The following is a 55,007-nucleotide window of genomic DNA, read 5'->3' as shown; positions in this document are numbered from 1 at the left end:
GATGGTCGGTGGTGGCCCCGCCGCCGCGGCGGCGGCGGTCTATGCCGCACGCAAGGGCATTCGCACCGGTGTCGCCGCCGAGCGCTTCGGCGGCCAGGTGCTCGACACCATGTCCATCGAGAACCTTATCTCCGTTCCCCATACCGACGGGCCCAAGCTGGCCGCGGCACTGGAGGAGCATGTCAGGGAGTATGAGGTCGACATCATGAACCTCCAGCGTGCCGTCAAGCTGCTGCCGGGTCAGCCGGGCGAAGTGCACGAGGTGCAGTTCGAATCCGGCGCCAGCCTCAAGAGCAGGACCCTGGTGCTGGCCACCGGTGCCCGCTGGCGCGAGATGGGCGTGCCCGGCGAGGCCGAGTATCGCAACAAGGGGGTGGCCTACTGCCCCCACTGTGATGGCCCGCTGTTCAAGGGCAAGCGGGTGGCGGTCATCGGCGGGGGCAACTCCGGCGTCGAGGCGGCCATCGACCTGGCCGGCATCGTCGGCCATGTGACGCTGTTAGAGTTCATGGACGAGATGCGCGCCGATGAGGTGCTGCAGAAGAAGCTGCGCAGCCTGCCCAATGTGGAGATCATCCTGGGGGCCCGCACCACCGAGGTGAACGGCGATGGCCAGCGCGTCAACGGCCTCACCTACGAGGAGCGCGCCAGCGGCGAGATCCGTCGGGTCGAGCTGGAGGGCGTGTTCGTGCAGATCGGCCTGGTGCCCAATACCGAGTGGCTCAAGGATTCACCCATCGAGCTCTCCGAGCGTGGCGAGATCGTCGTCGACGAGCGCGGCATGACCTCTGTGCCCGGGATCTTCGCCGCCGGCGACGTGACCACCGTGCCCTACAAGCAGATCGTCATCGCCATGGGCGAGGGCTCCAAGGCCGCGCTGAGCGCCTTCGATCACCTGATCCGCAGCTGATCCAGGAAGTCCTCGGCTTCCACACCATGCAACGCCCCCGTCGGTTCAACCGGCGGGGGCGTTGGCGTATCCAGGCATCAGCCGATCAGGCCCAGGAAGGGCAGCAGAGTAAGGGTCAACACCCCGGCCAGTGCCAGCACAACCAGCAGCATGCGCACGGGGTGTTGGCGCAGGCGGCGCCACAGGGTGGGGGCTTCACCGCGCTCGGCCAGCGCATCGCGCTCCTCGCGAACCCGTGCGGCGAGCCCCTGCTGATAGCTATCCAGCGCCTCTCTGGCGGCCTCGTAATCGCCCTTGTCGCGCAGCCAGATGGCCGCCACGCCAAGCCCCCAGAAGCCGGCGCGGCTCTCGAAGGTGTCGAAGCCGTGCTGTTCGAGGAGGCGGCGTACCTCGTCGGCCTCCTCCTCGGGCACGTTGTCGAGCCGAAACAGCAGTGTCGCCACTCTGGTTACTCTCCTCTATCGATCAATCGCCGAGTACCTCGGCGCGTTCGATGATCACCGGCGTTTTCGGCACGTTCTGAAGGCGGCCGCGATTGCCGGTGGGCACGCGCTTGATGGTGTCCACCACCTCCATGCCGTCGACGACCCGACCGAACACCGCATAGCCCCAGGTCTGGCCCGACTGGGTGCTGACATGGTCGAGGAAGCCGTTGTCGGCGACGTTGATAAAGAACTGGGCGGTGGCCGAGTGGGGCGCCCCGGTGCGCGCCATGGCCAGGGTGCCGCGGCGGTTCTTGAGGCCGTTGTCGGCCTCGTTCTCGATCGGCTCGCGGGTCGCCTTCTGGGTGAAGTCGGTGTCGAAGCCGCCGCCCTGGATCATGAAGTCGTCGATCACCCGGTGGAAGAGGGTGCCGTCGTAGTGGCCCGACTCGGCGTAGGCGAGGAAGTTCTCGACGCTCTGCGGGGCCTGCTCCTCGTAAAGCTCGATGCCGATGGCACCCTCGCTGGTATGCAGCACCACGTCGGGGGCGGCGTCGGTCTGGGCAAGCGCCAGGGCAGGCAGGGTCGCCGTCAGTAGGGCGAGGGCTAGGCGTCGCATGGGGCACTCCTTGGGGGGTGTCGGTTGATATCGGTACCCAGCATACGGCGCCGGGGCACCGCTGTCAGCGGGGCTCACTCATTGCCTGAGCTCAGGGGCGACAGGCCTGCGCCATGCGGTCCATTGCCTCGCCGGCACCATCGAGGGCGAAGACCATGAACCAGGGGTCGTCGGGGCCGCGCATCATTCGCAGGCGCAGGATCTCGCCCCGGCGCATCTCATCGAACAGCAGTGGCTGCGCGGGAAGATCGAACCGTACATAGAAGCCGCTGTCGCCGCGCTCGGTGCGAAACTCGGCCTGTCCCGAGTGGATGGTCTGCTCATCGACCCTGAGGTCGGCGGGTACCAGGTTGACCACCTGGCTTTCAGGCTGGTGCTCGCCGAGGTCCACGCGCAGCTCCAGCCAGGGTGCCTCGCAGGCGCCGGGGCTGACATTGACGCTGAAGTGGGCGTCGGCGTAGTTATCACCCTCCAGGGCGCGGTAGAGACGCTCCTCGCCGAGGCTAAGAGTCATCGATTGCCAGGCGCCATGGCGCTCGACCTCGGCGACGTTGAACTGCACGGCGTGTACGGTCGTGATCAGAGAGATCAGGCCGGTCAGTGTGGCAATAATACGAAAGATAGGCGTGAAAATAAGGGGCATCCTGGCCTCTTCGCGTGTCGATACGGCGCCTTTGTGGGCAAGAGGCTTCATATCATGCCTGGTAACGGGCCAAGCGCAATGCCGTTATTGCGAGGAGTACGCTTGACGGTCATCGACAGGCCGCATCGGCCAGGAGGGAAACGACACGTAAAATGTGATCAGGATGCGTGGGAAGGGCCGGTATGGTGACCGACCCTCGGCAGAACTTGAGGCTGGCGATCACTCCAGACTGGAGTAATAGGCGGCGATATCGGCGATGTCTTCATCGGAGAGACTCTGGGCCATCGGGGTCATCATGGCGGACATGCCGCCGCCACGCTCGCCGGCACGGTAGGCCTTGAGGCTGCTTTCGAGGTAAGTGGCAGACTGGCCGGCGAGGTTAGGGTAGATGGGGGCGACGGCCATGCCATCGGCACCATGGCAGGCAACGCAGGTGCCGATCTTGCCTTCGCCGGCGGCAGCGTCACCCGCGGCCTGGGTGTTCATGGCCAGGAGGGCACTACCCAGCAGGGTAGCGGCGAGAACCAGTTTCATAGGACATCTCCGGAATGCAACTTCATGCCTGAAAAAGCCCGGTTGTATCGATCAGCCCACCGGGCAGCTGCTGACATCATGCCAGTCGGCATGATGTCAGCGCTTGACGTGCGTCATACTCAGGCTAGACCCCCGAGGAGAAAAAGAAAAATCTAATGGATGTGAGGCTAAAAACGATACTGAGAGCCAAGGGCCGTTCGCCGCGAGATAGGGGCTCACGGGGACGGCGGTTCGTCCAGCTGCAGCAGCTGGATCAGCGGCTGGCGGCGAGGACCCAGCAGGTCCTCCAGGGTGTAGCCATCGAGCACCGCCATGAAGGCGTCCAGGGCCTCGGCAAGGATCTGCTTGAGTCGGCAGGCGGGGGTGATCAGGCACTCGTTGTCGTCGCCGAAACACTCCACCAGGGTCAGGTCGCGCTCGGTGCGACGTATCAGCTCGCCGAGCACGATGCTGTCCGGCTCGCGTCTGAGCAGCAGGCCGCCATGCTTGCCACGAATCGAAGTGATATAGCCGTGGTGGCTGAGGTCCTGGACCACCTTCATCAGGTGGTTGCGTGAAATCTCGAAGCGCTCGGCGATCTCGGTGATGGTGGAGCGCTCTTCACCCTTGACCGCCAGATAGAGCAGCACGCGCAGGGAGTAGTCGGTGAAGCGGGTCAGGTGCATGGCAGAAAGCGTCGCCTCGTATCATGTTCGAATCAGCGTTGGGCCCGGAGGTGGGGCTCGGCGGACGGCGGCGCCGCGTCAGCGGGTCGGCTCAGCACGAAGCCGGCGACCGTAACAAACAGCAACCCCGATGCCACCAGTCCCGGGAGCGGCGCGCCGCCGGCCCACAGCATCGTCCAGCTGACGGTCAGCAGCAGCACCGCTAGAGCCTTGGCGCGTCGTGGTATGGCGCGCCGCTCGCGCCAGGCCAGCAGGGTAGGGCCAAACCGCGGGTGAGAATGCAGCCAGCGCGCCAGGCGCGGCGATCCCTTGGGCGCCGACCAGGCGGCCAGCAGCAGGAAGGGGGTGGTCGGCAGCAGCGGCAGTACCATCCCGGCGGTACCCAGACCGATGCAGCCGTAGGTAAGGCCGCACCAGGCAAGACGCGAAGCGGATCCCGACATGTCATGACCCTCCCTCAACAAAGGAAGCAAGCAGTTAAGCGATAATTCACATGCATTTTAACATCAAAGGCAATGCGAGGGCTGTGCCATGTCAGTGAAAGCTCGCTTCGCGTAGTTAAAATGCCCCATCTGGCGATTGTTCGTTAACGTGCGACGTATTTCAGCTCGCCAAAGAAATTGATCAGGGTCAACTGGCCCTGCATGGGATCCAACGTTTCATCCTCATGCTGGCATACTGCGCACCATCGGGCATTGCCGCGGCGGTGCCAAGGCATTCAACGAGGCCGTTTGACCATGCAAGACCATCAGCTCTTCAATCGTCCCCTGGTCGAGAAATACGATCGTCCCGGCCCGCGCTATACCTCCTATCCCACGGCGCCGCAGTTTCACGCGGCCTTCGCCGAGGATGACTATCGTGCCGCCGCCGAGCGCAGCAATGGTGCCACCGTGCCCAAGCCGCTGTCGGTCTATGTGCATATTCCGTTCTGCAAGAGCCTCTGCTACTACTGCGCCTGCAACAAGATCATCACCCATAACACCGAGCGTGCGGCGGAATATCTGGCCTGGCTGCAGCAGGAGATCCGGGTGCAGGGGGCGCTGTTCGACGAGACCCGACGCATGACCCAGCTGCATCTGGGGGGCGGTACGCCGACCTACCTGAGCAATGACCAGCTCGGCGAGCTGATGGCGAGCCTGGATGCCGCCTTCCACTTCGCGCCGCCCGAGGAGCGCGAGTTCTCGCTGGAGGTGGATCCACGCACGGTGACCCCCGAGCAGATTCACGAGCTCCATGCGCTGGGTTTCAATCGCCTGAGCTTCGGGGTACAGGACTTCGATCCCGACGTGCAGAAGGCGGTCAATCGGGTGCAGAGCGAGGAGGATGTCGTCTCCCTGGTGCATGCCGCTCGCCAGGCAGGCTTCCAGTCGATCAGCGTTGATCTGATCTATGGCCTGCCGCTGCAGACGGTAGCCAGTTTCGATACCACCCTGGACAAGATCATCGCGCTGCGCCCGGACCGGATCGCCACCTACAGCTACGCGCATCTGCCGGAGCTGTTCAAGGCGCAGCGGCTGATACGCCCCGAGGACATGCCGCCTCCGGAGCGCAAGCTGGAACTGCTGGAGCTGACCATTCGACGGCTTACCGAGGCCGGCTACGTCTATATCGGCATGGATCACTTCGCCCTGCCCGATGACGAGCTGACCCTGGCCCGGGAGAACGGCACCCTGCAGCGCAACTTCCAGGGCTACTCCACCCATGCCGACTGCGACATGATCGGCCTGGGCATCACCTCCATCGGCAAGGTAGGCGATACCTACAGCCAGAACGTCAAGGAGACCGCCCAGTATCAGCACCGCCTGCAGGAGGGGCGTCTCGCGGTGTTCCGGGGCTATCGGCTCAGCGACGATGATCGCCTGCGTCGCGACGTGATCAATGCCCTGATGTGCCATAACCGCATCGACTTCGCCGCCATCGAGGCCAAGCACGGCATCGTCTTCCGTGACTATTTCGCCGACGCCCTGGAGGAGCTTCGGGAGATGGCCGATGATGGTCTGCTGGCGATCCGCGATAACGAGATCGAGCTGCTCCCTGCCGGGCGGCTGATGATGCGCAATGCCGCCATGGCCTTCGATGCCTACCTGGCTCATAGCACGGGACGCTACTCGCGCACGGTGTGAACAAAAAAAACCACCCTCGAGGAGGGTGGCGCAAGACCGTGTCTAGCAATGAGAGGGAGAAACCAGGCCAGGAGACTGGCGGGCCCTGCCTGGTGGCGACGCCTCATCAACGCCGCCAATCAAAGAGTAATCGTTCGCGTTTGTGTCGTCAACACAAATGCGAACGCTTTTTATTAATGGCTCATTTCAGGTTCCCGCCATACGCAGCCACAGTGGCAGGGTCGCCATGGCCAGCAGCGTCTGGCCGGTGATCACGGCGGCCATCATCTCGGCATCCCCGCCCAGCTGGCGGGCCAGGATATAGGCCGAGGTGGCGGTGGGTAGCGCGGCGAACAGCAGCACCACATCGCGACTCACCGGGTCGAGCCCCAGCAGCAGTGCCAGTGCCAGTGCCAGTGCCGGCATCAGCGCCAGCTTCACCAGGTGACTTGCCCAGATTCCACGATCGAGGCGTACCAGGGCGGCGGGACGCAGGGCCACGCCCACCGCCACCAGTCCCAAAGGCAGGGCGGCACGCCCCAGCAGTTCCACCGTGGCTTCGCTCCACCCCGGCAGGCCGATGCCGCCGATATTGAGCCCGATGCCGACCAGGCAGGCCAGGATAAGAGGGTTGCGGCCCAGGGCCGCCAGGCTCTTGGCGAGGCTGCCGCGCCCCAGGGTACCGGCGGCGATAAAGCTGGAGACACAGAGGACATTGACCACCGGGACCATCAGCGCCACGGCCACCGCGGCTACCGTGGCTCCCGGGAGACCGTGCAGTGCCGCGGCGCCGGCCACCCCTACATAGGTGTTGAAGCGCAGCGCCCCCTGGAAGGCCGAGGTGAAGGCCGCGGCCTGCATGCCCAGCCAGCCACGCAGCCGCCATAGCACGATGGCGAAGGCGCCCATGGGGCCCAGCAGGGCGATCGCCACACGGGTCACCGGCACCTGGCTGACATCCGCGGTGGCCAGGGTCGCCACCAGCATGGCGGGGAACAGCAGGAAGTAGATCAGTCGCTCCAGCTGTGGCCAGAAGTCGGCACCCGGCTGGCGCAGCCAGCCCAGCACGCTGCCCAGCAGGATTAGCAGGAACAGGGGCCCCAGGGCACCCGCTATGTCCGCCATGTCGGTCTCCTTGGTCTCGTTACCTGCGACATCGTTCCGCAGTCTGCCACAAACGAATGCTGATAAGCTTGCCACTACCGGTTCTCTGTGCGATGACCCCGACCCCTATGCCTGACTCTCCCACGACTGCTTCACGCCCGCCGCTGCTGCGCCTGCTGGTGCTGTTGACCCTGGGCACGGTGGCCATCGCCCTGTGGTTCCTGGTCAGCCACCTGCTGCGTGACATCGGACAGGTGCGCTGGTATCCCGAGTCGCCGGAATGTCAGCTGAGTAGCGGGCCCTGTCTGGCCAGGTTGGGCGAAGAGCGCCAGCTGACACTCGACCTCGGCGTGCGTGGCGAGATACGCGCGCTGCAGCGCTTGCCGCTGGAGGTGTCCCTGCAGGGGGTGAAGGCCGAGCGCGTGATGGTGGACTTCGTCGGACGCGACATGGACATGGGACTGCACCGCTACCCCCTGAGCCTCGGGGCGGATGGCCACTATCGGGGCGAGGGACAGATACCCATCTGTACCGAGGCGGTGATGCCCTGGCGGGCACGGGTGGTTATCGAGACGGCCGATGGTAAGCTCGGGAGCGGGTTTGATTTCGAGGTCAGGGGAGACGCACCATGAAACGCAAGGGAGTCTGGGCCGGGGTGGCATTGATCGTGCTGATGGCGGTGGGCGGTGTCGGCTGGTATCAGCAGCAGCTGACGGCGGGAGTCGACGGCGGCCCCGTCGGCGGGCCGGTAGAGCTGCCCTCGACCCGGGGGGAGTTCAGCCTCGAACACCTGGGCGATGACCAGCTGGCGGTCCTGTTCTTCGGCTATACCCACTGCCCCGATGTCTGCCCCATGAGCCTGGCGGTGGTGCGTCAGGCGCTGGCCGAGCTCGAACCCGCCCAGCGTGAGCGGCTCGTGCCGTTGATGGTCTCGCTGGATCCCGAGCGCGACAGCCTCGCGCGGCTGGAGGAGTATCTGGCGTTCTTCGGCGAGCGCTTTATCGGTGCCACCGGCCGCACGGCCCAGCTCGAGGAGCTGGCCGGGCGCTACGGGGTGGTATGGCGCAAGGTCGATGCGCCGGACTCCGCCATGAATTACACCATCGACCACAGTTCGTCGCTCTATCTGGTCGACCGTGAGGGGGAGATCCAGCGCCGGGTGCTCTATTCCCCCTCCCATCGCGGGCTGCTCGCCGCGCTGCACGACACTCTCTAGTCCTGACCCGTTAGTCCAGCTCTGCTGGCCCGGTTCCGCTAGTCCAGCTCCTCTACCCGGCCTGACCCAGCCTGTGCACCCGCCACCAAGCCTAGCGCGACGGCAGCGCTTCCTGAAGCCGCTCCAGCATGGCCATCAGCGCGCGGGTCTGGGTGCCCTGGCGGCTGTCATGCATGGGGTCGAGCTGCCAGGTGCTCTCCGCATAGCCCCACCAGTCCCAGCATGCCTGCGGGTTGCCCAGGCGCGTCTCGGTCTGTGGGTAGATCACGATACGCCGGTTCTCGGCCGCCCAGGCGTTGAGCCCGGTATGGCTAACGAAGGTGTCGCCGATCTGTTCGGCGGCCATGCCGCAGCCGTGCAGGGCCATGCTGACCTCACAGCCCCCCTCCTCGCAGCCTTCCGGCACGAACAGGTAGCCGGTATCGGCCAGCCCCCTGGCGTCGTAGTCGCCCTGGTCGAAGCGCCGCAGCTCGCCGGCGGCCTCGCCATCGGCGGGCGGCGTCAGGTCACCGTGCAGCCAGTTCAGGGCGTCGCCGGCGATATCGCTGTCACAGGCCAGCAGGTGGGGAGGGCCCGCGTCACGACAGTCGGCCAGCGCGCCGTCATCGGCCTGGCCGAGCGTGGCGTCGACGGGCCAGCCGTGGCCCACATCGGCGTCCTGGCGCCACTGCAGCTGCGAGGGATCGCTTAGCCAGCCCCGAAACTGCTCGACCAGCGCCCCTCCCAGCCGTGGCTCGACCACCTCGTCGGCGCCGCCGTGCCAGACATAGACCCTGAGTGACTCAAGCGCCTCGGCCTCACCGACCAGGTCGCGTTCACGGTAGCCGACAAGGCGTTGCTCCAGGGCCTGCATATCGGGCATGCCGCGTCGGGTGGTCATGCACTGACCCAAGGCCAGACCCAGCGAGCCCTGGGCGCAGGACCAGGGACCCGCGGCGAGCACGCCGAGACCGGCGAAGCGCTCCGGCCAGGCCACGGCCAGCTGGGTCGCCATGTAGCCACCCGAGGAGACGCCGATGACGCTGGCATTCTCGGCGCTGGCGGCCAGGGCCGGGAGCTGCCGGGGAGAAGGGGGCGTATCGGCGAGCAGCGCAGTCGTGGGCAGCGTGGCAAGGATCGCACCGGCCGCCCAGGTGGCCGAGCGAGACTTACTCACTGGCCTGGCTATCGTCGACGGCATCCTCGGCGCCGTCGTCAACGCTCTCTTCTGCCGAGGCTTCGTCGGCGCTGTCGCCGGATGATGCCTGCGCGTCGTTGATGCCGAGCAGCTCGACCTTGAAGGTCAGGGTCTCGTAGGGGCCGATGGGGCCCTGGCCCTGGGCGCCGTAGGCGAGCTCGTGGGGAATGACGATCTCCCAGGTATCGCCCACGCTCATCAGCTGCAGGGCTTCCTGCCAGCCCTCGATCACCTGGTCGACGCGAAAGCTGACCGGGTTGCCGCGCGCATAGGAGCTGTCGAAGACCGTGCCGTCGATCAGGGTGCCCTCGTAATGCACCTCGACGCTGTCCTGGGCGCCGGGGGTGGCGCCGTCACCGGAGGCCAGCTCACGATACTGCAGGCCGGAGTCGGTGGTCTCGACACCTTCGCGCTCGGCATTCTCGGCCAGGTAGGCCTCGCCCTCGGCGCGGTTGGCCTCGGCGGCGGCTTCGGCCTCCGCCTGGCGGGCCGCGGCGGCCTGCTGCTGGAAGGTCATCAGCGCCTCGGCCATCTCCTCGTCGCTCATCTCGAGATCGTCGCCGGCGAAGACGTCCTGGATGGCCTGGGTGAAGGCGTCGACATCGAGGTTCTCGACATCCTGCTGGATGCTCTGGCCCAGGGTCACGCCCAGGCTGTAGCCCAGCTTCTCTTCATCGCTTTCCGGGGCCCCCATTGCCAGGGGCGCGGCACCCAGCAGGGCGGCGAGTGAGGCGGTGGTCAGCAGTCGTTTCATGTGGCTCTCTTGTGATTCCGGCTTGTGGTTCCGGCGCCGGTGGCGCCTGGGATGAATGCGAATCATGGGACTCTAACAGGGCCGTCCCGGTTCCGCATCCGAGCGAAACCGGGACGAAGAGGGGAAGGCTCAGACCACCAGGGTGGGGCAGTGGGCGGAGCCCGCCACGCGCTGGGAGACACTCCCCAGCAGCAGGCTCTTGTCACCGCCGGTGCCCTGGGCACCGATCACGATCAGGTCGCACTCGCGCTTGCGGGCGAAACGCACGATGGTGCGCGAGGGGCGGCCGGCCTTGACGAAGGCGCGCAGCCTGTCGGCGGGCACCCCCATCTCGATGGCCTGATTCTTGGCGTGCACGGCGATCTCGGTGGCGTACTCCTTGAGGACGTCGTGGGGGATCTCCAGCTTGTCGGGCACCATGGAGAGCGATGCCTCGAGCAGGCTATGGTGCTTGAAGACACACAGCAGGTAGAGCTCCGCGCCGGTGAGCAGCTGTAGCCCCACGCCCTTCTCGAGGGCCTTGATTGCACCCTTGGAGCCATCCACCGGGACCAGGATCCGATTGAACATGGTTCTCTCTCCTTGGCTCAGTTGAAGGCCACGTCGCGCAGGAACAGGGCGATCTGCGGGAACATGATCAGCAGTGCCGCGGCCAGTATCAGCATGAAGATAAAGGGCGGTGTCCCCTTGATCACATCCAGGTAGGGGCGCTTGAAGATCGCGATGGCGGTGAAGATGTCACAGCCGAAGGGTGGCGTGGCCGAGCCAATGGCTACCTGCAGGGTGATCAGGATACCCACCAGGACCGGATCGAGGCCGGTGGCGGCGATCGCCGGGGCGAAGATCGGGGTCAGTACCAGGATGACCACGATGGGGTCGACGAACATGCAGGCCACGAAGAAGGAGATGCAGATCGCGATCAGCACGCCGGTGGGGCCTGCCTCGTTGATGCCCACGGCCTCCAGGATCGACTGGGGAATCTGCGCGAAGGAGATGATCCAGGAGAAGCCGTTGCCCGCGGCCACCAGCACGAACACCACCGCGGTGATCAGGCCGGTGGACTTGGCGATCGCATAGATGTGCTGCATCTTCAGCGAGCGGAAGACGACGAACTCCAGGAATACCGCGTAGAGCACACAGGCGGCGGCGGCCTCGGTGGGACTGAAGATGCCCCCATAGATACCGCCGACGATGATTACCGGGAACCCCAGGGGCCACAGTGCCTGACGAACGGCGGTGAATCGCTCGCCCCAGGTCGCTCTGGGCTCGGTAGGGACACCGCGGATCATCGCATAGGCGACGCAGTAGGCCGAGAACATCGCCAGGATCATCAGCCCGGGCCCGATACCGGCGATAAACAGCTCGGCGATGGAGGTCTCGGAGATGACTCCGTAGATGATCATGCCGATGCTCGGCGGAATCAGGAAGGCGATATCACTGGCATTGATGATCAGTGCCAGGGTAAAGGCGTCGGAGTAGCCGGCCTTGAGCATCTTGGGGCGCAGCGGTGAACCCACCGCCACCACGGTGGCCTGGGTGGAGCCCGAGACGGCGCCGAACAGGGTGCAGGAGGTGGCGGTCGAGACCGCCAGGCCGCCCTTTATATGGCCGATGAAGGACATCACCATGGCGATCAGGCGGTCTGCCGACTGGCCGCGGGTCATGATGTCGGCGGCGAGGATGAACATCGGTACCGCGATCAGCGAGGCGGGGCGGATACCGGCCATCATCTGCTGGATCAGGGTATCCATCTGGCCCAGGCCATTGAACATCATGAAGAAGCCGATCACCGCGGCGGTGATCAGCGGGATCATCATCGGAAAGCCCAGCAGCAGCAGGGCGATCATGGTGCAAACCATTATGGTGGTCATTGTGCGTTCCCCTCGGGCCTTAGCCCTGCGTCAGACTTCCGTTTCCGTATCCTTGTAGCCATCCAGCACACTGGTCGACAGGTAGACGTCCCTGGAGGTCATGTTCTTGATGGCAGTCAGCAGGTACTGGATCCCGGTGATCAGAAATCCCAGCGGCGCCCAGACGTAGATCAGCCAGATCGGAAAGCCCAGAGCCGGCAGCACCCTGCCCTTGGACTGCAGGTCGAGGATGTAGACGAGCGAGTAGTAGAGCAGGAAGAACATCACCAGCGCGGTGAACAGGGAGATGATGATCATCAGGGCGCGGCGCCCGCCTACCGGCAGGGCATCGTAGATGGCCGACATGCGGATATGCCGGCCATGGCGTGCCGCATAGCCGATACCGGCGAAGGTGATCATGATGATCAGGATGCGGTTGATCTCGCCGGTAAAGAAGATGCTGTCACCGATCACGAAGCGAGCGATCACGTTGGCGATGGTATTGACGGCCATCAGCAGCACGCCCATGGCCAGCAGCACCGCCTCCAGCTTGCTTATCAGGGTATCGACCGCCCCCAGCGGCCCGGGGAGGCCGGAGCGATAGGCCTTTTCGGCTTCTTCATCTGTCATGGCTGCACTCCCTTCAGCATGCAGTGTGGTAAGACGCGTCTCGACAGTCAGCATACGCCCTGCAGAGCCGCGGCGTGGCTTGAGGGTCAACGCTGGGTGCACGCAGCGCGTCCCCTCAGGCTGTCGTCGTCGTTATAACGAACAGGGGGTGGCCCGAGATGGGCCACCCCCTGAGCATGGCGGTGGGAGGCAGTTACTCCTCGTCGGAGGTCACGGCCTCGAGGTCGGCCTTGAACTGCTCGAGCAGCTCGGCACCGTCTTCGCCGGCCATCTCGACGTAGGCCTCCTCGACCTGCGGCGCGCGCTCGCGCAGCGACTGCATCTGCTCCTCATCCAGGCGAGTGTAGGTGCAGTTGTCGCAGTCCTCCTTGATCTTGTTCAGGGCTTCCTCGGACAGGCCCTGGATGTGTTCGATGGTGTGGTCATAGGCCGCTTCCGAGGCGTCACGTACCAGCTGCTGATCCTCCTCTGAGAGGCCATCGAAGAAGTCCTGGTTGGCCATCATGGCGGTGGTGAACCAGCCGTGGCCGGTGAACACCAGGTTCGGGGATACCTCGTAGAGACCGCCGGACTGAATCCAGAAGATCGGGTTCTCCTGGCCGTCGAGGATACCGGTCTGCAGGGCGCCGTAGACCTCGCCCCAGGGCAGCGGCGTGGGGGTCGCGCCGAAGGCGTTGTAGGTCTCGGAGAGCAGCGGGTTGGTCATCACGCGGATCTTCTTGTTCTCGAAGTCGTCCACGGATTCGATGGGTTCGTCGGTGGTGACCACCATCTCGCCTTCGGGGTACATCTGGAGCAGTTCCAGCCCCTGCTCGGCGTAGAGCTCGGGGAACATCTCGTTGATGGCCTTGCTCTTGTCGAAGAACTCGATGACGGTCTCTTCGTCGGTGGGCAGCAGATAGGGGACGAAGAAGATCTGAGCCTCGGGAATCAGCGAGCCGGTAAAGCCGGGCGACTGATTGACGAACTGCAGGATGCCGTTCTGGGTCTGCTCCATGATGTCATCGGACTCACCGAGCTCGCCGAAGCGGTAGATCTGCACGCTGTGGTCGGAGTTTTCCTCGATATACTCCTTGAAGGCCACGGCGAAGACGTCCTGAACGTCGCCCTCGTACTCCTCGTGGGCATAGCGCCAGTTGTCTGCCATGGCGGCGGAGGTCATGCCGAACATCAGTGCGCCGATACCGGCGGTGGTCAACAGCTTGTGTGACTTCATTCTTGTAGCCCCTTCTGCAGGTTTTGCCCGGGCTCGCAGGAGCTTGCCACAAGGCATCGAGGGAATATTAGATTCACGCGGCTTTTTCAGGCTAGCGTGGGCTCCGGGGAGGGTCAAGGCGCGTCACCAGGCGATTTAGCGTTGAAAGGTGGGCTTTTTTCTGTAGTTGCAGGGCGTCTTGCAGGGTTTTTTCCGCCGGCTGATCGGCGGGGGAAAGCGTCCCCAGTGGGTGGGTCATGGCCAGTGCTTCCAGCCGCGCGAGCGTCTCTCGTTCGGCCTGAAGTTCCGCCTGCTTGAGGGTATCACGTAGCCTGGCCACGCCCTCGAGTGATCCGGCGGCGACCTTGAGCTCGCGGCGCAGGCGCCGCAGCGGCAGGGTGACATCGCGTTGCCAGCGGTGTATCTCGACAAGCGCCGATTCGCAGTCTGGCTGCGGCACGGCGCCATGCCGCAGCAGCCAGCAGCGCCACAGCAGTTCACAGACATCGACCCCGGCGTCGTCCTGCAGCTGCAGGCAGGCAGCCTCGACCCCTTCCCGGGCGTAAAGCGTCAGGGCAAAGGGCCACAGCGGCTCTTCGGCGAGTCGAGCCCGCAGGATGGTCAGCATTTCGGTAGAATCGTCGATCATTGTCCTTTCGCCGCCGCCTCGAGCGGCGGCCACACTCTTGTGGAGCCCGCATGATCGCACTGCGCCAAGTTTCCCTGCAACGCGGCACCCAGGCCCTGCTCGAGGGCGCCGACCTGACCCTGCATGCCGGTCACAAGGCGGGCATCGTCGGCGCCAACGGGGCCGGCAAGTCGAGCCTGTTCAAGCTGCTGCTCGGTGAACTGACGCCGGACCGCGGTGAGATCGAGATGAGCGGCGGGCAGCGCATCGCGCATATGGCCCAGGAGGTGGAGGCGCTGTCGCGCTCGCTGCTCGATCATGTTCTCGATGGTCATACCGAGCTGCGTCGGGCCGAGGCGGCCCTGGCAGAGGCCAGGGAGGCCGGCGACGTCCATCGTGAGGCGGAGCTGCACGGCGTCATCGAGGCGCTGGACGGCTACAGCGCCCCGGCCAGGGCCGCCCAGCTGCTGGTAGGCCTCGGCTTCGCCCAGCAGGATCTGGAGCGCCCTCTATCATCCTTCTCGGGGGGCTGGCGGATGCGCGTCAACCTGGCGCGCACCCTGTTCATGCCCTCCGATCTGCTGCTGCTCGACGAGCCCACCAACCATCTCGACCTGGATGCCCTGCTGTGGCTCGAGCAGTGGCTGACACGCTATCCCGGCACCCTGCTGCTGATCTCTCACGACCGCGATTTCCTGGATGCGGTGTGCGACAGCATCGTGCACTTCGATCGCCGTTCCCTGGTGCTCTACCGCGGCAACTACACCACCTTCGAGCGCACCCGGGCCGAGAAGCTGGCGCTGCAGCAGGCCGAGGCCGCCAAGCAGCAGGCGCGCCGCGAGGAGATCGAGCGCTTCGTGGCTCGTTTCCGCGCCAAGGCCACCAAGGCCCGCGCGGCCCAGAGCCGTCTGAAGATGCTCGAGCGCATGGGCGACATCGCCGTGGCGCATGCCGACTCTCCCTTCCATTTCAGCCTGCCCGCCGCGGACAAGACCTCCCACCCACTGCTGGTGCTGGACGAGGCACGACTGGGCTATCGCCCCAAGGGCGAGGCGCCGGGCACGGAAAAGGTCCAGCTCGACAACGTCAGGCTGACGCTGCTGCCCGGACAGCGCATCGGCCTGCTGGGCCCCAATGGCGCCGGCAAGTCGACCCTGATCAAGACGCTTACCGGTGAGCTTGCGCTGCTCGCCGGCAAGCGCATCGCCGGGGAGCATCTCAAGGTCGGCTATTTCGCCCAGCATCAGCTGGAGGGGCTGGATCTCGCCTCCACCCCCTTCATGCATGTGCAGCGCCTCTCACCTACCGCCAGCGATCAGGAGATCCGCAACTTTCTGGGTGGCTTCGGCTTCCCGGGTGACGATGTCTTCGGTGAGGTGGGGCGCTTCTCGGGGGGTGAGAAGGCGCGCCTGGCGCTGGCCCTGGTGGCCTGGCAGAAACCCAATCTGCTGCTGCTCGATGAGCCCACCAACCACCTGGACCTCGAGATGCGCGAGGCGTTGACCGAGGCGCTGGCGGGTTTCGAGGGCACGGTGATCATCGTCTCTCACGACCGGCACCTGTTGCGTGCCAGCGTGGATGAGTTCTGGCGGGTGGCCGATCACCGGGTGGAGCCCTTCGACGGTGATCTGGAGGACTATCGGCTATGGCTCAAGGCCCGCCTGGAGGGCGAGCGCCGCGAGGCCCGCGGAGAGAGGGAGGAGCGCCAGCTCGACGGGGGCGCGTCGAAGGAGGATCGCAAGGCGTCGCGTCGCGCCGCCGCCGAGCTGCGCGAGAAGCTGCGCCCGCTGAAGAAACAGCGTGATCGCGCCGAGCAGGCCATGGAGAAGGTCCAGGCGGAGCTTGCCGGGGTGGAGGAGGGGCTCGGGGATGCCGAGCTCTATACCGACCCCGCCCGCAAGGAGGAGCTTACCGCGACCCTGGCCCGCCAGGGTGAGCTCAAGTCCCGCCTCGAGGATCTGGAGGCGGAGTGGCTCGCCGCCGAGGAGGCACTGGAAACCATGGAGGCTGAACTCGGTGGCTGAGGTGTCTGTGTCTGGGAGAGCCGGGCAAGCACGAAAAGCGACATATACCCCGGGTTGCTGGCGCAAGCGAAGCGACGTCCGGCGATCGCCAGGGATGGAGAGCGAGGGTCACCCGTGAGGGGTTATGTTGTGACCCGACGGACAGGTCGCGAGCGCAGCGGCAGGGTTTCAAACCGGGGGGCGCGACTCGTGCTTGCACGGTGTGAACAGGCTTGCAGCAGGCTCAGCTTTCGAGCAGAAAGGTCACCGGGCCGTCATTGACCAGCGCGACCTGCATATTGGCGGCGAACTCGCCGCTGGCGACCTTCGGCCAGGCGGCTTCGGCGCGTTCCAGCAGTCGATGGAAGAGGCGGTCGCCATCGGCGGGCGGGGCCGCGCTGGAGAAGCTGGGACGCAGCCCCTTGCGGGTGTCGGCGGCCAGGGTGAACTGGGAAACCAGCAGCAGGCCGCCGTCCACCTGCTGCAGATTGAGATTCATCTTGCCCTCGGCATCGCTGAAAACCCGATAGTGCAGCAGCTTGTGCAGCAGCCGCTCCACGGCGGCCTCGTCGTCTCCCTTCTCCACGCCGACCAGGGCCAGCAGGCCGTGGTCGATGGCCCCGACCACGCTTCCCTCCACCTCGACACTGGCGCGGGTCACGCGCTGAATCAACGCCTTCATCCCTGTCTCCCTGCAATCACGAACGCCGCGCAGGGTATCACATGCCGGTCGAGCCCTCCGCTACCAGGCACGACACAGCATGATGTCGCAGTGGGGCTCGGCCAGCAGCGACTCGGTGATCAGGCTCTGGCGGCCGAGCTGGCCCCGGCTACCCAGCGCCAGCAGATCCGGCGGCTGGTGACGCAGCCGGTTCATCAGCACCTCCAGAGGGGCCCCCTGCTCCAGCACCAGCGCCACCTCGGGCACGTCGTCGAGCTCGGCCATTAGGCGCTCGACCTCGGACTCCAGCTGGGCCTTCAGGCGTGCCACCTCGCGGTCGCGCCAGCGGGCGAAGTCGCTGCGCGAACCCAGCTCACGCTCGCCGGGAATGTCCCAGGCGTGGAGCAGGGTCAGGCGCGATTCGGGGAAGCGCCGCAGGGTCTCGCGCAGGGTGTGCCGGGAGGTGAGCGAGAAGTCCATGGGCAGCAGGACCTCTTGCCAGTCCTGGTTGGCGGTGTGGCTCACCGAGAGCACCGGGCAGGGGGCGCTGCGCAGCACCCGGGCCAGGGTGGTTCCGGCAACAAGGTCGGGCTGGCCGCGCTTGCGGTGGGCACCCAGCACGATCATGTCCACCTCGCGCTCGTGGGCTTCGCGGATGATCTCGGCGAAGGGGGTGCCGGTGACCGTCTGCAGCAGCACCCGCGGCTCCGGAAGGGCATACTCCTCGCGGATATCGGTGAGGGTGGCCTGCATGTCGGCTACCACGGCCTCCTCCAGGTCGTGAAGCACGCGGCGAGGCAGGTAGGGGTCGAGCACGTGGAGGACATCGAGGCGTGAACCCTGCTCGGTGGCCAGGCGAATGGCCCTGGCGAAGGCGGCACGGTTCTCGGCCGAGAGGTCGCAGGCGAACAGCAGGGTCGAGTTCATGACGGCTCCTGGGCGTGGCGCCACGGCGGTGTAGATCTTTAGCATGGGAGGCCTCGGCCATTGCTGCAAGGCGTGCGGCAAGGCCGAGGCACCGAAGGGGGTTACCACCAGGCGTGGAAGTGGTGCACCGGTCCATGGCCGTGGCCCACCCCCAGGCGTCGACTGGCGGCCAGCGCCTCGCCCAGCCAGCGCTTGGCCGATGCCACCGCTTCCTGGAGGGTGTCGCCCCGCGCCAGATGCGCGGTGATCGCCGAGGAGAGCGTGCAGCCGGTGCCGTGGAGGTTGGTGGTATCGACCCGGGCCCCCTCGATCCAGGTGGCCGCCTCGTCGGTGACCAGCAGGTCGGGGCACTCCTCGCCGCGCAGGTGCCCCCCCTTGAGCAGGGTGGCGCCGGCCCCCAGCTCGCGCAGGGCGGGGGCCATGGCCAGCATGCCGGTGCGGTCGATCGGAGCGGGGAGGCCCAGCAGCACCGCGGCCTCGGGCAGGTTGGGAGTGATCAGGTCGGCCTGGGGTACCAGGACCTCGCGCACCGCGCGGATGCCGGCGTCGTCCACCAGGATATCGCCGCTCTTGGCCACCATCACCGGGTCGAGTACCACCCAGCGAGGCCGGCGTTGCGCCAGGCTGTCGCGGATCACCTCGGCGACCTCGAGGCTGGCCACCATGCCGATCTTCGCCGCATCGATGCGCACGTCGTCGAGCAGGGTCGCGAGCTGAGCGGCGATAAAGTCGGCGGGCACCGGGTGAACCCCGCTGACGCCACGCGTGTTCTGGGCGGTCAGGGCGGTAATGACGCTGGTAGCATAGGCGCCCAGCGCCGAGAAGGTCTTGAGGTCGGCCTGGATGCCGGCGCCGCCACTGGGGTCGGCGCCGGCGATGGTCAGGGCATTGGGAATCCGGTCTGAGAGGGTCATCGTCGTTATGTCATCACAGGGTCATTGGAGACTTGCCAGCCTACTGCAAGGGCAGTGGGGTAGGCCATGCTGAGCCTCTTTCTGGTGGCCCTGGCCAGTGCCACCCTGCTGCCCGGTGGCTCCGAGGTATGGCTGGCCCGTCTGTGGTGTCTGGAACAGCCGGCCCTGGCGCTATGGGCGGTGGCCACCGCCGGCAATACCCTGGGCAGCCTGGTCAATGTGGCCCTGGGCCGCTACGCGCGCCACTTCCAGGGACGTCGCTGGTTTCCCGCCTCGCCGGCGAGCCTGGCGCGGGCGGAGCGCTGGTACCAGCGCTTCGGCGAATGGAGCCTGCTGGCCTCCTGGGCGCCGGTGATAGGTGATCCGCTCACCGTGCTGGCGGGCCTGTTCAGACTATCCTGGTGGCGGGCCACCCTGCTGATCGGGCTGGCCAAGGCGGGGCGCTATGCGCTGGTACTGTGGCTCGCCGAGGCCTGGCTGGCCCCGCTGTGCAGATAGGGGAGGGCACGGTCGCTGGAAAATCTCCCATCTTCTCCTAAGCTGATGGCGAGAATACGTAAGGCTGCTACTTATGCTGCCAGGCAACATGGTGGATGTGCCGGATCGTTCAGACGACATGGCATGAAGGTGGCATAGGCAGGGAAGCAGCGGATTTAGCGAGGAAGCGTGCATGGATCAGGAGACAGCGTTGATGGCCGAATACTGGGGCATTGGGTTCTTCATCCTGGCGGTCTTCGTTCTGTGCGCCTTCATGATCGGTATGTCCGCCATGCTGGGGGGGCGTAGCCGGGGTCGCAGCAAGGCACTACCCTTCGAGAGTGGCATCGTCGGCGCCGGCAGCGCCCGGCAGCGCTTTTCCATCCAGTTCTATCTGGTTGCCATGCTGTTCGTGATCTTTGACATCGAGGCGGTCTTCCTGTTCGCCTGGGCGGTATCCGTGCGCGAGGTCGGCTGGGCCGGGTTCTGGGGGGCGGCACTCTTCATTCTTATCCTGCTGGCGGGGCTGGTCTATGACAGCCGTGTCGGCGCGCTCAGCTGGGCCCCCAGGGGCAGCGATGGCATGCACCGTAGCGATCCGGCTCGGGTGCGACACTCGCCCGACGCCACACGCGAATCCGCCTAGCGGGACTCCACTCTTTGGATTTCAGGGGAGACATCGATGACGTACACCCTGACTCGGGCCGACGACGCCGTCGCCGAGGAGGCGCGCTACCCCTTGGAGAAGCGCCAGCACGTCGCGGACCCGATGCGTGAGCAGGTCCATCGCAGCGTCTTCACCGGCAAGCTCGAGGAGGTGCTGAACTCGACGGTCAACTGGGGACGCAAGCACTCGCTGTGGCCCTACAACTTCGGTCTCTCCTGCTGCTATGTCGAGATGACCAGCGCCTTCACGGCACCCCACGATATCGCCCGCTTCGGCGCCGAGGTGATCCGCGCCTCGCCGCGCCAGGCGGACTTCATGGTCATCGCCGGCACCTGCTTCGTGAAGATGGCACCGGTCATCCAGCAGCTCTACGACCAGATGCTCGAGCCCAAGTGGGTGATCTCCATGGGCTCCTGCGCCAACTCCGGCGGCATGTACGACATCTACTCGGTGGTGCAGGGAGTCGACAAGTTCCTGCCGGTGGACGTCTACGTGCCGGGCTGCCCGCCGCGCCCCGAAGTCTTTCTGCAGGGGCTGCAGCTGCTTCAGGACTCGATACAGGAGGAGCGTCGGCCGCTCTCCTGGGTGGTCGGCGATCAGGGCGTATATCGTGCCGAGATGCCGTCCCAGCGTGAGAGGAACCGCGAGCGACGCATCCAGGCGACGCAGCTGCGCACGCCGGACAGCGTCTAGGGGGCACCTGCAACCTGCTTCACGACAGCCTGGGCAGGCTATGGATCGGCATGCCTTACCGTCATGACTTCAGGACGAGGGGATCTCTACCAGGATGAACGTCGACCACACCGACACCCGTGCAACATCCGCTCTCGATGGCCGAGCCGGCTCGCTGGTCGAGAGGCTGAGCGAGCGCTTCGGCGCGCAGCTGCTCCACGAGCAGGCCACCCTGACCGGCATGCCGGTGCTCTGGGTGGCACGGGAGGCGCTGCTCGAGGTGTTGGAGACGCTGCGCGCTGCACCGGAGTCTTTCGAGATGCTCTTCGATCTCTCTGCCACCGACGAGCGCCTGCGAGAGCATCGGGCGGCACCGCCGGCGGCGGACTTCACCGTCTTCTACCAGCTGCTGTCGGTTTCGGGGAATCGCGACATCATGCTCAAGGTCGCCCTGGACATGGACGACCTGCGTCTGCCCAGCGCGGCGGGCCTCTACCGCAACGCCAACTGGTATGAGCGGGAAGTCTGGGACATGTTCGGCATCCGCTTCGAGGGCCATCCCAACCTTTACCGCATCCTGATGCCGCCGACCTGGAACGGCCACCCGCTGCGCAAGGATCATCACGCCCGGGCCACCGAGTTCGACCCCTACACCCTGACCGTGGAGGGGCAGGACCAGGAGCAGCAGGCGCTCAAGTTCGATCCCGAGGCCTGGGGGATGCGGCGCCAAAACGAGAACACGGAGTTCATGTTCCTCAACCTGGGGCCCAATCACCCCTCCGCTCACGGCGCCTTTCGCATCGTGCTGCAGCTCGACGGCGAGGAGATCATCGACTGCGTGCCGGATATCGGCTATCACCATCGCGGCGCGGAGAAGATGGGGGAACGCCAGTCCTGGCACAGCTTCATCCCTTATACCGACCGTATCGACTACGTGGGCGGGGTGATGAACAACCTGCCCTACGTGCTGGCGGTGGAGAGGCTCGCGGGGATCGAGGTGACCGAGCGCGCCCGGACCGTGCGGGTGATGATGGCGGAGCTGTTTCGCATCACCAGCCATCTGCTGTTCCTGGGTACCTATCTTCAGGACCTCGGCGCCATGTCGCCGGTCTTCTATACCTTCACGGATCGCCAGAAGGGCTACGAGGTGATCGAGGCGATCACCGGCTTTCGCATGCATCCGGCGTGGTTTCGTATCGGCGGCCTGATGCAGGACCTGCCCAAGGGCTGGGACCGGCTGATGCAGGAATTCGTCGACTGGATGCCCGCCCGTCTCAGGGAGTACGAGCGGGTGATGATGGAAAACTCCCTGGTGCGCGATCGCACCAAGCATGTTGCCGCCTTCGATACCGCCAATGCCCTGGCCTGGGGCGTCACCGGCCCCAATCTGCGTGCCACCGGCTGCGACTTCGATCTGCGCAAGAAGCGCCCCTACTCGGGCTACGAGAACTTCGACTTCGAGGTGCCCCTGGGCCACAACGGCGACGCCTTCGATCGTGGCCAGCTGCGCATCGAGGAGATGCGCCAGAGCGTGCGGATCATCCAGCAGTGCATCGACCATATGCCGGCGGGAGACTACAAGGCGGATCATCCCCTGACCACGCCGCCGCCACGCGAACGCATGCTGCAGCATATCGAGACGCTGATCACCCACTTCCTGCAGGTCTCCTGGGGGCCGGTGCTGCCGGCCAACGAGTCGCTCTCGATGGTCGAGGCGACCAAGGGTATCAACGGCTACTATCTGACCAGTGACGGCGGCACCATGAGCTACCGCACGCGTATCCGCACGCCGAGTTTCCCGCACCTGCAGCAGATGCCCGAGCTGATGCGTGGCGGCTTCGTGCCGGACCTGATCGCGCATCTGGGCAGTATCGATTTCGTCATGGCCGACGTGGACCGCTGATCATGATGTCGCAGATACCTTCTTCCTCCGCCGCCGACACCGTCGACACCGTCGATACCATCGCTACCGATGGCTTCCAGCTCCATGAGGAGGATCGGCGCGCCATCCTCGAGGAGCGCGGGCGCTACGAGCAGCCCCGGGCGGCCTGCATCGAGGCGCTGAAGATCGTGCAGCGCCGCCATGGCTGGGTGCCGGACGGCGCCATCGTTGCCATCGCTGAGACGCTGGGGGTCGGTGCGGGAGAGGTCGAAGGCGTGGCGACCTTCTACAGCCTGATCTTTCGTCAGCCGGTGGGACGCCATGTGATCCTGGTCTGCGACAGCAGCGCCTGCTTTTTGACCGGCTTCGAGGCGCTCAGCGCCGCCCTGAGCCGGCGTCTCGGTATCCACTTCGGTCAGACCACCGCGGACGGGCGCTTCACCCTGCTGCCGGTATGCTGCCTGGGCGCCTGCGACCGCGGGCCGGCGATGGTGATCGACGAGGACACCTTCGGTCCCATCGCGGCGGACGTTCTGGAGGAACTCCTGGAGGCCTATCCATGAACGCGATACCCAGGGATTCCCGGCTGCGCTATCGCTGCCAGCTGCGCCAGGGTGCCGAGGAGCGCCGCGCCGATACCCATCCGCTGACCTGGCGGCTGCGCGAGGATGGTGCGCGGGTCGGTTTCGAGGAGTACCGCGAGAAGGAGGGCTATCGGGGCGCGGCATACACCCTCGAGCGCTGCACGCCCGACGAGGTGATCGATACCATGAAGCGGGCCAACGTGCGCGGTCGCGGAGGCGGCGGCTTCTCCGCCGGCGTCAAGTGGAGCCTGACCCTGGTGGGCGATCAGCTGCCTCGCGGCTATCTGCTCTGCAACGCCGATGAGATGGAGCCGGGCACCTTCAAGGATCGCCTGCTGTTGGAGCAGCAGCCGCATCTGCTGATCGAGGGCATGATCATCGCCGGCTACGCCAATCGTTCCCGGTACGGCTACATCTTCCTGCGCGGCGAGTACGTCGAGGCGGCGCGCTCTCTGGCCCTGGCCCTGGAGGAGGCGCGGGAGGCCGGCTGGCTGGGTGAAAGCGTCAACGGCAGTGGCTTCGACTTCGATATCGCCCTGCATACCGGTGCCGGACGCTACATCTGCGGCGAGGAAACCGCCCTGATCAACTCCCTGGAGGGCAAGCGCGCCAATCCCCGGACCAAGCCGCCGTTTCCCGGCCAGTCCGGCGCCTGGGGCAAGCCCACGGTGGTCAACAACGTCGAGACCCTGTGCAACGCCCCGGGTGTCATGCAGCACGGCGCGGAGTGGTACCAGGGCTTGTCCGACGGCCTGAGCGAGGATGGCGGCACCAAGCTTTACGGTGTCTCCGGTCTGGTCGAGCGCCCCGGGCTCTGGGAGTTGCCCATCGGCACCCGCGGCCGGGAGATCCTCGAGCGCGCCGGGGGCATGCGTGAGGGCCATACCCTAAAGACCTGGCTACCCGGCGGCGGCAGCACCGGCTTCCTGCTCCCGGAACACCTCGAGCTGCCCCTGGACTTCGATACCGTCGGCGACCACGGCAGCCGTCTGGGCACCGGCCTGCTGACGGTGGTCAGCGAGCGTCAGAGCATCGTGGCGCTGCTGCGCAATCTCGAACAGTTCTTCGCCCGGGAGTCCTGCGGCTGGTGCACCCCCTGCCGCGACGGCCTGTCCTGGGTCGTCAAGCTGCTTCAGGCCCTTGAGCGCGGCGAGGGCGAGCCGGGGGACATCGAGCTCCTCGAGCAGCACGCCACGGATCTGGGGCCGGGGCAAACCTTCTGTGCCCACGCCCCGGGGGCGGCGATGCCGCTGGAGTCGGCGATCCGCCACTTCCGGGCGGACTTCGAGGCCGGCATTGTCCATTCGGTGCTTGAGGGGGGGAGCTGATGGCGACGATTCATGTGGGTGGCAAGGCCTACGAGGTGGACGGGTCGGACAATCTGCTGCACGCCTGCCTCTCCCTGGGGTTCGACATTCCCTACTTCTGCTGGCATCCGGCGATGGGCAGCATCGGCGCCTGCCGCCAGTGCGCGGTCAAGCAGTACAAGGATGCCGACGACACCCAGGGCAAGATCGTGATGTCCTGCATGACCCCGGCCGCGGACGACAGCTGGATCTCCATCGATGACGCGGAGGCCAGGGCGTTTCGTGCCCAGGTGGTGGAGTGGCTGATGACCTACCATCCCCACGACTGTCCCGTCTGCGAGGAGGGTGGCCACTGTCATCTGCAGGACATGACGGTGATGACCGGCCACAATCGGCGCCGCTATCGTTTCCGCAAGCGCACCCACCGCAACCAGTATCTGGGCCCCTTCATCGCCCACGAGATGAATCGCTGCATCAACTGCTACCGCTGCGTACGCTTCTACAATGACTATGCCGGTGGCACCGATCTGGGTGTCTTCGGCACGAGCAACAACCTCTATTTCGGGCGCCATCGGGAAGGCATCCTGGAGAGCCCCTTCTCCGGCAACCTGGCCGAGGTCTGTCCCACCGGGGTCTTCACCGACCGGACGCACTCGAACCGCTACGTCCGCAAGTGGGACATGCAGTTCGCGCCCAGCATCTGCCACCAGTGCGCCCTGGGCTGCAATATCAGCCCGGGGGAGCGCTACGGCGAGATTCGCCGTATCGTCAACCGCTACCATGGCGATCTCAACCGCTACTTCCTCTGCGATCGAGGGCGCTTCGGTTACGGCTACGTCAATCGCGCCGATCGGCCTCGCCGGCCTGAATGGCGCAGCGGGCATACCGCCGATATGGTCACCCTGGAAGTGGACCCATCCCTGGACCGCGGCGCGGACCTGCTGCGCAGCGCCGAGCGGGTAATCGGCATCGGCTCGCCGCGGGCCAGCCTGGAGAGCAACCATCAGCTGATCGAGCTGGTCGGCGAGGAGAACTTCTCCAGCGGTATCGCCGCCCGGGAGCAGGCATGCCTCACGCGCATGGCGGAGCTGGAAGTCTCCTGCGGCCTGCCGGTTCCCACCCTGCGCCAGGTGGAGGAGCACGATGCGGTGCTGGTGCTGGGAGAGGACCTGCTGCACAGTGCCGCGCGTCTGGCGCTGGGGGTGCGTCAGGCGGTGCTGGGGATTCGTGATGAGCTGGCCGAGGAGCGCGGCATTTCGGCCTGGAACATCGAGGCCGTCAAGACCCTGGCTCAGGACAGCCGCCATCCACTGTTCATCGCCTATCCCGCCGCCACCGAGCTGGACGCCATCGCCGCGGACCGCTGGCAACTGACGCCTCAGGACATCGCGCGACTGGGTTTCGCCATCGCTCATGCCATCGATGCCAGCGCGCCTCGTGTGGAAGGGCTCGATGCTGCCCTGGAGGCATCGGCCCGGGCGGTGGCCGACCAGCTGCTGAAAGCGACGAAGCCACTGGTGATTAGCGGCGGCTCTCTGGAGTCCACGCGGGTGCTGGATGCCGCCGGCAGCATCGCCCGGGCGCTCTCGCGACGCGCCAGGAGCGCCGGCCTGATGCTGGTGCGCCGCGAGGCCAACAGCACCGGTGCCGCCCTGCTCGGCGGCCGGCCCCTGGAGTGGGCCCTGGACGAGGTCGTGACGGGCCGCGCCGACGCCCTGGTGGTACTCGAAAACGACCTCTACGCGCGCCTGCCCCAGGCCCGGGTGGAGGCCGCCCTGGATGCCGTGGAGGAGCTGGTGGTGCTGGACCATCAGCGCACTCCCACCTGGCAGCGGGCCAGGCTCGGGTTGCCCGCGACGAGCTTTGCCGAGGGCAGCGGCACCCTGGTCAACCTGGAGGGGCGTGCGCAGCGCTTCTTCCAGGTCTTCGATCCGCGTCATCTGCGTCCGGAAAGCCGCCTGCACGATGGCTGGCACTGGCTGCACGCCCTGCGCACCAGCCTGTATCGGGAAGTCGCCAGCGCTATTACCCTGGATGAGGTCACCGCGGCCTGCGCCCGTCGCCACCCCGCCCTGAAAGGCATCCTCGACGCGGCCCCGGGGGGCGATTATCGCGTGGCGGGCAGCCGCCTGGCCCGGGCGCCGCACCGCTACAGCGGTCGTACCTCCATGCGCGCCGACATCGAGGTGAGCGAACCGCGCGTCCCTCAGGACAAGGATTCGCCCTTCGCCTTTTCCATGGAGGGCTACAGCGGCGTGGCGCATCCGCGCCGGGAGATCCCCTTCGCCTGGGCACCGGGCTGGAACTCGCCCCAGGCCTGGAACAAGTTTACCGATCAGGTGGGCGGGCATCTGCGCGGTGGAAATCCGGGCGTGCGTCTGGCCGTGCCGCGTCTCGGCGCCCATGACGACGATCCCGATATTCCCGAGGCGTTCGTCGCCACGCCGGGGGAGTGGCGGGTGCTGGTGCTGCCGCGGCTGTTCGGCGGCGAGGAGACCTCGGCCCTGGCCGCGCCCATTCGCGAGCGCGCCGGCCCTCCTAAGCTGGGCCTGAGCGAGCGGGACGCGCAGCGGCTGGGGCTCACCGAGGGTAGCCCGGTCACGCTGGCGAACGCCAGCGCCCGGCTGACGCTGCCGCTGTGCTGCAATCAGCAGCTGCCCGATGGCGTGGTGAGCCTGCCGGCGGGCGTGACCCAGGAGTTCGCCAGCGGCGACAAGGCGCGAATCGAGGCGCCCGACACGGTGACCGCCGAGGAGAAGCGCTGATGGAGTGGCTGACCCCACAAGTCGTCGCCATCGTCCTGGCCATGCTGCAGGCGCTGGTGATCCTGCTCGCCGCGGTGCTGGCCGGGGCGGTGCTCACCGTGGTGGAGCGGCGCCTGCTGGGTCTGTGGCAGGACCGCTATGGCCCCAATCGCGTCGGACCCTTCGGCTCGCTGCAGCTGATCGCCGACATGATCAAGATCTTCTTCAAGGAGGACTGGATTCCGCCCTTCGCGGATCGGCCGATCTTCGTGCTGGCGCCGGCCATCGCCATGGCCTCGCTGCTGCTCTCCTTCATCATCATCCCTATCACCCCCGGCTGGGGCGTGGCGGACTGGAACATCGGCCTGCTGTTCTTCCTGGCCATGGGCGGCATCAATGTCTATTCGGTGTTGCTGGGCGGTTGGGCCAGTGGCAACAAGTATGCGCTGATCGGCGCCATGCGCTCCTCGGCCCAGACGATCTCCTACGAGATCTTCATGGGGCTGTCGCTGATGGGGGTCGTCGCCATGGCCGGCTCCTTCAACCTGCGCGAGATCGTCAACGCCCAGCAGGGGCTGTGGTATGTCATTCCGCAGTTTCTGGGGTTCTGCAACTTCCTTGTCGCCGGCTTCGCGGTGGTGCACCGCCATCCCTTCGACCAGCCGGAGGCGGAGCAGGAGCTGGCGGACGGCTACCATATCGAATACTCCTCCATGAAGTTCGGCATGTTCTTCATCGGCGAGTATGTCGGCATGCTGCTGATCTCGGCGCTGGTCGTCACCCTGTTCTTCGGCGGCTGGCACGGCCCGCTGCTGCCGCCCATCGTCTGGTTCGTGATCAAGACCGGCGTCTTCCTGGTGCTGTTCATCCTGGTGCGGGCCGCGCTGCCCCGGCCGCGTTACGACCGGGTGATGACCTTCGGCTGGATCGTCTGCCTGCCGCTGACGCTGATCAACCTGCTGGTGACCGGCGCGGTCATCCTGCTCGTCGCGCCGGCCTGATAGGAGGAGGAGTTGCCATGTACAAGGGGCTTTTGAAAGGCATTGGCTCTCAGCTGCGTACCCTGAGCACGATCTTCATGCACGGCTTTCGCAAGCGCGAGACCCTCAGCTATCCGGAAGAAGAGGTCTATCTGTCGCCGCGCTATCGCGGGCGCATCGTGCTGACCCGAGACCCGGACGGCGAGGAGCGCTGCGTGGCCTGCAACCTGTGCGCCGTGGCCTGTCCGGTGGACTGCATCGCGCTGCAGAAGGGCGAGCAGGAGGACGGCCGCTGGTATCCGGAGTTCTTCCGCATCAACTTCTCGCGCTGCATCTTCTGCGGGATGTGCGAGGAGGCCTGCCCGACCTCGGCGATCCAGCTTACCCCCGACTTCGAGATGGGCGAGTACCGTCGCCAGGAGCTGGTCTACGAGAAGGAGGACCTGCTGATCAACGGCCCGGGCAAGGATCATGACTACCACTTCTACAAGGTGGCGGGCCTGGCCATCGCCGGCAAGCAGAAGGGCCAGGCGCAGGATGAGGAGGAGCCGGTCGACGTCACCAGCCTGCTGCCATGAGGGGCGAATCCGACAACCGTCGCTGGGCCGCTATGGCCAAGGAGAGACCATGGAGTTTGCGTTTTACCTGAGCGGACTGGTCGCGGTGCTGGCCACCCTCGGCGTGATCACCAACCCCAATCCGGTGCACGGGGTGCTGTACCTGGTGGTGTCGCTGCTGGCGGTGGCCATGGTGTTCTTCTCCCTGGGCGCGCCCTTCGCCGGCGTCCTGGAGATCATCGTCTATGCCGGGGCGATCATGGTGCTCTTCGTCTTCGTGGTGATGATGCTCAATCTGGGAGAGGCGGGGGTCGCCCAGGAGCGCGCCTGGCTGCGGCCGCGCACCTGGCTGGGCCCCTCGCTGCTCGCCGCCTTCCTGCTGCTGACCCTGAGCGTCCTGCTGTGGCGGGGCGACGCCGGCATGCTGATGCAGCGCGGCGATGCGCTGACCGCCAAGGCGGTGGGCACCCGGCTGTTCGGACCCTGGCTGCTGGTAGTCGAGCTGAGTGCCCTGCTGCTGCTGGCGGCGCTGGTGACCGCCTCCCATGTGGGCCGTCTACCGACGACGCCAAAACCGTCCTCATCCGATCGCCGTCAGGAGGCGCCATGAGCAGCGTGCCCGTGGAACACGGCCTTGTGCTGGCCGCCATCCTCTTCACCCTGGGGCTGGCGGGACTGCTGTTTCGTCGCAATATGATCTTTATCCTGATGAGCCTCGAGATCATGCTGAATGCCGCGGGACTGGCGTTCATCGTCGCCGGCACCGCCTGGCAGCAGCCCGAGGGGCAGGCGATGTTCCTGCTGGTGATCACCCTGGCGGCGGCGGAGGCGAGCGTGGGGCTGGCGCTGCTGATTCAGCTGCAGCATCGCTTCAAGACCCTGGATATCGACGTGGTCAGCAGGATGCGCGGATGATGGAACCAGTGACTTCACTGCCCTCGATGGGGGCACTGCTTGCCCTGACCTTCCTGCTGCCCCTGGCGGGCATGCTGATCCTGAGCCTGTCCCGGGGCACCCTCGGGGAGCGATCCAGCGCGACCGTCGGCGTCACCAGCCTGGGGCTGGCCGCCCTGGTCACCCTGCTGATCGCCCTGCGCTACCTTGCCGAACCGGGCGCCTATCGGGTCACCCTCTGGCACTGGATCGCCGTGGGCGATTTCCAGCCGACCATCGGCCTGACCCTGGATGGCCTCTCCCTGACCATGCTGGGAATCATCACCGGCGTGGGCTTCCTGATTCACCTCTTCGCCGCCTGGTACATGCGCGGCGAAGAGGGCATCACCCGCTTCTATGCCTACATGAACCTCTTCGTGTTCAGCATGGTGCTGCTGGTGCTGGGCGACAACCTGCTGCTGCTGTTCCTGGGCTGGGAAGGGGTCGGCCTGTGCAGCTATCTGCTGATCGGCTACTACTACCGCGACAGCGCCAACGGCTGGGCCGGCTTCAAGGCCTTTATCGTCACCCGCATCGGCGATGTCTTCCTGGCCATCGGCATGTTCCTGATCTTCGCCCGGATGGGCACCCTGGACATCGCCGAGGTCCTCGCCGTTGCGCCCCTGCTGTGGGGCTCCGGCGATCTCGTGGTGGAGGTCGCGGCCTTCCTGCTGCTGGGCGGGGCGCTGGGCAAGTCGGCGCAGCTGCCGCTGCATACCTGGCTGGCGGACGCCATGGCCGGCCCCACCCCGGTATCGGCGCTGATCCATGCCGCCACCATGGTCACCGCCGGGGTCTACCTGATCGCTCGCATGCACGGACTCTTCGAGCTTGCGCCCCTGGCCCTTCATGCCACCGGCGTCATCGGCGCCCTGACCCTGCTGCTGGCGGGCTTCGCTGCCCTGGCCCAGACCGACATCAAGCGCGTGCTGGCCTACTCCACCATGAGCCAGATCGGCTACATGTTCCTGGCCCTGGGCGTCGGCGCCTATGACGCGGCGCTCTTCCATCTGATGACCCACGCCTTCTTCAAGGCGCTGCTGTTCCTCGCCGCCGGCGCGGTCATCGTCAGCTGCCATCACGAGCAGGACATGCGTCGTCTGGGCGGGCTGTGGCGCAGGTTGCCCCTGGCCTACGTGGGCTTTCTCGTCGGCGGCGCGGCCCTGGCGGCGCTGCCGCTGGTCACCGCCGGCTTCTACAGCAAGGACGAGATCCTGTGGCAGGCACTGGCATCCGGGCACGCCGGCCTGCTGCTGGCCGGCCTGATCGGTGCCTTGCTGACATCGGTTTACACCCTGCGCCTGATCATCGGCATCTTCCACGGCGAGGCGAAGAGCGACGGCGCCCGGCATGCCGAAGCGGGGCGGGGCCTGGCCCATGGGGTGCCGCTGGTGGTGCTGGTGGTGCTCTCGACCTTCCTGGGGGGCTGGATCACGCCGCCGGTGGACGATGTGCTGGTCGCGAGTCCCGGGACGGGTGTGGAGGCCGGGCATACTGCGCTCGTGTGGGTCGCCTCCGCCACGGCGCTGATCGGCATCGTCCTGGGCGGCTGGCTGTTCCTGACCAAGTGCGACTGGCTGTCTCGCGTTACCCGCGAGGGGCCGGGAGCCGGGCTCTGGCGCCTCTGGAACCGCGCCTGGGGCTTCGACACGCTTTTCGACTGGACGCTGGTGCGGCCCTATAGAGGCCTGGTCTGGCTGCTGAAAGGCGACCTGTTCGACGGCGTCTTTCGCCTGGTGGCTAGGGCGCTGCGCCTCGTGCATTTCGGGCTTTCTCGAGCCCAGACCGGCAGGCTGCGCGGCTATGCCACCACCATGACGGTAGGGGCGGCGCTGATCCTGCTGAGTCTGGCCCTGTTCATGTAGCGCTGGTGGGCGCTAGTGCCCAGTGTTCTCCTGACGGGATGCGATATCTATGATTCTCGTGTGGCTGATTGTGATTCCCTTCGTCGGCGGGATCTTGTGCTGGCAGGCGGAGCGCCTGGGCGACAGGCCGACCCGCTGGATCGCGCTTATCACCATGCTGATCGAGCTGGCGATTCCGCTGTGGCTATGGGGCCAGCTCGACTTTGGCCTGCCGGCGCTGGATGGCGAGGATCCGCGATGGGCCCTGGAGTTCCGGGCACCCTGGATTCCGCGCTTCGGTATCGACATTCACCTGGCCCTGGACGGGCTCTCCCTGGCCCTGATTGCCCTGACCGGCTTTCTCGGCGTGCTGGCGGTGGTCTGCTCCTGGAAGGAGATCGTCGGGCGCATCGGCTTCTTTCACCTCAACCTGCTGTGGATTCTCGGCGGGGTGATCGGCGTCTTCCTGGCCATGGATCTCTTCCTGTTCTTCTTCTTCTGGGAAATGATGCTGGTGCCGATGTACTTCCTGATCGCGCTATGGGGGCATAGCGGCTCCCGGGGGCGAACTCGCATCGGGGCCGCCACCAAGTTCTTCATCTATACCCAGGCCAGCGGGCTGCTGATGCTGGCGGCGATACTGGGGCTGGTGTTCGCTCACCATGCCAATACCGGCGACTACTCCTTCAGCTACGAGGTGTTGCTGGGCACGTCCTTGTCCCCGACCTTGGCCTTCTGGCTGATGCTGGGCTTCTTCATCGCCTTCGCGGTCAAGCTGCCGGTGGTGCCCTTCCACGGCTGGTTGCCCAACGCCCATGCCCAGGCCCCCACCGCGGGTAGCGTGGATCTGGCGGGCATCCTGCTCAAGACCGGCGCCTACGGCATGCTGCGCTTCGCGCTGCCACTGTTTCCAGAGGCCTCCCAGGCCTTTGCGCCGGTGGCGATGGGGCTGGGGCTGCTGGGGATCTTTTACGGCGCGATACTCGCCTGCGGCCAGCAGGACATCAAGCGCTTCATCGCCTATACCAGCATCGCTCACATGGGCTTCGTGCTGATCGGCATCTACTCCGGCTCGTCGCTGGCCCTGCAGGGCGTGGTGGTGCTGATGCTGGCTCACGCCTTCTCCGCGGCGGGGCTGTTCATCCTCAGCGGGCAGCTCTATGAGCGCCTGCATACCCGCGACATGACCCTGATGGGGGGGCTCTGGGGGCGGCTGGGCAGCCTGCCGGGGTTCTGGCTGTTCTTCGTCGCGGCGTCGCTGGGCATGCCGACCACCGCCAACTTCGTCGGAGAGTTCATGGTGCTGTTCGGCACCTTCTCCACGGCTCCCTGGGTCGTGGTCGCCGCCAGCGTGGGCCTGGTGCTGGCGGCCGTCTACTCGCTGATATTGATGCAGCGGGTGCACTATGGCCCGCCCCGCAGCGATGAGCCCCTGGCGGGGCTCGATACCCGGGAATTCCTCATGATGCTGACGATCCTGGCCCTGGTGCTGTGGCTCGGGCTCTATCCTCAGCCGCTGCTGGATACCACCGGCGCCGCCATGGATGGGGTGCAGCAGCTGTCCGAGATCTTCGACCGCGTTCCCGCCGGAGCGGACGCCCTGACGGAGGTTCGCTGATGTTGACGAGTGCTCGCTTCGTCGCCCTGCTGCCGCTGATGCTGGTGGCGGCCTCGGCCGTCACGGTGATGCTGGGCATCGCCTGGCGCCGGCAACATGCGGCCACGGTGGCCGTCACCGCGCTGGGGCTTTCGCTTGCGCTCGTCGCTCAGGTGATCGCCTGGCAGGCGGGGCCGGTGCAAACGCCGCTGCTGGCCTTCGATGGCCTGGCGATGCTGGGCGGCGTGCTGATCCTGGGGTCGACCCTGATCTGCGCCATCCTGTCGCACGCCTATCTCGAGCAGTATCGGGGCGCCCGGGAGGAGTTCTACCTGCTGCTGCTGTGTGCCGCGGCGGGTGGCCTGACGCTGGCGGCGAGCCGTCATCTTGCCAGCCTGTTCGTCGGCCTGGAACTGCTCTCCATGCCGCTCTACGGCATGCTGGCCTACGCCTATCGAGAGCGCCGCTCCCTGGAAGCCGGCGTCAAGTACCTGATTCTCTCCGCCGCGGCGAGCGCCTTCCTGCTGTTCGGCATGGCGCTGCTCTACGCCCAGACCGGCGAGCTGCGGTTCGATGTTCTGCTGGTCGAGCTGAGCGGGGAAACCGGCCTCTGGGGACTGGCCGGTGTCGGCATGATGGTGGTCGGCCTGGGCTTCAAGCTCTCCGTGGTCCCCTTTCATCTCTGGACCCCGGATGTCTACGAGGGCGGGCCAGCGCCGGCGGCCACCTTCCTGGCCACCGCCAGCAAGGTGGCGGTGTTCTTCCTGCTGCTGCGCCTGGTGCTTGACGTGCCCGGCCTTCAGGGGCGGTGGCTGCAGACCCTGCTGGCGATACTGGCGCTGGCCAGCATGCTGGTGGGCAACCTGCTGGCGCTGACCCAGTCCAATCTCAAGCGCCTCCTCGGCTACTCTTCCATCGCCCATTTCGGCTACCTGCTGGTGACACTGGTCGTGGGGGACGGACTGGCGGCGGAGACCGGCGGCGTCTATCTGATTACCTACGTACTGACCACCCTGGCCGCCTTCGGAGTGGTCACCCTGATCTCCGGTGCCGCCGGTGGCGAGGATGTGGCGGCGCTGCACTACTACCGTGGCCTCTTCTGGCGCCGTCCCTACCTCACGGCGGTGCTGACCATCGCCATGCTCTCCCTGGCGGGCATTCCCGCCACGGTAGGCTTTATCGGCAAGTTCTATATCATCGCCCTGGGCGTCGAGGCAAGCCGCTGGTGGCTGGTGGGCGGCATCATCCTGGGCAGCGCCATCGGCCTCTACTACTACCTGCGGGTCATGGTGACACTCTACCTGCTGGCGCCGGGCATGCAGCGACGCGATGCGCCCCACGACTGGGGCGCACGTGCCGGGGGGCTGGTGGTACTGGGCGTGGCGCTCGCCGTCATCGTGCTGGGGCTCTATCCGGCGCCGATGATCGATATGGCAGCTCAGCTGGGCGGGGTGCCGTAGAACGGGTCATATCCGGCTCGGTAGCCAGGTAGCCAGGCTCGGGAAGAGCGCCAGCGCCACCAGCATGCCGAGCTGGATCAGGATAAAGGGGATCACGCCACGATAGATCGCCGAGGTGGGCACCGACTCGGGGGTGACGCCGCGCAGGTAGAAGAGCGCGAAGCCGAAGGGTGGCGTCAGGAATGAGGTCTGCAGGTTGATGGCGATCATGATGCCCAGCCAGATGGGGTCGAGCCCCATGGCCAGCAGCACCGGCCCGACGATGGGCACCACCACGAAGGTGATCTCGATGAAGTCGAGGATGAAGCCGAGCAGGAAGATCACCAGCATGACCACCAGGGTGGCTCCCACCACGCCGCCGGGCAGCGATTCGAACAGCTCGACGACCAGCTCCTCGCCGCCGAAGGCGCGGAAGACCAGCGAGAACAGTGCGGCACCGATCAGGATCAGGAACACCATGCTGGTGACCTGAGCGGTGGAGTGGACCACATCGCGCAGCATGGTGAGGTTCAGGCGGCGATTGGTCAGCGCCAGCAGGAAGGCGCCGAAGGCGCCCACCGCCGAGGCCTCGGTGGGGGTGGCGAAGCCGCCGAGGATCGAGCCCAGGACCGCCACGATCAGCAGCACCGGTGGCAGCAGCCCCTTGAGCAGCAGTGGCCAGAGGCTGCCGTTGTGATCGAGCTCCTCCATCAGTGCCTGGCGGTCCACCGGGGGGGCGAGGCTGGGCCTCAGCCAGGCGGTCAGGGTCACGTAGAGGATATAGACCACGACCAGCAGCAGCCCCGGGATGAGGGCGCCGATAAAGAGATCGCCCACCGAGAGGGTCTTGGGGCTCCAGACGCCCATCGCCAGCTGGGCCTGCTGGTAGGCGTTGGAGAGCACGTCGCCGAGCAGTACCAGGGCGATGGAGGGGGGGATGATCTGGCCCAGGGTGCCGGTGGCGCAGATGGTGCCGGTGGCGAGCGAGGGCGAATAGCCGCGCTTGAGCATGGTGGGCAGCGACAGCAGGCCCATGGTCACCACGGTGGCGCCGACGATGCCGGTGGAGGCGGCCAGCAGCATGCCGACCAGCACCACGGCGATGCCCAGCCCGCCGCGCAGGGCGCCGAAGGCCAGGGCCATGGCGTCGAGCAGCGTCTCGGCGACCCGTGACTTCTCCAGCAGCACTCCCATCAGCACGAACAGGGGCACCGCCAGCAGTGTCTGGTTGGTCATGATGCCGAAGAGGCGGTTGGGCATGGCGCTGAGGTAGCCCGGCTCGAAGGGGACGGGGACTCCCAGGTGGGTCAGCGCGAAGCCGAGCCCGGCGAAGAACAGGGCGGTGCCCGCCAGCGACAGGGCGACCGGATAGCCGAGCATCAGCACGCCGCAGATGGTGACAAACAGCAGCAGGGGAATCAGTTCAAGCAGCGTCGTCAGCATTACGGCTGTTCCTCGTGGCGCGGGGTGTCGGAAGAGAGTCGGCCGCTACGGATCAGCGTCTGACGAATCAGCTGGGCGATACCCTGCACCAGCAGCAGTGCCGCCATTGCCAGGATCAGGCTCTTGAGCAGGAAGACGCCGGGTATGCCTCCGTCGGGGGAGCGCTCGAGGATCGCCCAGCTGCTGCTCACATAGCCCAGGCTGCCGAGCAGGATATAGAGCGTCACCGGCAACAGCAGGAAGAGGGTGCCGAACAGGTCGACGCTCGCCCGGCTGCGTGGCGAGCGCTTGCGATAGAAGATATCGACTCGCACATGGCCGTCATGCTGCAGGGTCCAGGCGGCCCCGAGCATGAATACCATGGCGTGCATGTACATCACCGACTCCTGCAGGGCGATGCTGTGGATGCCGAAGACGTAGCGCATCACCACGATGGCGAACTGTACCGCCATCATCACCAGCACCAGCCAGGCGGTGGTACGGCCGACCAGGTCGGTCACGGCGTCAAGCCCCCTGAGCAGGGCCGGTGGGCGAGTGTCAGGCATGTCTCCTCCTGCAGGTTGGTCAGGAGGCGCATCTTCGCCGATTCGCCGTCAAACGTCACCCGTTGCCGACCCCGTGGCCTAGTTGGCGTCGCCCTGTGGGTGGGTGACAAGCGCCTGGAGACAGGCCGGTGGCAGACGAACGTCCACCGCGATCGGCAGGTGGTCCGAAAACAGATGGTCGAGCACGCGGACCTCGTCGGCCTCCAGGGAGTTGGAGAGCAGGATGTGGTCCAGGGCGCGACGCGGCTGCCACGAGGGGTAGCTCAAGGGAGGGCGTACCGGGTGAAGCGGCAACGAGGCGGAGAAGCGCTGGTGGCCATGGAGCTGCTCGGGGGTACAGTTGAGATCGCCCATCACCACCACATGGCGCAGCGGCTGGATGATCTCGGAGAGATAGTCGAGCTGGCGGACACGGCCGCGGTGGCTGAGGGCCAGGTGAGCAACAAACAGGTGCAGGGCGTCGGGGCCATCCCCGAAGCGGGCATGAATGGCACCTCGCCCGGGCAGCGTGCCGGGGAGCTGGTGCTCCTCGATATGGGCCGGGGCAAGTCGCGACAGCAGGCCGTTGCTGTGCTGGGCGATACGGCCCAGGTTGCGGTTGAGCTGCTGATAGTGGTGAGGAAAGCCGCCACGGGTGGCCAGGTACTCCACCTGGTTGACCTGGCTGGAGCGGAAGCTGCCACCGTCGGCTTCCTGAAGGCCGACGATATCGAAGCGGCCCAGCACCTCGCTGACCATGGCCAGTCGGCGTAGCCGCCGGGGATGAGGCAGCAGGTGCTGCCAGCTGCGGGTCAGGTAGTGGTGGTAGGCCGAGGTCTGGATGCCGACCTGCAGGTTGAAGGTCAGCAGCTTGAGGTGGCCGCCCTTCAGGGGCGGCACTCTTGCCTCCGCGAGGTGAGACATCTACTCCTCACGCTCCTCGCGAACCTTGTCGACCAGAGCCTCGGCGATCTGCGGCATGTTGGCCAGGCTGCCGGCGCTGCTCGGCGTCACCAGGTAGCGGCCGTCGACCATCAGGGCGGGTACTCCCATCAGGCGCATGGTGCGCATGCGGGTGTTGGCCTGGTTGACCCGGCTCTTTACCGCGAAGGAGTCGAGGGCCTGCAGCGCCTCTTCCTCGCTGACACCGTAGTCGCTGAAGAAGTCGGCGATGTCGCCGCTGTCGGTCAGTCTCTGCCCCTCTTCATGAATGGCATGGAAGAAGTCGTCATGGATGGCGTCGAGAATGCCCAGCGCCTCGGCGGCGTAGAAGGCCCGGGCGTGCTTGTTCCAGTCACCGCCCATGGTGGCCGGCATGCGCTGGAAACTGATGTCATCGGGAGTCTCCGCCAGCCAGGCGTTGAGTGGCTCCTCGAGGTTGTAGCAGTGGGGGCAGCCGTACCAGAAGGCCTCGGTGACCTCGATCTGCCCCTCATCCACGTGGGTCTCAACAGCCTCGGGCAGCACCTCGTAGTGTTCACCCTCCACCAGGTTTTGGGCATTGGCGAGGCCGGGCAGGGCGAGACTGGCGAGTACCAGCATCAGGGGTTTCAACATGGGCATCTCTCTCCTTGGTGAGGAATCGCGTCCGGGCGTGTCCGGATGTTGCTGCCTTTGAGCGCATCCTCGGGCCTGGGTTCCCGGGATGCCAAGGCGGATATGACAGGGGCGGCCCGAAGGCCGCCCCGATCGTGTACAGAGTCGCCGAGCGAGGCGGGCTCAGTGCAGGCCCAGCACATAATTGGCCACGGCCTCCATGTCGCGGTCGCTCATCTTGGAAGCGATATCGCGCATGATATTGGCCGGGTCATTGGCGCGGTTGCCGGCGGCGAAGTCCTGCAGGGTAGACACGGTGTAATCGGCATGCTGGCCGGAGAGTGCCGGATAAACGGCGGTGCCGATGCCCTGGCCGGTCGGGGTGTGGCAGGCGGCACAGGCCGGGATGCCCTTGGCCATGTCGCCGGCGCGATAGAGCTCGCGGCCGCGCTCTACCAGCAGCTCGTCGGCATCGGCCTGGCCCAGAGCGGGGCTCTTGTCGGAGAAGAACTTGGCCACGTCCCAGGCATCCTGGTCGGAGAAGTTGTCGACCTGGCCGGCCATCTGCGGCACCACGCGGTTGCCGTCGCGGATATCCATGATCTGCTTGGCCAGGTAGGACGTCTGCTGACCCGCCAGGTTGGGGAAGGCGCCCGAGGGGCTGATGCCCTCCTGACCATGACAGGCGGCGCAGGCCACTGCCTTCTCCTTGCCCGCTGCCGCATCGGCATCGGCCTCGAGGTCCGCGTGGGCGGCGCCGACGGCGCCTATGGTGATTGCCAGGCTTGCCAGTAACTTTCTCATCGCTAATCCACTATGCCGTTACGTTGTTGACCGGTACGTACCCTGGGTCTCGCCCGGATCGCGACGTCGGCCAGCCTCTGTGGGCTCGAGCGGGCCAATCGCGGACGTCGTGGGCGCGGTGGTACACTAGCGTGCCCCGGGTCGCAGACAAAAGACACTGTATTATACCGAATCACCCCGTCGGCGGGAATGCAAGCCGACGGGCCCTTGATCAATGTCAGGAATTCTTGCCCATGGCGCGACTCAACCCTTGTCTCAACTACCAGACCGCCCGCTTTCTCATCAGCGCCCCCACCCTGGCCCACTGCCCCGATGGCGGTGGCGCCGAGGTGGCATTCGCGGGCCGTTCGAATGCGGGAAAATCCAGCGCAATCAATACGCTGACGCGGCAGAGCGGGCTGGCCCGCATCTCCAAGACGCCCGGACGTACCCAGCTGATCAACTTCTTCTCGCTGGGGGACGACAGTGACCGGCGCCTGGTGGACCTGCCCGGCTACGGTTATGCCAAGGTGCCGGAGGCGGTCAAGCTGGAGTGGCAGCGTCATCTTTCCGAGTATCTGCGGCACCGCGACGCCCTGCGCGGGCTGGTGCTGGTGATGGATGTGCGTCACCCGCTCTCCGAGTTCGACCAGACCATGCTGGGCTGGGCCGATGAGCAGGAGATGCCGGTGCATATCCTGCTGACCAAGGCCGACAAGCTCAAGCGTGGTGCGGCGGCAAATGCCCTGCAGCAGGTGCGCTCACGGCTGCGCGAGTGGGAGGACCTGGTGACCATCCAGCTGTTCTCGTCGCTCAAGCTTCAGGGCATCGAGGAGCTCGAGGCGCGCCTCGATGGCTGGCTGCTGGGCGCCGTGGAAGAGTAACCACAAGGACGGAGCCTCCCCGCCAGCTTATCCTGTGTGCTTACGGGTCTTTTCCATCCACTGGATCAGCGCCGGCAGCTCGCGAACATGATCCAGGCGGTGGATGCCGTGGGGCATCGGGCGATCGTCGGGGCCGATCCAGGCCGCCTGCATGCCCAGGCGGCGGGCGGGCAGGGCATCCTCCTCCCAGGAGTCCCCCACATGAAGCGCTCGCTCGGGATGCGTGCCGAGGTGTGACAGGGCCAGCAGGAAGGGGCGCGGGTCGGGCTTGGGGGCGAGCAGCTCGCCGGCGGCCACGGCCACCGGGAAGTGGCGCCCCAGCGGGAGGCGAGTCACCTCGACATTGCCGTTGGTGATGCTGGCCAGGCGGTAGTGCCTGGCCAGGTGCTCGAGCAGATGCTCCACTTCCGGGTGCGGCTCCACCTCATGGCGAAGCTCCATGAAACGCTCCATGGCACTTCGGGCCCAATGCTCAGCGTGTTCCTGCGCCAGACCGTACTCCCCGAGCAGCTCGCTCAGTGCGCGCTGGCGAAGCCAGGTGAAGTCGCCGCGTCGTGGCGGGTGGGCGGTCGCCAGGGACTGGCGGCGTGCCACGAAGGTCTCCAGCGGGAAGCGGGTGGCGAAGCGGCCGGCGGGCTCAACGGCTTGCCACTCGGCGAGTGCCGCATCGAGCCAGCCGTAATGGCCCTGCTCGGTTCGGCGCATTACGCCGCCGTTGTCCCACAGGGTGTCATCCAGATCGAAGGTGATCGCCTCGAGGTTCATGTCGGAGTCTCGTCGCTGGGACGACGTCGTGCTCGCGGGTGAGCGGCGTCGTAGCTGGCCGCCAGATGCTGCCAGTCGAGATGGGTGTAGACCTGGGTGGTGGAGAGATTGGCGTGGCCGAGCAGCTCCTGAACGGCCCGCAGGTCCTGGCTCGACTCCAGCAGGTGGCTGGCGAAGGAGTGGCGCAGGCGATGGGGGTGCAGATGTTCGTCGAGCCCGCGGCGCCGGGCCACCAGCGCCAGGCGCTGCTGGATGGCGCGGTGGCCCAGCCGCCCGCCACGCTGGCTGACGAACAGCGCGCTCTCGCCAGGCGTCGCCATGTTCATGCGTATCTTCAGCCACGCTTCCAGGGCCTGGCGGGCGCGCGACCCCACCGGGGCCTGGCGTGGCTTGCTGCCCTTGCCCAGCACTCGCACCCGCTCGCCGTGCAGGTCATCCAGATCCAGCCCGGCCAGCTCGGCCAGGCGCAGGCCGCTGGAGTAGAAGAGCTCGAGCATCGCCTGGTCGCGTACCGCCAGGGGAGAACCGTCGTGGGGAGTGTCCAGAAAGCTCGTCAGGCGGTCCACATCCACCGGGCGTGGCAGGTGTCGCGGCTGACGCGGACTGCGCACCAGCGCCACTGGGTTGTGGTCGAGGTGCCCCGCCGCAAGCAGATGCTCCGCGAGCTTCGAGCAGGCCGAACGGCGACGAGCCAGGCTGCGTGGCCCCAGGCCACGAGCGCGCTCACCGCCCAGGAAGCGGCGCATCAGTCCGGCGTCCAGCTGCTGCCATGCCGTGATCGCCTGCTCGTCCATGAAGGCGAGCAGGCTGGCCAGGTCGCGCCGATAGGCGTCCAGGGTCGCGGGGCTGGCGGTGCGCGACAGCCCCTCGAGAAAGACCTCGACCTCGTCGGCAAGCGGCCCGTGCTCAGGCATGGTCGGGGCCGAGGCGTATCAGCAATCGTGCCACCACATCACCCACATACTCGGTGAACAGGGTATCCATGCTGGCGCGGAAGTGGTCCGGATCACGGCTGGCCAGTATCAGGTAGCCGAGGGGCTCACCCAGGCTCAGCCGAGTGATGGCACAGGAGCCCGAGCGGCGCGGCGCGCCGGTGTGGGGCAGCAGGCGCTTCCAGTCGGTGGGTGTCAGGCGAACGCAGCGGCTGGTACGGCCATCGAGGAGACCCGCCAGGCGTGAGCCGGCATGTTCGTCGATCACCTGGCGTGGCGCCTGGGGGGGCCGTGGCTCGGCATCGGAGAGGCTGGCCGGGCACCACAGCGCCACCGCGGGGGTGGCGAAGTGCTCGCTGAACTGGGTGGAGAGCGCCTGCCCCAGGGCGTCACGATCCTGGGCGGCCACCAGTGCCAGGACCAGCTCCCGGGTGCGCCGATACTGGGCCTCGTTGTGGCGCGCCGACTCCAGCAGCTGTTCCAGGCGCTCTTCGGCCTTCTCGGCGCGGCCCCGCAGGTCGTGAACCAGACGCTCCAGCAGCGAGGTGGCACCGCCCGCTTCGGGATGGGGAACCTTGAGCTGCTGGAGCAGGCCCTCACGCCCGACGAAGAAGTCGGGGTGGGTGGCCAACCATTCGGCGACCCGATCCGGGTCGAGCGTCTTGCGCGGTTCTGGTGCGGCTTGTGACATGCCATCTCCTTCGGTTGGCGCGGGATCGGGATGGTCCGCGGTCAATACAGCAGCAGGCGGCCATCGAAGACGCGCTCGGCGGGACCGGTCATCGCTAGCGGCGTGCCGGGGCCGTGCCACTCGATGGTCAGCTCGCCCCCCGGCAGGTGCACGCTCACCGGGCTCTCCAGCAGGCCCTGGCGGATGCCGCTGGCCACCGCGGCGCAGGCACCGGTGCCGCAGGCCAGTGTCTCGCCGCTACCCCGCTCGTAGACCCGCAGGCGGATCTCGTGGGGGGACACCACCTGCATGAAGCCGACATTGACTCGCCTGGGAAAGCGCGGATGGGCCTCGATGGCTGGGCCGATGCGCTCGACGGGCGCCTCGTCGACAGCATCGACTCGCATGACCGCATGGGGATTGCCCATGGAGACCACCCCCAGCTCGACGGACTCACCGTTCACCTCGAGGCGGTGCAGCACCCGGTCCGTGTCGCCCTCGAAGGGCTCAGGCGTAAAGGGCAGCGATGCCGGGGCGAAGCGGGGCTCCCCCATGTCGACGCGAATGCGGCCATCCTCCTCCACCTTCAGCACCAGGGGGCCGCCGGCGGTCTCCACATGGATCTCGCGCTTGTGGGTGAGGCGCTGGTCGCGCACGAAGCGGGCGAAGCAGCGCGCTCCGTTGCCACAGTTCTCCACCTCGCTGCCGTCGGCGTTGTAGATGCGGTAGCGGAAATCCATGTCGGGATCCCGGGGTGGCTCGACCACCAGCAGCTGGTCGAAGCCGACACCGAAGCGGCGGTCGGCCAGGCGGCGGACCTGGTCGTCGGTGAAGCGGGCACGCTGGGTCACCAGGTCGACCATCATGAAGTCGTTGCCGAGGCCATGCATCTTGGTGAAGTGCAGCAGCATCAGTGCCCACCCTCCGACCCGGCGTCGTCCGGTAACAGGGCCTCACCCGTCCACAGCTCATCGAGTCGCTCGCGGCGGCGCACCAGGTGGCTCCGGTCGCCGTCCACCATCACCTCGGCGGGGCGCGGGCGGCTGTTGTAGTTCGAGGCCATCACGAAGCCGTAGGCGCCGGCCGAGCGCACCGCCAGCAGGTCGCCAGGGGCGATGGCAAGCGTGCGCTCCTTGCCCAGGAAGTCGCCGGTCTCGCACACCGGGCCGACCACATCGTAGGTGTCGCTGGGCCGCGGATGGCGCGTGTCCACCGGCAGAATGGCCTGCCACGCCTGATAGAGCGCGGGGCGGATCAGGTCGTTCATGGCGGCATCGACGATGGCGAAGTTCTTGGTCTCGCCGGGCTTGAGAAACTCCACCCGGGTCAGCAGCACCCCGGCATTGGCCGCGATGGAGCGTCCCGGCTCGAACAGCAGGGTCAGCCCCTCGCTGCCCTCCCAGCCGGAAAGGCGCTCGAGCAGGGCCGTGGCGTAGTCGAAGGGCGCCGGCGGCTGTTCGTCGCGGTAGGGCACACCGAGGCCGCCGCCGAGGTCCAGGTGCTCCACCTCGATGCCGCGGTGGCGCAGGGTCTCGAGCAGCAGCAGCAGGCGGTCCAGGGCATCGAGGAAGGGGGCGAGCTCGGTGAGCTGGGAGCCTATATGGCAGTCCAGGCCGGTGACGCGCACGTTGGGGAGCCTGGCGGCCAGCTCGTAGACCTCCAGCGCCTCGTCGACCGGGATGCCGAACTTGTTGTCCTTGAGCCCGGTGGAGATATAGGGGTGGGTGCCGGCATCCACGTCCGGATTGACGCGCAGCGATACCGGGGCCACCTTGCCGAGCCGGCCGGCGACGGCGTCGAGGCGCTCGAGCTCGGGGCGTGACTCGACGTTGAAGCACTTGATGCCGACCTCCAGCGCTCGGGCCATCTCGCCCTCCTGCTTGGCCACGCCGGAGAAGACCACCTTGGCCGGATCGCCGCCCGCGCCCAGCACCCGCTCGAGTTCGCCCACCGAGACGATGTCGAAGCCGGCGCCCAGGCGGGCGAGCAGCCCCAGTACCGCCAGGTTGGAGTTGGCCTTGACCGCATAGCAGATCAGGTGAGGATGGCTGCCCAGCGCCTCGGTATAGGCGCGAAAGTGGCGGGTCAGGGTGGCCCTGGAGTAGACATAGCAGGGCGTGCCGAATGTCTCGGCGATGGTGCTCAGCGGCACCTCTTCGCCGTAGAGCACACCGTCGCGATAGTTGAAGTGGTCCATGGCTATTCCTCCGTGTCCTGGGGCGCGTCCTGATCGCGCTCGGTACTCTCTTGCTGGGCATCGCTGGCCTGCTGGGTCTCGCGGGGGCCGTACTGCTCGGCGGCCTGCTCGTCACCGGGCAGATAGAGCGGCCCCTTCTGGCCACAGCCGGCCAGACCCAGGGCCAGGAACAAGACCAGGGCAGAGAAAGCCAGGCGGCCCATCAGGCGCCTCCTGCAAGGGCCGAGAGTGCATCACGGGCCCGCTGGGCGGCGGCACGCACCTGATCGGGAGCGGTGCCGCCGATATGGTTGCGAGCCGCCACCGAGCCCTCCAGGGTCAACACCTCGAAGACATCCTGCTCGATGGTGTCGGAGAACTGCCTGAGTTCGTCGAGGGTCATCTCCGAGAGGTCCTTGCCCTCGGCCAGGCCGAAGGCCACCGACTGGCCGACGATCTCGTGGGCGTCGCGGAAGGCGACCCCCTTGCGTACCAGGTAGTCGGCCAGGTCGGTGGCGGTGGAGAAGCCGCGCCGGGCCGCCTCGGCCATGCTGGCCTTCTTCGGCTCGATGGCGGGCACCATGTCGGCGAATGCCTTGAGGCAGTCCCTGACGGTGTCCACGGCGTCGAACAGCGGCTCCTTGTCCTCCTGGTTGTCCTTGTTGTAGGCCAGTGGCTGGGACTTCATCAGGGTCAGCAGGCCCATCAGATGGCCGTAGACGCGGCCGGTCTTGCCGCGCACCAGCTCCGGGACGTCGGGGTTCTTCTTCTGGGGCATGATCGAGGAGCCGGTACAGAAGCGGTCGGGCAGGTCGATGAAGTCGAACTGGGCGCTGGTCCACAGCACCAGCTCCTCGCTCATGCGCGACAGGTGCATCAGCAGCAGGCTGGCGAAGCCGGTGAACTCGATGGCGAAGTCGCGATCGCTGACCGCATCGAGGCTGTTCTCGGCGGGGCGCTCGAAACCCAGCAGCTCGGCGCTGACATGGCGGTCGATGGGATAGGTGGTGCCGGCCAGCGCCGCGGCCCCCAGGGGCAGCACGTTGACCCGCTTGCGGCAGTCGAGCAGCCGCTCATGGTCGCGGGCCAGCATCTCCTGCCAGGCCAGCAGATGGTGGCCGAAGGTCACCGGCTGGGCGGTCTGCAGATGGGTAAACCCGGGCATGATGGTATCGGCCTCGCGGTCGGCCAGCTCGATCAGCCCCGTCCGCAGGCGGGCAAGCTCCCTGGCGATCTGATCGATCTCGTCACGCAGGAAGAGGCGAATATCGGTGGCGACCTGATCGTTGCGCGAGCGGCCGGTATGCAGCTTCTTGCCGGTGATGCCGATCTTCGCGGTCAGCCGCGCCTCGATGTTCATGTGCACATCTTCCAGCTCGACGGACCACGGGAACTCGCCGCGCTCGATCTCACCGCGCACCTCGTCCAGGCCGCTGATGATGGCATCGCGCTCGTCTTCGCTGAGTACGCCGACCCGGGCCAGCATGGTGGCGTGGGCGATGGAACCCTGGATGTCGTGGAAGGCCAGGCGGCGGTCGAACGCCTCCGAGGCGGTGAAGCGGGCGACGAAGGCGTCGGTGGGCTCGCTGAAGCGGCCTCCCCAGGACTGGTTGGTGCCGGAGTTGGAAGAGTTCGAGGTCATCGGTTCGGGATCCTGCATGACGGGTTGCGGTTGGCTGGGGGCTGGGCCCCCCGCGGCCGCCGGTCTCGCGGCGGCAGGCGCGACATGGCAAGGAGTGTACCAGAGTCGCCGAGGCAGGCGAGGGGCGTCCTCCGCCGACAGGGCAGCGGAGCCGCACGGGCCGTGGATTTTTCCTCTCGGGCTGGGGGCTTGTTATGATGAGGGTTATCGTGCGTCATGCATGTCAACTTCGCCGGAAACCTGCGCTGGCTCGCTGCCAGCCGGGGCGCCGGCACAGGGAGAACTTCGTGCAATCCATCACCAAGCTGCGCATCGCCACGCGCAAGAGTCAACTGGCCATGTGGCAGGCCGAATATGTCCGCGATCGGCTAGTGGCCCTTCATCCCGGTCTCGAGGTGGAGCTGGTCGCCATGTCCACTCGCGGCGACAAGATCCTCGACACCCCGCTGGCCAAGGTGGGGGGCAAGGGGCTCTTCGTGAAGGAGCTCGAGGAGGCGATGCTCGACGGACGTGCTGATATCGCGGTGCACTCCATGAAGGATGTGCCCATGAGCTTCCCCGAGGGGCTGGGCCTTTCGGTGATCCTGGCCGGTGCGGAGGCGACCGACGCCTTCGTCTCCAACCACTACGCCAGCTTCGACGAGCTGCCGGAAGGCGCGCGCGTGGGCACCTCCAGCCTGCGCCGCGGCCTGCAGGTCAGGGAGGCGCGTCCCGACCTCGAGATCCTCAGCCTGCGGGGCAACGTCCAGACTCGCCTGGGCAAGCTCGATGCCGGGGATTTCGATGCCATCATCCTGGCCACCTCCGGGCTGCGTCGCCTGAATCTGGGCGAGCGAATCGCACAGGAGCTGCCCCCCGAGGTCTGCCTGCCGGCCTGTGGCCAGGGCGCGCTGGGCATCGAGTGTCGCCTTCACGATCCCGAGCTGATCGGCCTGCTGGCGCCGCTGGATGATCCCGATACCGCCACTCGCGTACGCGCCGAGCGGGCCATGAACACTCGCCTCGAAGGAGGGTGTCAGGTGCCGATCGGTGGTCATGCGGTGTTCGAGAACGATGGCCAGACCCTGTGGTTACGCGCCCTGGTCGGCACCCCCGATGGGGCGCGCGTGCTGCGTACCGAGGGGCGTGGCTCGATTCACGAGCCCGAGGCGCTGGGCATCCGGGTTGCCGAGGAGCTGCTGGAGATGGGCGCCGGAGAGATCCTCGCCGAGGTCTACGGCGCCGGTTGATGGAGACTCAGCCGCGGGTGGTGATCACGCGTCCCGGAGAACGCGGTGCCGTGTTGGCCGCCGCGATTGCCGACTATGGCCTGCCGGTCGCGCGTTTCGAGGCGATGAGCGTCGAGGCGTTGCCCGAGACCCCCGAGCAGCGTGCGGCTTGGCTCGATTTCGATCAGTTTCGGCGCGTGATGGTGGTTAGCCCCTTCGCCGCCGAGTGCCTCGCCGAGGCGCTGGACCGCTTCTGGCCCCAGCTGCCGGTGGGCATCGACTACTATGCCGTGGGGGCGGCGACCGCCGCCGTGCTGCATGAGCGACTCGGCGTGCGGGTCCATGTGCCCCCGGCGATCGCCGGCGAGGATACCAGCGAGGCGCTGCTCACCCTGGGTTCCCTGCGTGCGCTCGATCACGAGAAGGTGCTGCTGGTGGCCGGGGAAGGCGGGCGCACCCTGTTTGCAGAAACGCTCGCCGCACGCGGGGCCCGGGTAACGCGTCTGGCTGTCTATCGGCGCACCCTCCAGCCCCCCGAGCCGGCCATGGCAGAGTGTCTTGCCACGGGCCACTTCCGCGCACTGGTGGTCAGCAGCGGAGAAATCCTCGATTATCTGGCAAGATGGTGTGCAGGCGCCGCCTTGAACCAACCGCTAATCGTTTCCAGCGCCCGGTTGGCTACACTGGCTGGCAAGCTGGGGTTTCGTGACCCCGTCGTGGCGCGTGGCGCCACCCCGACGGCACTGGCGGCGGCCGTGTCCAACGCCTGTGACTCGCAGGAAGCCGATGTCGATCAAGACGATCTCGAAAAGGGCTAGCGACAAGATGAGCAAGCAACCACACGAGCAGGAAGAACAGAAGGCGTCTGACGGCGCACAGTCGGCGACCTCGGGTGACGAGGCCAGCAGGGGCAATGGCTCCGGCAAGCGCCGCTCCCGCCGGCATGACAAGTCGAACCAGGCTGGCGGTACCAGGAGCGAGGCCGCCAAGCCGGCCGCGAGCCAGGCGCCTGCCGAGCAGCCTGCCTCGAGTAAGACAGCGGGAAGCAAGCCTGAGGCCGGCAAGCCAGCCGACAAGAAGCCTGCCGCCGGCAAGAACGAGACACCCTCCACCAGGACCGGCAAGCCTGAGTCCGGTGGAGGCGGCGCCAAGACCGGTACGCCCACCGCGACTGGCAGTGGTGGCGGCAAGGGTGGCAAGGCCGGCGTGGTAGCGATCGTGCTGGTCCTCCTGCTGGCCATCGCCGCTGCCCTGTTTGGCTGGCAGGCCTGGCAGAAGCTGGATGCCCAGCAGGCGCGCCTCGCCGAGCTGGAGTCCCGGACCAGCCAGGCCGCTACCACCGGCGACCTGAACCAGCTGCAGTCACGCTTCGAAGAGGCCGAGAGCGAGCGCCAGGCCAGCCTCGAGGAGTCCGTCTCGTCGCTCGAGGGCAAGTTCTCCGACTACCGCGGCGAGGTCAACGAGACCCTCGATCGTGTGCTGGCCGAGCTCTCCAGCGAGCAGCAGACCGACGAGCGGGACTGGCTGCATGCCGAGGCGGCCTATCTGCTGCGCCTGGCCAATCAGCGCCTGCAGCTGGAGCGCGATGTTCAGGGTGCCGCCGCGCTGCTGCGCACCGCCGACGCGCGCCTCAAGGAGGCCGACAACCCGGCGCTGGTGCCGGTGCGCCGCGAGATCGCCAATGAGCTCTCCGGCCTGGAGGCGGTGCCCCAGGTGGACCGCACCGGGCTGTGGCTGACCCTCAATGCCCAGCAGGAGCAGATCGCCGGGCATCCGCTCTCCCAGGACATCGACGAGATCACCGCCAGCTCCGGCATGGAGGAGGCGCCGACGGGCTCCTGGCAGCAGCAGCTGTCGAGCTTCGGTCAGGAGCTTAAGAGCCTGGTCACCGTGCGCAAGCATGATGAGGCCCTGGAGGCGCTGATCTCGCCGGAGCAGGAGACCTACCTGCGTCAGAGCGTACGCCTGGTGATCGAGCAGGCCCAGCTGGCCCTGCTCAAGGAGGACGAGACGCTTTTCGAGGCCAGCCTGGACAAGGCCATCACCCTGATCGAAGGCTACTACGATACCGACGACAGCGGAGTGCAGTCGGTGCTCGCGCGTCTGCGTGAGCTGAAGGGCAAGGCGGTTCGTCCCGAGCTGCCCGATATCAGCGGTTCCCAGCAGGCCCTGGCCACCTTCATCGAGCGCCGCTTCGAGTCGCGCCAGGGAGATGAGGCATGAGAAAGCTGATACTGATCATCGTCATAGGCCTGGCCATTGGTGCACTGTTCGGACAGTTGATGATGTCGGTGCCCGGCTACTGGCTGGTCCGGGTGGGGGATACCTCCTTCCAGACCTCCTTCTGGTTCGGGCTGGTGCTCCTGCTGGCCGCTTTCCTGGTGCTGCACTTCGCGCTGCGCCTGCTGATGCGCCTCACCCGTCCGGTCTCCCGCTTCAAGGTCTGGAACAGCCGTTCCCGCCATCGTTCCGCCATGAAGCGCACCGTGCGCGGCCTGGTGGCGCTGGCCGAGGGCCGCTGGAAGAAGGCCGAGAAGTCGCTGGTCAAGTCGGCGGACGACTCCAGCACGCCGCTGGTCAACTATCTCTCCGCGGCGCTGGCGGCCCACTATCAGGGTCGCTTCGAGCAGGCCGATACCCTGCTCAAGCGCGCTCATCTCAGCACCGAGGGTGCCGACTCCGCCGTGGGGCTGGTGCAGGCCCAGCTGCTGCTCGATCGTCAGCAGTATGAGGAGGCGCTGGCCATCCTTACCCGGCTCGATCGTCAGCTGCCCAACCACCCTCAGGTGCTCAAGCAGCTCAAGCAGGCCTATCTCAGCGTCAGCGACTGGGATGGACTGCGTCGCCTGATGCCGCGCCTGGGCGCCCAGCAGCTGATCTCTCCCGAGGAGCGCGCCCAGCTCGAGCGGCGTGCCTATCGCGAGCTGATCGTGCGTGAGGCTCGCGAGGGTAGCGACATCGAGACGGTGCGCAGCCTGTGGGCCGATATGCCCGACCATCTGCGTGGTGACGTCGAACTGATCGTGCTCTATACCGAGGCGCTGGTGCACGGGGGCCAGGAGCCCATCGCCGAGCGGTTGTTGCGTCACTCCCTCAAGGAGAACTGGGACAGTCGCCTGGTGCTGCGCTATGGCCTGCTCGATGTGGATGCGTCCCGTCAGCTGGTCACCGCCGAGCAGTGGTTGAAGGAGCGACCCAACGACCCCGACCTGCTGCTGACCCTGGGGCGTCTGGCGCTGCGCAACGCCTACTGGGGTAAGGCCCAGGAGTATTTCGAGGCGAGCCAGCGCCAGCGGCCGAGCGGCGTGGTGTGTGCCGAACTGGCAAGGCTCTTCGCCAACCTGGGCGAGCACCAGAAGAGCCAGCTCTACTATCGCCAGAGCGTCGAGCTGCTCGACAAGTCGCTTCCCTCGCTGCCCCAGCCCAGCGAGGACAGGGATGTGCTCGACGAGAAGCGGGCGAAGAAGGCCTCCTGACGGCTGGTCTTCTTCATGACGGAAGGGGGCGCTTTGGCGCCCCCTTCGTGTATCTGGTGATGGGTGCCGGCTCCCGCCGTGATGTGGAGCCGATGCATCGGACCGCCTCTCCTTCTCCTACCCTACCGCTTCGCCCCGGCTCGGGAGCCACCCAGAAATATCGGGGTCTTCCTAGGTCGGCGTGATGATCGGCCGCATGGCACTAATGAGCCATCCAAATTCATAGGCTCGGTAAGTGCCAGCGCAGCGGACATAGAGCGGGCGCCAGCGTCATGCCCGATGCGTCTCTGGCTTATCGGATCTACGCGAGGCACCCACCAACTTCAGGTCAAATGGCGATGAAACAAATAGCGGGGCCGCCCGAAGGCGGCCCCGCTGCCGTGCTACATGTGGACTATCGCGCCGAGATCAGGGCTCGTCGACATCGCTGCCGCTGGGCTTCTTGTTCTCGGGGTCCACCTGCTCATGACGTGGATTGATGCGCTCGCTCGCCGAGGTGGTAGCGCCTTTCCGGACAGGGATGAAGCGGTCGTCGGTGGCCGTGTCATCGCCTCTGGGCTGCCCGGCCGGGCTGCCGTCGATGGTGAAGTCCTGCTGCATGACGCGCAGGTTGGCGGGCGGTGCGGTACCGGACTTGTCCTGTCCGAAGTAGAGCGTGGTGTGCGGGAAGGGAATCTCGATACCGGCCTCGTCGAAGCGCAGCTTGACCAGGCGGTTGTAGGCGCGCCCCACGGCCCATTGATCTCCGGGGGTGGTCTTGATGATCACCCGGATATTCACCGAGCTGTCGGCCAGGGCGGTGACACCTGCGACATCGAGGGGAGCCAGCAGCTTGTGGCCGTGCTCGTCGCTGGCCTTGAGGTCCTGGTAGGCGAGCTGCAGCTGTTCGATGGCGGTGTCGATATTCTCACGATAGGCGATGCCGTATTCGCCGACATGGTTGCCGAAGCCGCGCATATAGTTGGAGACGGTATCCACGCTCGAGAAGGGCACCAGGTGGTAGGTGCCCGAGAGGTCGCGAATGCCCACCGAGCGGATATTGAGCTTCTCGGCGGTGCCGGTGATGCCGCCCACCGTGACCACATCGCCGGTGTTCATGGCGTTTTCCACCTGGATGAAGATGCCGGTGATGATGTCCTGCACCAGCTTCTGGGCGCCGAAGCCGATGGCCAGGCCCAGTACCCCGGCACCGGCGATCAACGGGCCGATATTGATGCCGATCTCGGCCAGCACGATCATCGCCGTCATGGTCACCAGGGCGATGGCCAGGGCGTTGCGGAACAGCGAAAGCAGCGTCTGGGCACGCGCCGAGGGCATGCCGCCACCGGTGTCGGGGTTGAGCTTGTGTTCGATCAGGCTTGCCAGGGCCAGCCATACCATGAGTGCGATGGCCAGGATCGTCGCCACACTGACCAGCTTGCCGACCAGATTGCGACCCACCTCCGAGGCATACCAGGCGGCAAGGTCGAAGGCGCCCCAGGCGTTGAGCACCACCATGATGATTAGCACCACGATGAGGGTGCGGATCACCCGCAGGGCATTGGGTACATAGCTGTTGAGGCGTGGCTCGAGCAGCGGCAGCTTGCGGCGCAGGTCATCGGAGAGGCGGATGCGGCGACCGATGGTCTGGGTCAGGAAACTGGAGAGTAGCAGGCCCACCACCACGGCGCCGATGCTCTTCAGGGTGGCGAAGAGCACAAAGGGCAGGGCATCTTCGGGGCGTGCTAGAGTCAGTACCAGCACCATGGTGAAGTAGGCCAGGGCGAAGAGGTGCCAGGTGCGTGCGAACAGCTGCAGCGAGACGCGACTGGCGGCCATGGTGGTCTGGTGGGCCTTAGCATCGAAAGCGTCACGCAGACGCTTGCGATTCTTGAGCACCACCACCACGGCATATAGAAAGGCAGCGACCATGATCAGGGTGCCCAGGCCCTTGCCTACCGCCGGTGACAGATAGACGGTGACCAGCGGCACCACGACCATCAGGCCGTAGCCGACCAGGCCGATCAGCCGGGCGATCCAGCGATTCCAGTAGGAGGCCTCTTCCGAGGAGATGGGCAGCAGCCGCAGGCCGTCGTAGCGTGAGGCAAACAGCATGCGCACCCCGGCCTTGAGCAGCTCGATCACCAGGAAGGCGTTGAGGAACAGCGAGGCCTGGGTGGAGAGCTCGCCGGTCTGGCCGATGGCGAAGGTGGCGATCAGATTACCGCCCAGGTAGGCGAGAGACACGATCAGCACATCGACCACGGCGGCCAGTGCCACGCAGATGATCAGGCGCAGGATCGGGGTCAGGCCGCGGCCGTTCAGCGACCACTGACTGATGCTGGTGAATAGCGGCCTGGCCAGGCGTCTAACGGCGATAAACAGCAAAAAGGTCGCCAGGATCACCAGACCCAGGTTGATGGCGGCGCTGGTGAAGGCCCCCATGTCGAAGGTGCTCTCCAGATCGCTCGCGAACATGCCGCCAATGGCCGAGGCGATGGCCTCGAGCTGGCTGCCGATATCGCTGGCGACACGGCTGGTCAGCTCTGCCAGCTGGCGTGGCAGCGAGGGGGCGGCGCTGGCGGCTTCGCCGGGGGTCGATTCGGCCACGTCGCCGGCCATGCCGCGCAACTGGTCGATCAACTCCTGTCGGGTCTCCTGGTTCTCGAGCAGGTCGGCCAGGGTCGAGTAGGCGGGTGGCTCACTGCTACCGCTCGCCTGCTGTGCCTGGGCAGGAGCTGCCAGCATCAGCAGTGCCAGTAACAGCCAGCCGAGCATCAGGGGTAGGGCTCGCTTGGGGTTCACGCTGTGACCTCCATCTCTTGGCGTGTGGGCGGTAAATTGTCTCAGGATAGCCATGATACGGACTTTCGCGCAGGGTCACGAGTCCGGCGCCGTGCACGGTTTTCATGTACAGCCATTGTACGTGTGAGCTGGGATGTGTCACATTTGTCGAGACGGCGGAACTGCTGTCGGTACGGCAAGCGTGCGATACTCGTTCGCCACCTTCGGGTGGCACTTTTCGTTCACGGGAGATAGCCAGGCATGCTGGAAGCGCTGTCGGTGCTGGTCGGTGGGGCCCTGGGCGGCATGCTGCGGCTCGCCATCGGCGATGCCGCGGGGAGATGGCTGGGCCTGGGCTTTCCCTGGGGTACTCTGGTGGTGAATGTCAGTGGTGCCCTGGCCATGGGGCTGCTGGCCGGCTGGTTGGGCTTCCCTGCCGAGGGGTCGCCCTCCGGGGCATGGCTCCTGCTGGGTACGGGGCTGCTGGGCGGCTATACCACGGTGTCATCCCTCAGCCTGCAGACGCTGTCGTTATGGCAGCAGGAGCGCGGCCCCGCGGCCATGGGCTACATGGCGGCGACCCTGGCCGCGGGGCTTGCCGCCCTGGCGCTGGGTGCCTGGCTCGCGGGAGCTCTGGCATGAGCGCCTGGCGTGCCTATGCGGCCGTCGGCCTGGGCAGTGGGCTGGGTAGCCTGGCGCGCTTTCAGTTCGGTGTATGGCTGGCAGCCCCCGGCTTTCCCAGGGCGACACTGCTCGTGAACCTGGTGGGCTCCGGGCTGATCGCCCTGCTTGCCGCCTACGCCGCGGCTCGCCCTCATGGAGGTGTGGCACGCCGGCAGCCCTTCCTGGTCGCCGGCTTCTGCGGTGGCTTTACCACCTTCTCGCTGTTCGGCCTGGAGACCCTGACCATGTTGAGCCAGGGCCATCTGATGATGGCTCTGACTTATATAGTGCTGAGTCTCGTGGGGTGGCTGGGGGCTGCCTGGATCGGCCATCTTGGTGGAGGCCGGCTGGCCACGCTGCTGGAGTAGCGGGGCTCGACAGCCCTTCAGTGTGGCGGCTTCACTGGTCGTCCTGCGGGGATATCCGGCCCGAGACCCAGGCGCCGGCGTCGGGAATGTTCATCGTGTAGTCCCGATCGAGCCATGGCGAGCTGATCATAAAGTCGGCGCTGGCGGCGTTGCAGGCCACCGGGACGTTCCACAGCGCCGCCAGGCGCAGCAGTGCCTTGACGTCGGGGTCGTGGGGCTGGGGCGAGAAGGGGTCCCAGAAGAAGACCAGCAGGTCGAGCTTCTGCTCGGTGATCAGTGCACCGATCTGCTGGTCACCGCCGAGCGGGCCACTCATCAGCCCCCGAATCGGTAGCTCGAGCGCCTTCGATACCCGGCTGGCCGTGGTGCCGGTACCGATCAGTTCATGATCAGCCAGTGTCTCGCGCCAGCGCTCGGCCCACTCCAGCAGCTCGGCCTTCTTGCCGTCGTGGGCGATCAGGGCGATGCGCTTGCGTGCCGGCAGGGTGCGCGTGACGTTGCGATTGGGGCGCGGATGGTTCATTGGCCTATACCCCC

At 66.5% G+C, this 55,007-nt stretch carries 56 protein-coding genes and 1 pseudogene (1 of these 57 only partly in view); 26 read left to right on the top strand and 31 right to left on the bottom strand.

Annotation, left to right across the window (positions count from 1 at the left end; translation table 11 throughout):
* A protein-coding gene (gene ahpF, locus IOC61_RS09670) for an alkyl hydroperoxide reductase subunit F (protein ID WP_195688617.1) crosses the window boundary here: on the top strand, positions 1–910 show its 3' portion. Its footprint begins 644 nt before the window's first position; 910 of the gene's 1,554 nt are visible here — the last part of the coding sequence; its start codon lies off the left edge, out of view; the stop codon is at positions 908–910.
* A gap of 77 nt (positions 911–987) precedes the next feature.
* On the opposite strand, the gene IOC61_RS09665 is transcribed toward ahpF, so the two are convergent.
* The 6 genes from IOC61_RS09665 to IOC61_RS09640 form a co-directional block, all read right to left on the bottom strand.
* Positions 988–1,353, bottom strand: a complete 366-nt coding sequence (locus IOC61_RS09665; RefSeq protein ID WP_195688616.1) for a DUF6164 family protein — start codon at positions 1,351–1,353, stop codon at positions 988–990.
* Between the two features lie 22 nt (positions 1,354–1,375).
* Positions 1,376–1,951 carry a peptidylprolyl isomerase gene (locus tag IOC61_RS09660; RefSeq protein ID WP_195688615.1) on the bottom strand — a complete coding sequence of 192 codons (576 nt, stop codon included), beginning with the start codon at positions 1,949–1,951 and terminating at the stop codon, positions 1,376–1,378.
* A gap of 91 nt (positions 1,952–2,042) precedes the next feature.
* Positions 2,043–2,594 carry a hypothetical protein gene (locus tag IOC61_RS09655; protein ID WP_229333011.1) on the bottom strand — a complete coding sequence of 184 codons (552 nt, stop codon included), beginning with the start codon at positions 2,592–2,594 and terminating at the stop codon, positions 2,043–2,045.
* A gap of 219 nt (positions 2,595–2,813) precedes the next feature.
* The gene (locus IOC61_RS09650) at positions 2,814–3,128 is read right to left on the bottom strand and encodes a c-type cytochrome (RefSeq protein WP_195688614.1); all 315 of its coding nucleotides are present in this window, start codon (positions 3,126–3,128) and stop codon (positions 2,814–2,816) included.
* A gap of 215 nt (positions 3,129–3,343) precedes the next feature.
* Complete coding sequence (locus tag IOC61_RS09645; RefSeq protein ID WP_195688613.1) at positions 3,344–3,793, bottom strand: RrF2 family transcriptional regulator; 450 nt, start codon at positions 3,791–3,793, stop codon at positions 3,344–3,346.
* Positions 3,794–3,825: 32 nt separating this feature from the next.
* Positions 3,826–4,236 carry a YbaN family protein gene (locus IOC61_RS09640; protein ID WP_195688612.1) on the bottom strand — a complete coding sequence of 137 codons (411 nt, stop codon included), beginning with the start codon at positions 4,234–4,236 and terminating at the stop codon, positions 3,826–3,828.
* Positions 4,237–4,530: 294 nt separating this feature from the next.
* On the opposite strand from IOC61_RS09640, the gene hemN reads away from it, so the two are divergent.
* Positions 4,531–5,916 (top strand): oxygen-independent coproporphyrinogen III oxidase, encoded by a 1,386-nt coding sequence (gene hemN / locus IOC61_RS09635; protein ID WP_195688611.1) that lies wholly within the window; start codon positions 4,531–4,533, stop codon positions 5,914–5,916.
* A 186-nt stretch (positions 5,917–6,102) separates the two neighbouring features.
* Here hemN and IOC61_RS09630 read toward each other — a convergent pair whose 3' ends face one another.
* On the bottom strand, positions 6,103–7,020 hold the full coding sequence (locus IOC61_RS09630; RefSeq protein ID WP_195688610.1) for an AEC family transporter: 918 nt from the start codon (positions 7,018–7,020) through the stop codon (positions 6,103–6,105).
* Between the two features lie 107 nt (positions 7,021–7,127).
* Between IOC61_RS09630 and IOC61_RS09625 the strand changes: the two genes are divergently transcribed.
* A complete protein-coding gene (locus IOC61_RS09625; RefSeq protein WP_195688609.1) occupies positions 7,128–7,631 on the top strand; it encodes a hypothetical protein in 504 nt (167 codons plus the stop codon).
* Positions 7,628–8,215 carry an SCO family protein gene (locus tag IOC61_RS09620; RefSeq protein ID WP_195688608.1) on the top strand — a complete coding sequence of 196 codons (588 nt, stop codon included), beginning with the start codon at positions 7,628–7,630 and terminating at the stop codon, positions 8,213–8,215. The genes IOC61_RS09625 and IOC61_RS09620 overlap by 4 nt, the downstream gene beginning before the upstream one ends.
* 91 nt (positions 8,216–8,306) lie before the next feature.
* On the opposite strand, the gene IOC61_RS09615 is transcribed toward IOC61_RS09620, so the two are convergent.
* The 7 genes from IOC61_RS09615 to IOC61_RS09585 all read right to left on the bottom strand — a co-directional run bounded on the left by IOC61_RS09615 (position 8,307) and on the right by IOC61_RS09585 (position 14,470).
* Positions 8,307–9,371: a PHB depolymerase family esterase gene (locus IOC61_RS09615; RefSeq protein ID WP_311432454.1), complete on the bottom strand. Its 1,065-nt coding sequence runs from the start codon at positions 9,369–9,371 to the stop codon at positions 8,307–8,309.
* Positions 9,364–10,146 (bottom strand): FKBP-type peptidyl-prolyl cis-trans isomerase, encoded by a 783-nt coding sequence (locus IOC61_RS09610; protein WP_195688606.1) that lies wholly within the window; start codon positions 10,144–10,146, stop codon positions 9,364–9,366. Before IOC61_RS09610 ends, IOC61_RS09615 begins: the two co-directional genes overlap by 8 nt.
* A 129-nt stretch (positions 10,147–10,275) precedes the next feature.
* A complete protein-coding gene (locus IOC61_RS09605; protein WP_195688605.1) occupies positions 10,276–10,716 on the bottom strand; it encodes a universal stress protein in 441 nt (146 codons plus the stop codon).
* Positions 10,717–10,733: 17 nt separating this feature from the next.
* The gene (locus IOC61_RS09600; RefSeq protein ID WP_195688604.1) at positions 10,734–12,017 is read right to left on the bottom strand and encodes a TRAP transporter large permease; all 1,284 of its coding nucleotides are present in this window, start codon (positions 12,015–12,017) and stop codon (positions 10,734–10,736) included.
* Between the two features lie 30 nt (positions 12,018–12,047).
* The gene (locus tag IOC61_RS09595) at positions 12,048–12,626 is read right to left on the bottom strand and encodes a TRAP transporter small permease (protein WP_195688603.1); all 579 of its coding nucleotides are present in this window, start codon (positions 12,624–12,626) and stop codon (positions 12,048–12,050) included.
* Positions 12,627–12,819: 193 nt separating this feature from the next.
* Positions 12,820–13,842 (bottom strand): TRAP transporter substrate-binding protein DctP, encoded by a 1,023-nt coding sequence (gene dctP / locus IOC61_RS09590; protein WP_195688602.1) that lies wholly within the window; start codon positions 13,840–13,842, stop codon positions 12,820–12,822.
* Between the two features lie 91 nt (positions 13,843–13,933).
* Positions 13,934–14,470, bottom strand: coding sequence for a TIGR02444 family protein (locus IOC61_RS09585; RefSeq protein ID WP_195688601.1), 537 nt, complete (start codon positions 14,468–14,470; stop codon positions 13,934–13,936).
* A gap of 50 nt (positions 14,471–14,520) precedes the next feature.
* Between IOC61_RS09585 and IOC61_RS09580 the strand changes: the two genes are divergently transcribed.
* Positions 14,521–16,473 carry an ATP-binding cassette domain-containing protein gene (locus IOC61_RS09580; RefSeq protein ID WP_195688600.1) on the top strand — a complete coding sequence of 651 codons (1,953 nt, stop codon included), beginning with the start codon at positions 14,521–14,523 and terminating at the stop codon, positions 16,471–16,473.
* Between the two features lie 223 nt (positions 16,474–16,696).
* On the opposite strand, the gene dtd is transcribed toward IOC61_RS09580, so the two are convergent.
* The 3 genes from dtd to thiD form a co-directional block, all read right to left on the bottom strand.
* Positions 16,697–17,134, bottom strand: a complete 438-nt coding sequence (dtd, locus tag IOC61_RS09575) for a D-aminoacyl-tRNA deacylase (protein ID WP_195688599.1) — start codon at positions 17,132–17,134, stop codon at positions 16,697–16,699.
* A 60-nt stretch (positions 17,135–17,194) separates the two neighbouring features.
* Positions 17,195–18,040 carry a universal stress protein gene (locus tag IOC61_RS09570; protein ID WP_195688598.1) on the bottom strand — a complete coding sequence of 282 codons (846 nt, stop codon included), beginning with the start codon at positions 18,038–18,040 and terminating at the stop codon, positions 17,195–17,197.
* Positions 18,041–18,141: 101 nt separating this feature from the next.
* Entirely contained in the window at positions 18,142–18,954 is an 813-nt protein-coding gene (thiD, locus tag IOC61_RS09565; protein WP_195688597.1) for a bifunctional hydroxymethylpyrimidine kinase/phosphomethylpyrimidine kinase, read from the bottom strand.
* Between the two features lie 66 nt (positions 18,955–19,020).
* On the opposite strand from thiD, the gene IOC61_RS09560 reads away from it, so the two are divergent.
* The 14 genes from IOC61_RS09560 to nuoN all read left to right on the top strand — a co-directional run bounded on the left by IOC61_RS09560 (position 19,021) and on the right by nuoN (position 34,658).
* Positions 19,021–19,452 carry a YqaA family protein gene (locus tag IOC61_RS09560; RefSeq protein ID WP_195688596.1) on the top strand — a complete coding sequence of 144 codons (432 nt, stop codon included), beginning with the start codon at positions 19,021–19,023 and terminating at the stop codon, positions 19,450–19,452.
* 172 nt (positions 19,453–19,624) lie between these two features.
* Complete coding sequence (gene ndhC, locus IOC61_RS09555) at positions 19,625–20,077, top strand: NADH-quinone oxidoreductase subunit A (RefSeq protein WP_195688595.1); 453 nt, start codon at positions 19,625–19,627, stop codon at positions 20,075–20,077.
* Between the two features lie 36 nt (positions 20,078–20,113).
* Positions 20,114–20,791, top strand: coding sequence for a NuoB/complex I 20 kDa subunit family protein (locus tag IOC61_RS09550; RefSeq protein WP_195688594.1), 678 nt, complete (start codon positions 20,114–20,116; stop codon positions 20,789–20,791).
* 94 nt (positions 20,792–20,885) lie between these two features.
* The gene (nuoC, locus tag IOC61_RS09545; RefSeq protein WP_195688593.1) at positions 20,886–22,673 is read left to right on the top strand and encodes an NADH-quinone oxidoreductase subunit C/D; all 1,788 of its coding nucleotides are present in this window, start codon (positions 20,886–20,888) and stop codon (positions 22,671–22,673) included.
* Positions 22,674–22,678: 5 nt separating this feature from the next.
* The gene (nuoE, locus tag IOC61_RS09540; protein WP_195688870.1) at positions 22,679–23,215 is read left to right on the top strand and encodes an NADH-quinone oxidoreductase subunit NuoE; all 537 of its coding nucleotides are present in this window, start codon (positions 22,679–22,681) and stop codon (positions 23,213–23,215) included.
* Positions 23,212–24,564, top strand: a complete 1,353-nt coding sequence (locus tag IOC61_RS09535) for an NADH-ubiquinone oxidoreductase-F iron-sulfur binding region domain-containing protein (protein ID WP_195688592.1) — start codon at positions 23,212–23,214, stop codon at positions 24,562–24,564. The genes nuoE and IOC61_RS09535 overlap by 4 nt, the downstream gene beginning before the upstream one ends.
* Positions 24,564–27,308 carry an NADH-quinone oxidoreductase subunit NuoG gene (gene nuoG, locus IOC61_RS09530; RefSeq protein WP_195688591.1) on the top strand — a complete coding sequence of 915 codons (2,745 nt, stop codon included), beginning with the start codon at positions 24,564–24,566 and terminating at the stop codon, positions 27,306–27,308. Before IOC61_RS09535 ends, nuoG begins: the two co-directional genes overlap by 1 nt.
* Positions 27,308–28,288: an NADH-quinone oxidoreductase subunit NuoH gene (gene nuoH / locus IOC61_RS09525; protein ID WP_195688590.1), complete on the top strand. Its 981-nt coding sequence runs from the start codon at positions 27,308–27,310 to the stop codon at positions 28,286–28,288. Before nuoG ends, nuoH begins: the two co-directional genes overlap by 1 nt.
* A gap of 17 nt (positions 28,289–28,305) precedes the next feature.
* On the top strand, positions 28,306–28,845 hold the full coding sequence (gene nuoI / locus IOC61_RS09520) for an NADH-quinone oxidoreductase subunit NuoI (RefSeq protein ID WP_195688589.1): 540 nt from the start codon (positions 28,306–28,308) through the stop codon (positions 28,843–28,845).
* Between the two features lie 49 nt (positions 28,846–28,894).
* Positions 28,895–29,434 (top strand): NADH-quinone oxidoreductase subunit J, encoded by a 540-nt coding sequence (gene nuoJ / locus IOC61_RS09515; protein WP_195688588.1) that lies wholly within the window; start codon positions 28,895–28,897, stop codon positions 29,432–29,434.
* A complete protein-coding gene (gene nuoK / locus IOC61_RS09510; RefSeq protein ID WP_195688587.1) occupies positions 29,431–29,739 on the top strand; it encodes an NADH-quinone oxidoreductase subunit NuoK in 309 nt (102 codons plus the stop codon). Before nuoJ ends, nuoK begins: the two co-directional genes overlap by 4 nt.
* Positions 29,736–31,622, top strand: a complete 1,887-nt coding sequence (nuoL, locus tag IOC61_RS09505; RefSeq protein WP_229333010.1) for an NADH-quinone oxidoreductase subunit L — start codon at positions 29,736–29,738, stop codon at positions 31,620–31,622. The genes nuoK and nuoL overlap by 4 nt, the downstream gene beginning before the upstream one ends.
* A 49-nt stretch (positions 31,623–31,671) precedes the next feature.
* Entirely contained in the window at positions 31,672–33,219 is a 1,548-nt protein-coding gene (gene nuoM / locus IOC61_RS09500) for an NADH-quinone oxidoreductase subunit M (RefSeq protein ID WP_195688586.1), read from the top strand.
* Positions 33,219–34,658: an NADH-quinone oxidoreductase subunit NuoN gene (nuoN, locus tag IOC61_RS09495; RefSeq protein WP_195688585.1), complete on the top strand. Its 1,440-nt coding sequence runs from the start codon at positions 33,219–33,221 to the stop codon at positions 34,656–34,658. The genes nuoM and nuoN overlap by 1 nt, the downstream gene beginning before the upstream one ends.
* Positions 34,659–34,664: 6 nt before the next feature.
* Here the strand turns inward: nuoN and IOC61_RS09490 are convergent, their stop codons facing one another.
* The 5 genes from IOC61_RS09490 to IOC61_RS09470 form a co-directional block, all read right to left on the bottom strand.
* Positions 34,665–36,080, bottom strand: coding sequence for a TRAP transporter large permease (locus IOC61_RS09490; RefSeq protein ID WP_195688584.1), 1,416 nt, complete (start codon positions 36,078–36,080; stop codon positions 34,665–34,667).
* The gene (locus tag IOC61_RS09485) at positions 36,080–36,625 is read right to left on the bottom strand and encodes a TRAP transporter small permease subunit (protein WP_195688583.1); all 546 of its coding nucleotides are present in this window, start codon (positions 36,623–36,625) and stop codon (positions 36,080–36,082) included. The genes IOC61_RS09490 and IOC61_RS09485 overlap by 1 nt, the downstream gene beginning before the upstream one ends.
* A gap of 78 nt (positions 36,626–36,703) precedes the next feature.
* Positions 36,704–37,528: an endonuclease/exonuclease/phosphatase family protein gene (locus tag IOC61_RS09480; protein ID WP_195688582.1), complete on the bottom strand. Its 825-nt coding sequence runs from the start codon at positions 37,526–37,528 to the stop codon at positions 36,704–36,706.
* The gene (locus IOC61_RS09475) at positions 37,529–38,161 is read right to left on the bottom strand and encodes a thiol:disulfide interchange protein DsbA/DsbL (protein ID WP_195688581.1); all 633 of its coding nucleotides are present in this window, start codon (positions 38,159–38,161) and stop codon (positions 37,529–37,531) included.
* Positions 38,162–38,323: 162 nt separating this feature from the next.
* Positions 38,324–38,944 (bottom strand): c-type cytochrome, encoded by a 621-nt coding sequence (locus IOC61_RS09470; RefSeq protein WP_195688580.1) that lies wholly within the window; start codon positions 38,942–38,944, stop codon positions 38,324–38,326.
* Positions 38,945–39,177: 233 nt separating this feature from the next.
* Between IOC61_RS09470 and yihA the strand changes: the two genes are divergently transcribed.
* Entirely contained in the window at positions 39,178–39,807 is a 630-nt protein-coding gene (gene yihA, locus IOC61_RS09465) for a ribosome biogenesis GTP-binding protein YihA/YsxC (RefSeq protein WP_195688579.1), read from the top strand.
* Between the two features lie 27 nt (positions 39,808–39,834).
* Here yihA and IOC61_RS09460 read toward each other — a convergent pair whose 3' ends face one another.
* The 7 genes and pseudogenes from IOC61_RS09460 to argH form a co-directional block, all read right to left on the bottom strand.
* Complete coding sequence (locus tag IOC61_RS09460) at positions 39,835–40,572, bottom strand: HAD family hydrolase (RefSeq protein WP_195688578.1); 738 nt, start codon at positions 40,570–40,572, stop codon at positions 39,835–39,837.
* On the bottom strand, positions 40,569–41,486 hold the full coding sequence (locus IOC61_RS09455; protein ID WP_195688577.1) for a tyrosine recombinase XerC: 918 nt from the start codon (positions 41,484–41,486) through the stop codon (positions 40,569–40,571). Before IOC61_RS09455 ends, IOC61_RS09460 begins: the two co-directional genes overlap by 4 nt.
* A complete protein-coding gene (locus tag IOC61_RS09450) occupies positions 41,479–42,195 on the bottom strand; it encodes a DUF484 family protein (RefSeq protein ID WP_195688576.1) in 717 nt (238 codons plus the stop codon). The genes IOC61_RS09455 and IOC61_RS09450 overlap by 8 nt, the downstream gene beginning before the upstream one ends.
* Before the next feature lie 41 nt (positions 42,196–42,236).
* Complete coding sequence (gene dapF, locus IOC61_RS09445; RefSeq protein ID WP_195688575.1) at positions 42,237–43,085, bottom strand: diaminopimelate epimerase; 849 nt, start codon at positions 43,083–43,085, stop codon at positions 42,237–42,239.
* Positions 43,085–44,371: a diaminopimelate decarboxylase gene (lysA, locus tag IOC61_RS09440; RefSeq protein WP_195688574.1), complete on the bottom strand. Its 1,287-nt coding sequence runs from the start codon at positions 44,369–44,371 to the stop codon at positions 43,085–43,087. Before lysA ends, dapF begins: the two co-directional genes overlap by 1 nt.
* Before the next feature lie 86 nt (positions 44,372–44,457).
* Positions 44,458–44,574: pseudogene (gene lptM, locus IOC61_RS17640) on the bottom strand (LPS translocon maturation chaperone LptM); the annotation flags it as partial.
* Entirely contained in the window at positions 44,574–45,992 is a 1,419-nt protein-coding gene (gene argH, locus IOC61_RS09430) for an argininosuccinate lyase (RefSeq protein ID WP_195688572.1), read from the bottom strand. The gene argH and the pseudogene lptM, both read right to left, overlap by 1 nt.
* Positions 45,993–46,279: 287 nt before the next feature.
* On the opposite strand from argH, the gene hemC reads away from it, so the two are divergent.
* The 4 genes from hemC to IOC61_RS09410 are packed head-to-tail and all read left to right on the top strand — an operon-like array spanning position 46,280 to position 50,676.
* Entirely contained in the window at positions 46,280–47,221 is a 942-nt protein-coding gene (gene hemC, locus IOC61_RS09425) for a hydroxymethylbilane synthase (protein ID WP_324254711.1), read from the top strand.
* Positions 47,221–48,018, top strand: a complete 798-nt coding sequence (locus tag IOC61_RS09420) for a uroporphyrinogen-III synthase (protein WP_195688571.1) — start codon at positions 47,221–47,223, stop codon at positions 48,016–48,018. Before hemC ends, IOC61_RS09420 begins: the two co-directional genes overlap by 1 nt.
* 7 nt (positions 48,019–48,025) lie before the next feature.
* Positions 48,026–49,423: a uroporphyrinogen-III C-methyltransferase gene (locus IOC61_RS09415; RefSeq protein WP_195688570.1), complete on the top strand. Its 1,398-nt coding sequence runs from the start codon at positions 48,026–48,028 to the stop codon at positions 49,421–49,423.
* Complete coding sequence (locus tag IOC61_RS09410; RefSeq protein ID WP_195688569.1) at positions 49,420–50,676, top strand: heme biosynthesis HemY N-terminal domain-containing protein; 1,257 nt, start codon at positions 49,420–49,422, stop codon at positions 50,674–50,676. Before IOC61_RS09415 ends, IOC61_RS09410 begins: the two co-directional genes overlap by 4 nt.
* A 408-nt stretch (positions 50,677–51,084) precedes the next feature.
* On the opposite strand, the gene IOC61_RS09405 is transcribed toward IOC61_RS09410, so the two are convergent.
* Positions 51,085–53,460 carry a mechanosensitive ion channel domain-containing protein gene (locus tag IOC61_RS09405; RefSeq protein WP_195688568.1) on the bottom strand — a complete coding sequence of 792 codons (2,376 nt, stop codon included), beginning with the start codon at positions 53,458–53,460 and terminating at the stop codon, positions 51,085–51,087.
* 240 nt (positions 53,461–53,700) lie between these two features.
* On the opposite strand from IOC61_RS09405, the gene IOC61_RS09400 reads away from it, so the two are divergent.
* Positions 53,701–54,081 (top strand): CrcB family protein, encoded by a 381-nt coding sequence (locus tag IOC61_RS09400; RefSeq protein ID WP_195688567.1) that lies wholly within the window; start codon positions 53,701–53,703, stop codon positions 54,079–54,081.
* Complete coding sequence (locus IOC61_RS09395) at positions 54,078–54,470, top strand: fluoride efflux transporter FluC (RefSeq protein ID WP_195688566.1); 393 nt, start codon at positions 54,078–54,080, stop codon at positions 54,468–54,470. The genes IOC61_RS09400 and IOC61_RS09395 overlap by 4 nt, the downstream gene beginning before the upstream one ends.
* Before the next feature lie 31 nt (positions 54,471–54,501).
* On the opposite strand, the gene IOC61_RS09390 is transcribed toward IOC61_RS09395, so the two are convergent.
* Positions 54,502–54,993 carry a methylglyoxal synthase gene (locus IOC61_RS09390; protein WP_195688565.1) on the bottom strand — a complete coding sequence of 164 codons (492 nt, stop codon included), beginning with the start codon at positions 54,991–54,993 and terminating at the stop codon, positions 54,502–54,504.
* Between the last annotated feature and the right edge of the window lie 14 nt (positions 54,994–55,007).

The sequence above is a fragment of the Halomonas sp. KAO genome (assembly GCF_015595025.1).
GTDB lineage: Bacteria > Pseudomonadota > Gammaproteobacteria > Pseudomonadales > Halomonadaceae > Halomonas.
Note: the sequence above shows the minus strand (reverse complement) of the source record. Positions and strands in the feature narration are given on the sequence as shown.

Coding starts and splice junctions, on each gene's coding strand:
- IOC61_RS09660 (WP_195688615.1), bottom strand. CDS start 1,951: ATGCGACGCCTAGCCCTCGCCCTACTGACGGCGACCCTGCCTGCCCTG.
- IOC61_RS09655 (WP_229333011.1), bottom strand. CDS start 2,594: ATGCCCCTTATTTTCACGCCTATCTTTCGTATTATTGCCACACTGACC.
- IOC61_RS09650 (WP_195688614.1), bottom strand. CDS start 3,128: ATGAAACTGGTTCTCGCCGCTACCCTGCTGGGTAGTGCCCTCCTGGCC.
- IOC61_RS09645 (WP_195688613.1), bottom strand. CDS start 3,793: ATGCACCTGACCCGCTTCACCGACTACTCCCTGCGCGTGCTGCTCTAT.
- IOC61_RS09640 (WP_195688612.1), bottom strand. CDS start 4,236: ATGTCGGGATCCGCTTCGCGTCTTGCCTGGTGCGGCCTTACCTACGGC.
- hemN (WP_195688611.1), top strand. CDS start 4,531: ATGCAAGACCATCAGCTCTTCAATCGTCCCCTGGTCGAGAAATACGAT.
- IOC61_RS09630 (WP_195688610.1), bottom strand. CDS start 7,020: ATGGCGGACATAGCGGGTGCCCTGGGGCCCCTGTTCCTGCTAATCCTG.
- IOC61_RS09625 (WP_195688609.1), top strand. CDS start 7,128: ATGCCTGACTCTCCCACGACTGCTTCACGCCCGCCGCTGCTGCGCCTG.
- IOC61_RS09620 (WP_195688608.1), top strand. CDS start 7,628: ATGAAACGCAAGGGAGTCTGGGCCGGGGTGGCATTGATCGTGCTGATG.
- IOC61_RS09610 (WP_195688606.1), bottom strand. CDS start 10,146: ATGAAACGACTGCTGACCACCGCCTCACTCGCCGCCCTGCTGGGTGCC.
- IOC61_RS09605 (WP_195688605.1), bottom strand. CDS start 10,716: ATGTTCAATCGGATCCTGGTCCCGGTGGATGGCTCCAAGGGTGCAATC.
- IOC61_RS09600 (WP_195688604.1), bottom strand. CDS start 12,017: ATGACCACCATAATGGTTTGCACCATGATCGCCCTGCTGCTGCTGGGC.
- IOC61_RS09595 (WP_195688603.1), bottom strand. CDS start 12,626: ATGACAGATGAAGAAGCCGAAAAGGCCTATCGCTCCGGCCTCCCCGGG.
- dctP (WP_195688602.1), bottom strand. CDS start 13,842: ATGAAGTCACACAAGCTGTTGACCACCGCCGGTATCGGCGCACTGATG.
- IOC61_RS09585 (WP_195688601.1), bottom strand. CDS start 14,470: ATGATCGACGATTCTACCGAAATGCTGACCATCCTGCGGGCTCGACTC.
- IOC61_RS09580 (WP_195688600.1), top strand. CDS start 14,521: ATGATCGCACTGCGCCAAGTTTCCCTGCAACGCGGCACCCAGGCCCTG.
- dtd (WP_195688599.1), bottom strand. CDS start 17,134: ATGAAGGCGTTGATTCAGCGCGTGACCCGCGCCAGTGTCGAGGTGGAG.
- IOC61_RS09570 (WP_195688598.1), bottom strand. CDS start 18,040: ATGAACTCGACCCTGCTGTTCGCCTGCGACCTCTCGGCCGAGAACCGT.
- thiD (WP_195688597.1), bottom strand. CDS start 18,954: ATGACCCTCTCAGACCGGATTCCCAATGCCCTGACCATCGCCGGCGCC.
- IOC61_RS09560 (WP_195688596.1), top strand. CDS start 19,021: ATGCTGAGCCTCTTTCTGGTGGCCCTGGCCAGTGCCACCCTGCTGCCC.
- ndhC (WP_195688595.1), top strand. CDS start 19,625: ATGGATCAGGAGACAGCGTTGATGGCCGAATACTGGGGCATTGGGTTC.
- IOC61_RS09550 (WP_195688594.1), top strand. CDS start 20,114: ATGACGTACACCCTGACTCGGGCCGACGACGCCGTCGCCGAGGAGGCG.
- nuoC (WP_195688593.1), top strand. CDS start 20,886: ATGAACGTCGACCACACCGACACCCGTGCAACATCCGCTCTCGATGGC.
- nuoE (WP_195688870.1), top strand. CDS start 22,679: ATGTCGCAGATACCTTCTTCCTCCGCCGCCGACACCGTCGACACCGTC.
- IOC61_RS09535 (WP_195688592.1), top strand. CDS start 23,212: ATGAACGCGATACCCAGGGATTCCCGGCTGCGCTATCGCTGCCAGCTG.
- nuoG (WP_195688591.1), top strand. CDS start 24,564: ATGGCGACGATTCATGTGGGTGGCAAGGCCTACGAGGTGGACGGGTCG.
- nuoH (WP_195688590.1), top strand. CDS start 27,308: ATGGAGTGGCTGACCCCACAAGTCGTCGCCATCGTCCTGGCCATGCTG.
- nuoI (WP_195688589.1), top strand. CDS start 28,306: ATGTACAAGGGGCTTTTGAAAGGCATTGGCTCTCAGCTGCGTACCCTG.
- nuoJ (WP_195688588.1), top strand. CDS start 28,895: ATGGAGTTTGCGTTTTACCTGAGCGGACTGGTCGCGGTGCTGGCCACC.
- nuoK (WP_195688587.1), top strand. CDS start 29,431: ATGAGCAGCGTGCCCGTGGAACACGGCCTTGTGCTGGCCGCCATCCTC.
- nuoL (WP_229333010.1), top strand. CDS start 29,736: ATGATGGAACCAGTGACTTCACTGCCCTCGATGGGGGCACTGCTTGCC.
- nuoM (WP_195688586.1), top strand. CDS start 31,672: ATGATTCTCGTGTGGCTGATTGTGATTCCCTTCGTCGGCGGGATCTTG.
- nuoN (WP_195688585.1), top strand. CDS start 33,219: ATGTTGACGAGTGCTCGCTTCGTCGCCCTGCTGCCGCTGATGCTGGTG.
- IOC61_RS09490 (WP_195688584.1), bottom strand. CDS start 36,080: ATGCTGACGACGCTGCTTGAACTGATTCCCCTGCTGCTGTTTGTCACC.
- IOC61_RS09485 (WP_195688583.1), bottom strand. CDS start 36,625: ATGCCTGACACTCGCCCACCGGCCCTGCTCAGGGGGCTTGACGCCGTG.
- IOC61_RS09480 (WP_195688582.1), bottom strand. CDS start 37,528: ATGTCTCACCTCGCGGAGGCAAGAGTGCCGCCCCTGAAGGGCGGCCAC.
- IOC61_RS09475 (WP_195688581.1), bottom strand. CDS start 38,161: ATGTTGAAACCCCTGATGCTGGTACTCGCCAGTCTCGCCCTGCCCGGC.
- IOC61_RS09470 (WP_195688580.1), bottom strand. CDS start 38,944: ATGAGAAAGTTACTGGCAAGCCTGGCAATCACCATAGGCGCCGTCGGC.
- yihA (WP_195688579.1), top strand. CDS start 39,178: ATGGCGCGACTCAACCCTTGTCTCAACTACCAGACCGCCCGCTTTCTC.
- IOC61_RS09460 (WP_195688578.1), bottom strand. CDS start 40,572: ATGAACCTCGAGGCGATCACCTTCGATCTGGATGACACCCTGTGGGAC.
- IOC61_RS09455 (WP_195688577.1), bottom strand. CDS start 41,486: ATGCCTGAGCACGGGCCGCTTGCCGACGAGGTCGAGGTCTTTCTCGAG.
- IOC61_RS09450 (WP_195688576.1), bottom strand. CDS start 42,195: ATGTCACAAGCCGCACCAGAACCGCGCAAGACGCTCGACCCGGATCGG.
- dapF (WP_195688575.1), bottom strand. CDS start 43,085: ATGCTGCTGCACTTCACCAAGATGCATGGCCTCGGCAACGACTTCATG.
- lysA (WP_195688574.1), bottom strand. CDS start 44,371: ATGGACCACTTCAACTATCGCGACGGTGTGCTCTACGGCGAAGAGGTG.
- argH (WP_195688572.1), bottom strand. CDS start 45,992: ATGACCTCGAACTCTTCCAACTCCGGCACCAACCAGTCCTGGGGAGGC.
- IOC61_RS09420 (WP_195688571.1), top strand. CDS start 47,221: ATGGAGACTCAGCCGCGGGTGGTGATCACGCGTCCCGGAGAACGCGGT.
- IOC61_RS09415 (WP_195688570.1), top strand. CDS start 48,026: ATGAGCAAGCAACCACACGAGCAGGAAGAACAGAAGGCGTCTGACGGC.
- IOC61_RS09410 (WP_195688569.1), top strand. CDS start 49,420: ATGAGAAAGCTGATACTGATCATCGTCATAGGCCTGGCCATTGGTGCA.
- IOC61_RS09400 (WP_195688567.1), top strand. CDS start 53,701: ATGCTGGAAGCGCTGTCGGTGCTGGTCGGTGGGGCCCTGGGCGGCATG.
- IOC61_RS09395 (WP_195688566.1), top strand. CDS start 54,078: ATGAGCGCCTGGCGTGCCTATGCGGCCGTCGGCCTGGGCAGTGGGCTG.
- IOC61_RS09390 (WP_195688565.1), bottom strand. CDS start 54,993: ATGAACCATCCGCGCCCCAATCGCAACGTCACGCGCACCCTGCCGGCA.